Source organism: Mesorhizobium sp. WSM4884 (genome assembly GCF_029625675.1).
Lineage (GTDB): Bacteria > Pseudomonadota > Alphaproteobacteria > Rhizobiales > Rhizobiaceae > Mesorhizobium.
The window spans coordinates 56,403-101,809 of record NZ_JARTVO010000020.1 but is presented as its reverse complement, the minus strand read 5'-3'; the positions used below and the strand labels follow the sequence as shown (position 1 = coordinate 101,809).

Annotated in this window: 43 protein-coding genes; 21 read left to right on the top strand and 22 right to left on the bottom strand. The window is 64.3% G+C overall.

Annotated elements, in window-relative coordinates:
• Positions 1 to 104: 104 nt before the first annotated feature.
• Positions 105 to 764 (top strand): sulfate transporter family protein, encoded by a 660-nt coding sequence (locus P9236_RS25200; protein ID WP_278077351.1) that lies wholly within the window; start codon positions 105 to 107, stop codon positions 762 to 764.
• A gap of 1 nt (position 765) precedes the next feature.
• Here the strand turns inward: P9236_RS25200 and P9236_RS25195 are convergent, their stop codons facing one another.
• The 5 genes from P9236_RS25195 to P9236_RS25175 all read right to left on the bottom strand — a co-directional run bounded on the left by P9236_RS25195 (position 766) and on the right by P9236_RS25175 (position 4,489).
• Complete coding sequence (locus tag P9236_RS25195; RefSeq protein ID WP_278077345.1) at positions 766 to 1,572, bottom strand: oxaloacetate decarboxylase; 807 nt, start codon at positions 1,570 to 1,572, stop codon at positions 766 to 768.
• A 79-nt stretch (positions 1,573 to 1,651) separates the two neighbouring features.
• A complete protein-coding gene (locus tag P9236_RS25190; protein WP_278077344.1) occupies positions 1,652 to 2,506 on the bottom strand; it encodes a hypothetical protein in 855 nt (284 codons plus the stop codon).
• A gap of 273 nt (positions 2,507 to 2,779) precedes the next feature.
• Positions 2,780 to 3,445: an HAD family phosphatase gene (locus P9236_RS25185; protein ID WP_278077343.1), complete on the bottom strand. Its 666-nt coding sequence runs from the start codon at positions 3,443 to 3,445 to the stop codon at positions 2,780 to 2,782.
• Positions 3,445 to 3,930 carry a dUTP diphosphatase gene (dut, locus tag P9236_RS25180; protein WP_278077342.1) on the bottom strand — a complete coding sequence of 162 codons (486 nt, stop codon included), beginning with the start codon at positions 3,928 to 3,930 and terminating at the stop codon, positions 3,445 to 3,447. Before dut ends, P9236_RS25185 begins: the two co-directional genes overlap by 1 nt.
• 88 nt (positions 3,931 to 4,018) lie before the next feature.
• Positions 4,019 to 4,489 carry an Lrp/AsnC family transcriptional regulator gene (locus P9236_RS25175; RefSeq protein WP_278077341.1) on the bottom strand — a complete coding sequence of 157 codons (471 nt, stop codon included), beginning with the start codon at positions 4,487 to 4,489 and terminating at the stop codon, positions 4,019 to 4,021.
• 115 nt (positions 4,490 to 4,604) lie between these two features.
• On the opposite strand from P9236_RS25175, the gene P9236_RS25170 reads away from it, so the two are divergent.
• From P9236_RS25170 to P9236_RS25160, 3 genes are all read left to right on the top strand, one after another.
• Positions 4,605 to 4,862, top strand: coding sequence for a DUF6356 family protein (locus P9236_RS25170; protein ID WP_278077340.1), 258 nt, complete (start codon positions 4,605 to 4,607; stop codon positions 4,860 to 4,862).
• A gap of 16 nt (positions 4,863 to 4,878) precedes the next feature.
• On the top strand, positions 4,879 to 5,679 hold the full coding sequence (locus tag P9236_RS25165; RefSeq protein ID WP_278077339.1) for a class II glutamine amidotransferase: 801 nt from the start codon (positions 4,879 to 4,881) through the stop codon (positions 5,677 to 5,679).
• A gap of 158 nt (positions 5,680 to 5,837) precedes the next feature.
• Positions 5,838 to 7,211 carry an amidase gene (locus P9236_RS25160; protein ID WP_278077338.1) on the top strand — a complete coding sequence of 458 codons (1,374 nt, stop codon included), beginning with the start codon at positions 5,838 to 5,840 and terminating at the stop codon, positions 7,209 to 7,211.
• Here the strand turns inward: P9236_RS25160 and P9236_RS25155 are convergent.
• A complete protein-coding gene (locus tag P9236_RS25155) occupies positions 7,205 to 8,272 on the bottom strand; it encodes an FAD-binding oxidoreductase (RefSeq protein ID WP_278077337.1) in 1,068 nt (355 codons plus the stop codon). The genes P9236_RS25160 and P9236_RS25155 overlap by 7 nt on opposite strands.
• Before the next feature lie 119 nt (positions 8,273 to 8,391).
• On the opposite strand from P9236_RS25155, the gene P9236_RS25150 reads away from it, so the two are divergent.
• The 3 genes from P9236_RS25150 (at position 8,392) to P9236_RS25140 (ending at position 11,601) form a co-directional block, all read left to right on the top strand.
• Complete coding sequence (locus tag P9236_RS25150) at positions 8,392 to 8,985, top strand: TetR/AcrR family transcriptional regulator (protein WP_278077336.1); 594 nt, start codon at positions 8,392 to 8,394, stop codon at positions 8,983 to 8,985.
• The gene (locus P9236_RS25145; RefSeq protein WP_278077335.1) at positions 8,985 to 9,914 is read left to right on the top strand and encodes a haloalkane dehalogenase; all 930 of its coding nucleotides are present in this window, start codon (positions 8,985 to 8,987) and stop codon (positions 9,912 to 9,914) included. Before P9236_RS25150 ends, P9236_RS25145 begins: the two co-directional genes overlap by 1 nt.
• Before the next feature lie 94 nt (positions 9,915 to 10,008).
• Entirely contained in the window at positions 10,009 to 11,601 is a 1,593-nt protein-coding gene (locus tag P9236_RS25140; protein WP_278077350.1) for a peptide chain release factor 3, read from the top strand.
• 170 nt (positions 11,602 to 11,771) lie between these two features.
• On the opposite strand, the gene P9236_RS25135 is transcribed toward P9236_RS25140, so the two are convergent.
• Entirely contained in the window at positions 11,772 to 12,239 is a 468-nt protein-coding gene (locus P9236_RS25135) for a VOC family protein (RefSeq protein WP_278077334.1), read from the bottom strand.
• Between the two features lie 255 nt (positions 12,240 to 12,494).
• Between P9236_RS25135 and ilvD the strand changes: the two genes are divergently transcribed.
• Positions 12,495 to 14,339, top strand: coding sequence for a dihydroxy-acid dehydratase (gene ilvD, locus P9236_RS25130; protein WP_278077333.1), 1,845 nt, complete (start codon positions 12,495 to 12,497; stop codon positions 14,337 to 14,339).
• A 177-nt stretch (positions 14,340 to 14,516) separates the two neighbouring features.
• On the opposite strand, the gene P9236_RS25125 is transcribed toward ilvD, so the two are convergent.
• On the bottom strand, positions 14,517 to 16,271 hold the full coding sequence (locus tag P9236_RS25125; protein ID WP_278077332.1) for an ABC transporter ATP-binding protein: 1,755 nt from the start codon (positions 16,269 to 16,271) through the stop codon (positions 14,517 to 14,519).
• A gap of 163 nt (positions 16,272 to 16,434) precedes the next feature.
• Here P9236_RS25125 and P9236_RS25120 point away from each other — a divergent pair, with 163 nt between their 5' ends.
• Together P9236_RS25120 and P9236_RS25115 are read left to right on the top strand one after the other, a co-directional pair.
• A complete protein-coding gene (locus P9236_RS25120) occupies positions 16,435 to 17,715 on the top strand; it encodes an amidohydrolase family protein (RefSeq protein WP_278077331.1) in 1,281 nt (426 codons plus the stop codon).
• Positions 17,716 to 17,835: 120 nt separating this feature from the next.
• Positions 17,836 to 18,759 (top strand): DMT family transporter, encoded by a 924-nt coding sequence (locus tag P9236_RS25115; RefSeq protein ID WP_278077330.1) that lies wholly within the window; start codon positions 17,836 to 17,838, stop codon positions 18,757 to 18,759.
• 19 nt (positions 18,760 to 18,778) lie between these two features.
• Here P9236_RS25115 and P9236_RS25110 read toward each other — a convergent pair whose 3' ends face one another.
• The gene (locus tag P9236_RS25110; protein ID WP_278077329.1) at positions 18,779 to 19,681 is read right to left on the bottom strand and encodes a phosphotransferase family protein; all 903 of its coding nucleotides are present in this window, start codon (positions 19,679 to 19,681) and stop codon (positions 18,779 to 18,781) included.
• A gap of 97 nt (positions 19,682 to 19,778) precedes the next feature.
• Here P9236_RS25110 and P9236_RS25105 point away from each other — a divergent pair, with 97 nt between their 5' ends.
• On the top strand, positions 19,779 to 20,411 hold the full coding sequence (locus tag P9236_RS25105; protein WP_278077328.1) for a class I SAM-dependent methyltransferase: 633 nt from the start codon (positions 19,779 to 19,781) through the stop codon (positions 20,409 to 20,411).
• Between the two features lie 13 nt (positions 20,412 to 20,424).
• On the opposite strand, the gene P9236_RS25100 is transcribed toward P9236_RS25105, so the two are convergent.
• Positions 20,425 to 22,878 carry an FAD-dependent oxidoreductase gene (locus tag P9236_RS25100; RefSeq protein ID WP_278077327.1) on the bottom strand — a complete coding sequence of 818 codons (2,454 nt, stop codon included), beginning with the start codon at positions 22,876 to 22,878 and terminating at the stop codon, positions 20,425 to 20,427.
• Complete coding sequence (locus P9236_RS25095) at positions 22,875 to 23,774, bottom strand: phosphotransferase family protein (protein ID WP_278077326.1); 900 nt, start codon at positions 23,772 to 23,774, stop codon at positions 22,875 to 22,877. The genes P9236_RS25100 and P9236_RS25095 overlap by 4 nt, the downstream gene beginning before the upstream one ends.
• 400 nt (positions 23,775 to 24,174) lie before the next feature.
• Here P9236_RS25095 and P9236_RS25090 point away from each other — a divergent pair, with 400 nt between their 5' ends.
• The 8 genes from P9236_RS25090 to P9236_RS25055 all read left to right on the top strand — a co-directional run bounded on the left by P9236_RS25090 (position 24,175) and on the right by P9236_RS25055 (position 32,729).
• Positions 24,175 to 24,939: a DeoR/GlpR family DNA-binding transcription regulator gene (locus tag P9236_RS25090; protein ID WP_278077325.1), complete on the top strand. Its 765-nt coding sequence runs from the start codon at positions 24,175 to 24,177 to the stop codon at positions 24,937 to 24,939.
• Positions 24,940 to 25,054: 115 nt separating this feature from the next.
• A complete protein-coding gene (locus P9236_RS25085; protein WP_278077324.1) occupies positions 25,055 to 25,966 on the top strand; it encodes a LysR substrate-binding domain-containing protein in 912 nt (303 codons plus the stop codon).
• Between the two features lie 204 nt (positions 25,967 to 26,170).
• Positions 26,171 to 27,325: an ABC transporter substrate-binding protein gene (locus P9236_RS25080; protein WP_278077323.1), complete on the top strand. Its 1,155-nt coding sequence runs from the start codon at positions 26,171 to 26,173 to the stop codon at positions 27,323 to 27,325.
• A gap of 187 nt (positions 27,326 to 27,512) precedes the next feature.
• Positions 27,513 to 28,511 (top strand): ABC transporter ATP-binding protein, encoded by a 999-nt coding sequence (locus P9236_RS25075; RefSeq protein WP_278077322.1) that lies wholly within the window; start codon positions 27,513 to 27,515, stop codon positions 28,509 to 28,511.
• 223 nt (positions 28,512 to 28,734) lie between these two features.
• Positions 28,735 to 29,700, top strand: coding sequence for an ABC transporter permease (locus P9236_RS25070; RefSeq protein ID WP_278077321.1), 966 nt, complete (start codon positions 28,735 to 28,737; stop codon positions 29,698 to 29,700).
• Positions 29,690 to 30,505 (top strand): ABC transporter permease, encoded by an 816-nt coding sequence (locus P9236_RS25065; RefSeq protein ID WP_127857842.1) that lies wholly within the window; start codon positions 29,690 to 29,692, stop codon positions 30,503 to 30,505. Before P9236_RS25070 ends, P9236_RS25065 begins: the two co-directional genes overlap by 11 nt.
• Positions 30,506 to 30,630: 125 nt before the next feature.
• On the top strand, positions 30,631 to 32,058 hold the full coding sequence (locus P9236_RS25060) for a gamma-aminobutyraldehyde dehydrogenase (protein ID WP_278077320.1): 1,428 nt from the start codon (positions 30,631 to 30,633) through the stop codon (positions 32,056 to 32,058).
• Positions 32,059 to 32,243: 185 nt separating this feature from the next.
• Positions 32,244 to 32,729 (top strand): ester cyclase, encoded by a 486-nt coding sequence (locus P9236_RS25055; protein WP_278077319.1) that lies wholly within the window; start codon positions 32,244 to 32,246, stop codon positions 32,727 to 32,729.
• 183 nt (positions 32,730 to 32,912) lie between these two features.
• On the opposite strand, the gene P9236_RS25050 is transcribed toward P9236_RS25055, so the two are convergent.
• The 10 genes from P9236_RS25050 to P9236_RS25005 all read right to left on the bottom strand — a co-directional run bounded on the left by P9236_RS25050 (position 32,913) and on the right by P9236_RS25005 (position 43,152).
• Positions 32,913 to 33,227, bottom strand: coding sequence for a hypothetical protein (locus tag P9236_RS25050; protein ID WP_278077318.1), 315 nt, complete (start codon positions 33,225 to 33,227; stop codon positions 32,913 to 32,915).
• Positions 33,228 to 33,267: 40 nt separating this feature from the next.
• Entirely contained in the window at positions 33,268 to 33,630 is a 363-nt protein-coding gene (locus P9236_RS25045; protein WP_278077317.1) for a nuclear transport factor 2 family protein, read from the bottom strand.
• 73 nt (positions 33,631 to 33,703) lie between these two features.
• A complete protein-coding gene (locus P9236_RS25040; RefSeq protein WP_278077316.1) occupies positions 33,704 to 34,177 on the bottom strand; it encodes a carboxymuconolactone decarboxylase family protein in 474 nt (157 codons plus the stop codon).
• 108 nt (positions 34,178 to 34,285) lie between these two features.
• Positions 34,286 to 35,800, bottom strand: a complete 1,515-nt coding sequence (locus P9236_RS25035) for an alpha/beta fold hydrolase (RefSeq protein ID WP_278077315.1) — start codon at positions 35,798 to 35,800, stop codon at positions 34,286 to 34,288.
• A 165-nt stretch (positions 35,801 to 35,965) separates the two neighbouring features.
• Positions 35,966 to 36,280 carry a formate dehydrogenase subunit delta gene (locus P9236_RS25030; protein WP_278077314.1) on the bottom strand — a complete coding sequence of 105 codons (315 nt, stop codon included), beginning with the start codon at positions 36,278 to 36,280 and terminating at the stop codon, positions 35,966 to 35,968.
• The gene (fdhD, locus tag P9236_RS25025) at positions 36,270 to 37,100 is read right to left on the bottom strand and encodes a formate dehydrogenase accessory sulfurtransferase FdhD (RefSeq protein ID WP_278077313.1); all 831 of its coding nucleotides are present in this window, start codon (positions 37,098 to 37,100) and stop codon (positions 36,270 to 36,272) included. The genes P9236_RS25030 and fdhD overlap by 11 nt, the downstream gene beginning before the upstream one ends.
• Positions 37,101 to 37,102: 2 nt before the next feature.
• The gene (gene fdhF, locus P9236_RS25020) at positions 37,103 to 40,015 is read right to left on the bottom strand and encodes a formate dehydrogenase subunit alpha (RefSeq protein ID WP_278077311.1); all 2,913 of its coding nucleotides are present in this window, start codon (positions 40,013 to 40,015) and stop codon (positions 37,103 to 37,105) included.
• 10 nt (positions 40,016 to 40,025) lie between these two features.
• Positions 40,026 to 41,582, bottom strand: coding sequence for an NADH-quinone oxidoreductase subunit NuoF (locus P9236_RS25015; RefSeq protein ID WP_278077310.1), 1,557 nt, complete (start codon positions 41,580 to 41,582; stop codon positions 40,026 to 40,028).
• On the bottom strand, positions 41,579 to 42,058 hold the full coding sequence (locus tag P9236_RS25010) for a formate dehydrogenase subunit gamma (protein ID WP_040974766.1): 480 nt from the start codon (positions 42,056 to 42,058) through the stop codon (positions 41,579 to 41,581). The genes P9236_RS25015 and P9236_RS25010 overlap by 4 nt, the downstream gene beginning before the upstream one ends.
• A gap of 194 nt (positions 42,059 to 42,252) precedes the next feature.
• Positions 42,253 to 43,152: a LysR family transcriptional regulator gene (locus P9236_RS25005; protein ID WP_278077309.1), complete on the bottom strand. Its 900-nt coding sequence runs from the start codon at positions 43,150 to 43,152 to the stop codon at positions 42,253 to 42,255.
• A 155-nt stretch (positions 43,153 to 43,307) separates the two neighbouring features.
• Here P9236_RS25005 and P9236_RS25000 point away from each other — a divergent pair, with 155 nt between their 5' ends.
• Both P9236_RS25000 and P9236_RS24995 read left to right on the top strand, forming a co-directional pair.
• Entirely contained in the window at positions 43,308 to 43,949 is a 642-nt protein-coding gene (locus P9236_RS25000) for a DUF47 domain-containing protein (protein WP_278077307.1), read from the top strand.
• Positions 43,950 to 43,952: 3 nt separating this feature from the next.
• Positions 43,953 to 44,957, top strand: a complete 1,005-nt coding sequence (locus P9236_RS24995) for an inorganic phosphate transporter (protein WP_278077305.1) — start codon at positions 43,953 to 43,955, stop codon at positions 44,955 to 44,957.
• Between the two features lie 28 nt (positions 44,958 to 44,985).
• Here P9236_RS24995 and P9236_RS24990 read toward each other — a convergent pair whose 3' ends face one another.
• Positions 44,986 to 45,363: a VOC family protein gene (locus P9236_RS24990; protein ID WP_278077303.1), complete on the bottom strand. Its 378-nt coding sequence runs from the start codon at positions 45,361 to 45,363 to the stop codon at positions 44,986 to 44,988.
• Positions 45,364 to 45,407: the final 44 nt, after the last annotated feature.

Genomic DNA, 45,407 nt, shown 5'->3' with positions numbered 1-45,407 from the left:
TCCCAGCCAGCATCTTGAATCTGATTTGCAGACCCTTGGGAATCCCCTTCGATTCAAGCCAAAATCATCCCGCTCTAGACGCTGCCCGCGCCGCCGCCAGCCGGCTGTTCTCGCTTGAATTCCGCTCCGTCTTCCTGAAGACGCTCGGATTGACCTTGCTGGCGCTGGTGGCGCTGTGGCTCGGCATCGAGAGCCTGCTCGAGTGGCTGGCCTGGCCGTGGCTGCAGACATTTGTGCCCGGGCTGCCCGCCTGGGCCGGCTGGCTCAGCGCCATCATCGCCGGCATTGTTCTGGCGGTCGGGATGGCGCTGCTCATCGCGCCGGTGACGGCAATCATTGCCGGCCTGTTCCTCGACGATGTCGCCGAGGTGGTCGAGCGCACCGATTACCCGAACGATCCGCCCGGACGTGCCGTCCCGGCGCTGCACGCGCTTGTGCTGGCAGTCAAATTCTTCGGCGTCGTCATCATCGGCAACATCGTCGCCTTGTTGCTGCTCCTGGTGCCGGGCATCAACATCGCCGCCTTCTTCATCGTCAATGGCTATCTGCTCGGACGCGAGTTCTTCGAATTCGCCGCCATGCGCTTCCGCCCCGAGGCCGAGGCCAAGGCGCTGCGCCGCAAATATGCCGGCACGGTGTTCCTGGCTGGACTGGTTATCGCCGTCTTCCTTGCCATGCCGCTGCTCAACCTTTTGACGCCGCTCTTTGCCGCCGCCATGATGGTGCATCTGCACAAGGCTGTGTCTGCGCGCGAACTGGTCTGACCTATTCGGCACCACCCTCGCGAAACAGCGCCTGCAGCTTGCCGAACGGCATGGCCGCGCGGGTAAAACCGAAAGTGCCGTCCTGCTGGATTTCGCGCGCCGCCGTTTCCAGCATGCCATAGGCGAAGTTCGTCAGCCACGGTCCAAGCGAGATGCGTTTGACGCCGGCCATGGCAAGGTCGGCGACGGTGAAGCCGGGTCGCGCCATGATGTTGACCGGCTTGGTCACCGCCGAACACACGGTCCGCACCGTGTCGACGTCGCCCAGGCCCGGCGCATAGAGCACGTCCGCTCCCGCCTTCTCGAAGGCCTGCAGCCGCTTGATCGTGTCGTCGAGATCGGTCTTGCCCCACAGGAAGTTTTCGGCCCGCGCGGTGAAGACGAAATCGTGCTTGAGCGCCCGGGCGGCCTCGACGGCCGCGGCGACGCGTTCGACGGCATGCGAGAACTCATAGATCGGGTTGTCGGGGTCGCCGGTATGGTCCTCGATGGAGCAGCCGGCAAGGCCGGCGGCCTCGGCCGCGAAGATGGTTTCGGCCGCCTGCTCGGGGCTGTCGCCCTTGCCGCGTTCGAGATCGGCCGAAACCGGCAGCTCGGTCGCCGCCGTTACCTCGCGGCAATGGTGGATCATGGCCTCGAACGTTACGGCGCCGTCAGGCAGGCCGCGCGAGAAGGCGAAACCGGCGCTGGTCGTGGCCAGCGCCTTGAAGCCGAAAGAGGTCAGAAGCTTCGTCGTGCCGACATCCCAGGGGTTGGGCATGACGAAAGTGGAGGCATGCAGATCGCGAAAAATCTTGCCCTTGTCCATGGCGGCTCCTCAATCATGAGAGGGGTTGTAGGGGGAATTTATCGCGGCCCGCCGGCCCGGGCAAACGAATGCGGTTGGTTCAGAAGCGTTCGGCGTTCTCTGCTGCCAATTTCTCGAAGGCGTCTGAATCCTTCACATAACGCGACTTGGCCTTGTCCCAACGATAGGTGACCGAGATGTCGCGCGAGGCGGCTTCGGCCGGCGGCTCCTCGCAGTTTTCGCCGCTCGGCACGGTGGCATCGGTCACCGTTGCCTTGATCGCCGCGTAGGGCTTTTCGTCACCGGACGCCTGGAAGGACAGGTCCTGCGTGCGCTTGTAGGCACAGACATTCTCGTCGAACGTGTCGATTTGATCGATCGGCTCGAAACGGTCGTCACGGACCAGGACCAGGATCGTGCTGACATAACCCTGGTTCGAATTGAAATGCGTGCTCATGGTGATGAGCGCATCGTCGCCGGGGCCGAGCGCGAGCTTGCCGGGATCGCGAAAATAGCTGCTCTGGTCGGTTCCGACATTGACCGCGTCGAGCAGCCTCGGCTTGCCTGAAAGATCGTAGAGCGCCAGCACCGCAAATCCTTCGGCGCTGTCTTGCGCCTGCCCGAGGTCGAAAAGCATGGTCAGCCGCTCCCTGCCGCCGGCCTTGATGGAAAGAACGGCGGCGTTCGGCAGGTTGATGGTCTCGGGCGGCGAGCCGCCCTCGTCGCCGCCAAGGATATGGCGCATCTCGATCGGCGCGCTTCCCTTGTAGAAACCGTCATCGCCGGCGGCGAGATCGGGGACGATCATCCTGGCAAGGTCGAGATAGGTGACGTCCTGATGCCCAGGAATGGCGCTGTTCAGCTCCGGAAAGCTGACGGCTTGCGCGTCCGCCGCCATCCACAGGCACGGCAGCAGCATGCACGCAAGCACGAGACGGGATAATACGGAATTCATGGAAAGCGCCCCTCGAAGGCGCTCACGCTAGAGCAATTCCAGGAAAAGTGTGAAGCGGTTTTCCGTCCGGAATTGCGAAAAAAAGAAGCAATTCCAGGAAAAGTGTGAAGCGGTTTTCCGTTCGGAATTGCGTAAAAAGAAGCAATTCCAGGAAAAGTGTGAAGCGGTTTTCCGTCCGGAATTGCGTAAAAAGAAATAGCTAGAGCAGCTCGGCGTTTCCATGAACGATGAGCTCCTCTGGCACGGATATTTGCGGCGCGCAGCCGGACGCTATCAGGGTATCGGCACCAGTTCCGCCAGTTCGCGCATGTCGTCGAAGAGGATGCCGCCGGCCGCGGCCAGGCCGTCTGGGTCGGAGAATGGATCCGCATGATAGGAGAACACGCGCATGCCGGCGGCAATGCCGGCCTGCGTGCCGGCGACGCTGTCCTCGATGACGATGCAGTCGGCCGGCGCAAAGCCCATCGTCTTGGCGGCATGAAGGAACAGGTCGGGGAACGGCTTGCCGCGTCCGACCATGGTGGAGGAGAACATTGCGTGCTCGAACAGCGGCAAAAGTCCGGTCTGGCCGAGCGTGATATGCATCTTGGAGACCCGCGCCGATGAAGCCACGCAATAGGCTATGTCGGCGGCGCGCACCTTGTCGATGAAGTCGCGGACGTGAGGGACCGCCTCGACGCCATGCGCGAACAGGTCCGGCAGGCCGGCGTTCCAGCGCTCGACGAAATCGGCGCCGAGCCTGACCGCGGTCGCCGCTTCGATCTCTTTCTGCACCGAAACCATGCTGCGGCCGGAAAAGTGCTTGCGGCAATATTCGAATGTGGTTTGAAAACCGGCCTCGGAAAGCCATTCCGCGAGGCGTTTGTTGGCAAGGTTCTCGGTGTCGACCAGAACCCCGTCGCAGTCGAAGATGACCAGCTCTGGAAGGGGCCTGAACATCAGGCCGTGCCGGTCGACCCGAAACCGCCGGCGCCGCGCGCTGTCCCGCCGGCGAGCGCTCGTTCCTCGACGGTGATTTGCGTTACCGCGGCGAACACGATCTGGGCGATGCGCATGCCGCGCGTCACGGCGAAATCCTCGTCGCCGAGGTTGATCAGCAGCACCTTCACCTCGCCGCGATAGTCGCTGTCGACGGTGCCGGGCGTGTTGAGGACGGTCAGGCCATGCTTGAAGGCGAGGCCGGAACGCGGCCGCACCTGGCCTTCCATGCCCTCCGGGATTTCCAGGATCAGCCCGGTTGGCACCAGCGCGCGTTTTCCCGGCAGGATCAGCAGCGGCCGGTCTTCCGGCACCGCGGCGCGCAGGTCCATGCCGGCCGCGCCCGTGCTTTCATAGGCAGGCAACGGCAGGCCTTCGCCGTGCGGAAGCCTGACGAAACCGACGGTGGGGCCGATGACGGAGGAAGGATAGACAGCGGTGCGCATGAGCCCATTCCTATCGTCGCGAATGGCGATTCGGTCAACTCGGCGGCAAGCCTATCAACGGCTTTCTTTGCATGCGGTTCCGCCGGTTTCAGCGCAGCTCCACCGGAACCACCGTCGTCTCCTTGATCTCTTCCATGACGAAGGAAGCCGACACATCCGACAGCGGCACCTTGGCGATAAGCCGCTGGTAGAGCCGGTCATAGGCTTTGACGTCGGCGACGCGGGCGCGCAGCACATAGTCGAGATCGCCCGACATGCGATAGACGCCGGTGATCTCGGCAAAGCCCGTCACCGCCGCCCGGAACCTCTGCAGCCAGTCCGGATCGTGATTGGAGGTTCGGATTAGGATGAACACCGAAAGCCCGAGCCCAAGCTTGTCGGCATCGACCAGCGCCACGCGCCCGGTGATGACGCCGTCCTCCTCCAGCCGCTTGACGCGACGCCAGCAGGCGTTGCGCGACAGCGCCACGCGCTCCGACAGCTGGTCGACGGAAAGCGTGCCGTCGCGCTGCAGCTCCGCCAGCAATCTTCGATCAATTGCATCGGGTTCAAAGGGCATCTTGGGACAAATGTCCCAAAAATGGCTTTAACGCAAGGACAATTTGAGACCTGTGAACCTGCGACCCATGGCAGGCTGCTCGGCATCGGGGCTTATCCCGGCAGGAGGGATCACCATGATGACACGGCTCACGGCGCTCTTCACGTCACACCCGGCCAAGGTGGGCGAGACCTATTTCGGCCACATGGCCTTTGCCGCCTGGTTCTGTTCCCGCCTGTCGATGGCCGCAGGCGCCGCGTTCGTTCACGCTTTCTTGCCATTTCTGTTCGAAACTACCGCGAGCCGAATCGTTCGCGAGCTCTATGAGCGCACGCACAACAGAGGCGCGCATGCGGTGAAGGAGCCGGCGAGGACTCTCATGGACCGCGCCTGATGGATGGTGGAATGCGATGTGCCGGTGGGCGGCCTATCTCGGTGAAGCGGTCTTCCTGGAAGACATCATCACCGCGCCCTGCCACTCGCTGATAGTCCAAAGCCATTGCGCCCAAGAGGCGAAGTCGCCGACCAATGGCGACGGCTTCGGTCTTGCCTGGTATGGCGACCGGCTTGAGCCCGGCCTTTATCGCGACATCCTGCCTGCCTGGTCCGATCCCAACCTGAAGAGCCTATGCCGGCAAATCAAGTCCGGCCTCTTCCTCGCCCATGTCCGTGCATCGACCGGCGGCGCCACCAGCCGCATGAATTGCCATCCCTTCGTCTCCGGGCGCTGGTCGTTCATGCATAACGGCCAGATTGGCGGCTTCGAAAAAATCCGCCGCGCGCTGGAGAATTCGCTCTCCGACGAAGTCTTCGACCAGCGCGAAGGGACGACCGATTCCGAACTCTTTTTTCTCCTGATGATCGACGAGGGTCTGTCCACTGACCCGCATGGCGCGGTGTCGCGCGCCACCTGCCGCGTGCTGGACGCCTCGCGCCGCGCCGGCATCGAGCCGTCCCTGAAACTCACCGCCGCTTTTTCCGACGGGCAGGCGCTCCACGCCGTGCGCTACGCCACCGACGGCCACGCGCCGACGCTCTATACCGGCGCCTTCGCCAGAAGCGCCGGCCGCTGCATCGTCTCGGAACCGTTCGACCGCGAAGGCGGCGAGTGGCGGGCGATCCCGCCGTCAAGCTTCGTCACCATGACAACGGACGGCACCAGCGTTCGGCCGTTTGCGCCTGCGGTCGCCCGATTGGCAATGGCCATGTGATTCCAAAATTCGGCTGCGTTGCGGTACAGCGCCGGCCGCTTCCGGCCCAGCCGGCGCAATTTCGATCAAGCACGGCCATGCTTCCGATGTTGAACTCGGCTTGAAACCGCATCGAAACCCGCCATGTTGATGGCGGTGCCTGGCAGCCGGAGCCTGTCATGGATGTTCCCTTCACCTCCACCGTCGAGCTCGCAGCCGCGATTGCCGAGCGCAAGATCTCGGCAGTCGAGGCGCTCGACGCGCACCTCGCTCAAGTCGATCGGCACAACGAGGCAGTCAACGCCGTCGTCACCCTCGGCCGCGACGAGGCACGTGAGCGCGCCAGGCAGGCCGATGCGGCACTGGCGCACGGCGACACGCCCGGCCCGCTGCATGGTGTGCCGTTCACCTTGAAGGACGCGCACGAGACGGCGGGCATGAGGACCACCGCCGGCTTCCCGCCCTTTGCCGGTTATGTGCCGGGGAGCGACAGTCCCGTCGTCGCCCGGTTGAAAGCCGCCGGCGGCGTGCTCACGGCCAAAACCAATGTCGCCACCATGCTGGGCGACTGGCAATCGGATAATCCGCTGTTCGGCCGCACCAATAATCCATGGGCCCTCGATCGCACGGCGGGCGGCTCCAGCGGCGGTGCTGCTGCAGCCGTGGCTGCGGGCATGACGCCCTTCGAGGTCGGCACCGACATGCAGGATTCCATACGCCTGCCGGCCGCCTTTTGCGGCGTCTATGGCCTGAAGCCGACCGAGCACCGCGTTTCGCTGGAGGGTGCCTTTCCCGATCCGGGCGGCGTTCCGCGCAGCGTCCGCTTGATGTCCTGTGTTGGGCCGATTGCCCGCAATCTTGAGGACCTGGCGCTGATCTATCGGATCATTGCCGGACCCGACGGAGCCGACACCGATCTGGCGCCGGTGCCGGTCGATCCGGTGCCGAAGCTTGAGCTGAAATCGCTGCGCATAGCCTTTGCCAGCACCTTCCCCGGCTTTCCGGCGGCGGCGGAGATCGGCGCCGCAGTCGAAAGACTGGCTGCCGGGCTCGCGTCCGCCGGTGCACGCGTCGAGGAAGCAAGTCTGCCGAAGCTCGACCTGCATGACGATCTCGCCGAGAGCGGCAAGCTGATCGGCATGATGCTGGAGGCTGCGCAACCGGAACCGCCGGCAGAGCCGACCCCGGTATCACAGTGGTTCGCCGCGCTAGCCCGCCGCGACCGGTCGATCCTTGCCTGGGAACGTTTCTTCGAAAGCTGCGACGCCTTGCTTTGTCCGGCCGCAATGACCACGGCCTTTGCGCACTGCAAGCCGGGCAGCCCGCTTGAGGTCGACGGCAAGGACGAGAACTACTGGATGCTGCCGGCCTATGGTGCGATCTTCAACTATTCAGGCCACCCGGCACTCGCAGTCCCTTGCGGACAGGACGGCAATGGCTTGCCCATCGGTCTGCAGCTCGTCGGCAAGCGCTGGTCGGAAGCGCGCCTGCTCGGCATTGCCTCGGCGATCGCGCCGCTCACCGGCGGTTTTCGCAGGCCGCCGGGCTACTGAGCGAAGCGCGACAGCGCATAGGGCGCGAGCAGCGCATCGCGCTCGCCGTCGAGGATTTCGCGGGCGGCGAAGAGGCCGACCGCCGGCGCCAGCGTGATGCCGGAATGGGTGACGGCGATGTAGACGCCGCCGACGCCGTCGGCGCGGCTGACGATCGGAAAGCCGTCGGCCGGGGTGGGGCGGTAGCCGACTGTGTGGAAATCGAGCTCCAGCCCGTCAGCACCGCGCAGCATGGCTTTCGTCGCTTCGAAAAGCTCGCGCGCGGTGGCTTCCGGATTCTCACCCGGATCGCCGCCGCCGAAATCCGAGCCGGCGATGATGCGTCCCTCGGCCGTCTGGCGCATATGCAGCGTCTCGGCCAGCACCAGCCCGTTGAGCAATTTCTTGTAAGGGCGCGAATGGACGATCAGGCCCGGCGGCGTCTCGATCGGCAGCTTTATGCCGGCCGTTGCTGCAATAGCCAGCGCGCCGGCGCCCGCGGCGACCACCACTTCGTCGGCGGTGATGGTTTCGCTCGAAACGACGACGCCGGTGACTTTGCTGCCGGACAGCGCCAGCGTTTGGACGGTCCCGGTGACGATCCGGGCGCCGCGCCGCTCGGCATCCGCCAGCAGCGCCCTTGTAGTGGTCACCGGCTCGGCCACGCCTTCCTCGGCAACGTAGAGGGCGAAATCGGGAAGCTCAGCTAGATTGGGCTCGATGCGCGCCGCCTGGTCGCGGCCGACCCGCTCGATGCCGTAGCCCCAGGACGAATGCTCGGCTGCATAGGCTTCGAGCCTGTCCGCCGGCAGGTCCCAGCACAGGCCGCCGCACCAGGCGAGCGGAATAGCCGGCACATCTCCCGCCAGCCGCGTCCACTCGGCCATGGCGCGGGTGCGCAGGCGGAAATAGGTCTCGGGGTTGCCCCAGCTTGCATTGATCCAGGCGAAGGAATTCGGCGTTGCCACACCGCCCGCGCCGCTGTCCGAGATCACGGTCACCCGCACGCCGGCTTTTGCCAGATGCCAGCCGATAGAGGCGCCGACGATGCCGGCGCCGATGACGATGACTTGTTTGGCCACGATATCTTCCTCTCCTCGGCGCCACGTTCCGGACCTCTCCAACTGCCATTTGCCGCAGTCCTTGCCAATGCAAAAATTTCGTCACTTGACATCAATACGTACGTACGTATTATTTCGCCATGGCTAGACAATCGCTTCGCGAAAACCTTCTCGATGCCGGTTTCCGGACAATCTGGAACTCCGGTTACACCGCAGCCGGCGTCCGCGACATCGTTACCGCAGCCGGCGCCAGACCTGGTTCTTTCACCAACCATTTTGCCTCCAAGGAGGAGTTTGCCGGCGAGGTGCTGGAGCGCTACTTCGGCTATGTCAGCGGGCTGGTCGAAAAGGCGCTGGCACGCGACGGCACGCCGCCCGCCGGCAGGCTCCGCCGCTATCTCGATATCATCACCTCGAAGCTCGAAGCGCATGAATGGGCGCGCGGCTGCATGATCGGCAATCTCAGCCTCGAGACGGCAGTTCACAGCGAGCCGCTCAGGCTGCGGCTGGTCGACATTTTCGAGCGTTGGCGCAAGCCTTTCGCCGAATGCATCGCCGAAGGCCAGGCTGCCGGCGACATCACCGATGCCTTTGAAGCCGAGGACCTTGCCGACTTCTTCTTGAGCTCCTGGCAGGGCGCCATGCTGCGCATGAAGGTCGAGCGCAATCCGGAGCCGCTCGAGCGGTTCAAGAACATCATCTTCAGCACCGTGTTTGGGAAGGAGACAGCGTGATGAATTCGAAGATCGACGGACAGCAGAGCAGCGGCACCGCTTTACGGCGTTCACAGGTTGCCGTGCTCGATTCCACCATGTCCTGGCTGGAGGCCGGCGCGACCGGTCCGGCCGTGCTGTTCCTCCACGGCAACCCGACTTCCTCCTACATATGGCGCAACATCATTCCGCATGTCGCGCCATTCGGCCGCTGCATCGCGCCGGACCTGATCGGCTATGGTCAGTCGGGCAAGCCCGAAATCGACTATCGCTTCTTTGATCACGTTCGCTACCTCGATGCCTTCCTTGAGACGCTCGACATCAAGGATCTGGTGATCATCGCCCAGGATTGGGGCACCGCACTTGCATTCCATCTCGCGGCACGGCGCCCGCAACGCGTGTTGGGTCTGGCCTTCATGGAATTCATCCGGCCCTTCGAGCGCTGGGAGGATTTTCACCAGCGCCCGCAGGCGCGCGAGCTGTTCAAGGCGCTGCGCACGCCGGGCGTCGGCGAAAAACTGGTGCTGGAGGACAATGTGTTCGTCGAAAAGGTGCTTCCAGCTTCTGTGTTGCGGCCGATGGGCGAGGAGGAGATGGCGGCCTACCGCGCACCGTTCTTGACAGCCCAGTCGCGCAAGCCGGTGCTACGCCTGCCAAGGGAGTTGCCGATCGAGGGCGAGCCCGCCGATGTTGCCGCCATCAGCGAGCACGACCACCGGGCGCTGCGGCTTTCCTCCTATCCGAAACTGCTGTTCGCGGGCGATCCCGGCGCCCTGATCTCGCCGCAGGCGGCACAGGACTTCGCCGCGGGACTGAAGAACTGCCGGTTCATCAATTTAGGCCCAGGCGCCCACTACCTGCAGGAAGACCACCCGGATGCCATCGGTGCAGCCATCGCCGGCTGGCTGGCGGAGATCGCGGGAGCAGAAAGCATGGCCGAACTGGCCTGAACCGGGGCAAGGCCCGACGTGTTTTCCGCCGATGTCGACAGGCCGGCTTGGCGCTGGTAGAAGCGCCGCCTGTCACACGGAACGCATGGAAGAAATGCCCGAGACCATTCCCGAAGAGGTATCGCGCCGCCGCACCTTCGCGATCATCGCCCACCCCGACGCCGGCAAGACCACGCTCACCGAGAAGCTGCTTCTGTTCGGTGGCGCCATTCAGCTTGCCGGCGAGGTCAAGGCCAAGAAGGACCGCATCCAGACCCGGTCGGACTGGATGAAGATCGAGCGCGAGCGCGGCATCTCGGTCGTCACCTCGGTGATGACTTTCGAGTATGGCGACAACGTTTTCAACCTGCTCGACACACCCGGCCACGAGGATTTCGCCGACGACACCTACCGCACGCTGTCGGCGGTGGACTCGGCGGTCATGGTCATCGACGCCGCCAAGGGCATCGAGCCGCGCACGCTGAAGCTGTTCGAGGTCTGCCGGCTGCGCGATATCCCGATCATCACCTTCGTCAATAAGATGGATCGCGAGAGCCGCGATCCCTTCGAGATACTCGACGAAATCGAGCAGAAGCTGGCGCTGGACACCGCACCCATCACCTGGCCGATCGGTCGCGGCAAGACTTTTTGCGGCACCTATCATCTGGCGCAGAATGCCATACGCCGGAGCGATGACGAGAAGGAGCGCACGCCGGTCCACGGTCCGGATTCCAACCGTGTCGCCGGACTACTGCCCGAAAACGAGCGCAACGACTTCATCGAGGAGCTGGAGCTCGCGCGGGAAGCTTGCCGACCGCTCGATATCGATGCATTCCGCGAAGGCCATCTGACGCCGGTCTATTTCGGCTCGGCGCTGCGCAATTTCGGCGTGCGCGATCTCATCGAGGCGCTCGGCGCCTTCGGGCCGCCGCCGCGCGCGCAGGAAGCCGATGAACGAACGGTCGAGGCGACCGAGGAGAAGATGACCTCCTTCGTCTTCAAGATCCAGGCCAACATGGACCCCAACCACCGCGACCGCATCGCCTTCGTCCGCGTCTGCTCGGGCAAGCTCGAGCGCGGCATGAAGGCCAGGCTGGTGCGCACCGGCAAGCCGATGAGCCTGTCGGCGCCGCAGTTCTTCTTCGCCCGCACCCGCGTCACCGCCGACGAAGCCTTCGCCGGCGACGTCGTCGGCATTCCCAACCACGGCACGCTGCGCATCGGCGATACGCTGACCGAGGGCGAGGAGATCCTGTTCCGCGGCGTGCCGAACTTCGCGCCGGAAATCCTGCGCCGGGTGCGCCTCGGCGACGCCATGAAGGCCAAGAAGCTGAAGGAAGCGCTGCACCAGATGGCCGAGGAAGGCGTCGTGCAGCTTTTCTCGCCGGAGGACGGCTCGCCGGCGATCGTCGGCGTCGTCGGCGCACTGCAGCTCGACGTGTTGAAGGAGCGGCTGAACATCGAATACACGCTGCCCGTCGATTTCGAGATGTCGCGCTTTTCCGTCTGTCGCTGGATTTCGGCCGACGACAAGGCGGACGTGCAGCGCTTCATCGAAGCGCATCGCGGCGACATTGCCCGCGACCTCGACAACGATCCGGTGTTCCTCGCCCAGCACGCGTTTTCGCTGAACTACGAGGCTGAGCGCTGGAAAGCGATCCGCTTCACCGCCGTCAAGGATTACCAGGTCCGCGACAAGGCGGCGTAGCGCTGTTTTCCCTTCCCCCTTGTGGGGGAAGGTGGCCTCGCGAAGCGAGGTCGGATGAGGGGTGTTCCAGGGAAAGCAAACGTCTCACTCCGCTGGAGCACCCCTCATCCGTCTCGGCGCTGGCGCGCCGATCCACCTTCTCCCACAAGGGGAGAAGGGGAAAGTCGCTCTCACCCCTTCGCCGCTTCCTCGATCTTGGCGATGTCGATCTTGCCCATCTGCATCATCGCCGACATGACGCGACCGGCCTTGGCCCTGTCCGGGTCCTGAAGCAGGCGCGGCAACTGCTCCGGCACGACCTGCCAGGAGACACCGAACTTGTCCTTCAGCCAGCTGCACGGGCCGGCCTCGCCGCCCTCGGTGAGCCTCTCCCAGAAATAGTCGACCTCTTCCTGCGTCTTGCAGTCGATCGACTGCGACATCGCCTCGTTGAACTTGAAGTTGGGGCCGCCATTGAGCGCCTGGAACGGCACGCCGTCGAGTTCGAATGAAGTCATCAGCACTTTGCCCTCATCGGCGTGACCCTTGGGCCAACGCAAAACGCTCAGCACCTTCGAATTCTTGAAGATGGAGATGTAGTAATTCATCGCCTCCTCCGCCTGGCCGTCGAACCATAGGCAGGTGGTGATCTTTTGCATGGGTCTGCTCCTCGGACTGTTCAGGTTGGTTCCATCTTCAACGGCCCGTTGTCGATCTGGTGGTGTTTCCGCGCCGTCTGCCTCAAGGACGGACGGGGAAAGTGCGATCCGACAGCGATTTTCAAATTTTCCCGAAGAATCGTGGCGCAGCGCAAAACTGTGGCAAGGCCGGACCTTGGTCGCTATAACCGGCGCCGACTAAGATACAGTGTCGTCGCGCCATGCTCAGCGCGGCCAGCCAGCAAGGACAATCCGATGCCTGCCTATCGCTCCCGCACCACCACCCATGGCCGCAACATGGCCGGCGCCCGCGGCCTGTGGCGCGCCACAGGCATGAAGGATTCGGATTTCGGCAAGCCGATCATCGCGGTGGTCAATTCCTTCACCCAGTTCGTGCCGGGTCACGTGCATCTGAAGGATCTCGGCCAGCTTGTCGCCCGCGAGATCGAGAAGGCCAGCGGCGTCGCCAAGGAGTTCAACACCATCGCCGTCGACGACGGCATCGCCATGGGCCACGACGGCATGCTCTATTCGCTGCCGTCGCGCGAGCTGATCGCCGATTCCGTCGAATACATGGTCAACGCGCATTGCGCCGACGCCATGGTCTGCATCTCCAATTGCGACAAGATCACGCCCGGCATGCTGATGGCCTCGTTGCGCCTCAACATCCCCACCGTCTTCGTCTCAGGCGGGCCGATGGAAGCCGGCAAGGTGGTTCTGGCCGGCAAGGCTCAGGCGCTCGACCTCGTCGATGCCATGGTTGCCGCCGCCGACGACCGCATTTCGGACGAGGACGTCAAGGTCATCGAGCGCTCGGCCTGCCCGACCTGCGGCTCGTGCTCCGGCATGTTCACCGCGAACTCGATGAACTGCCTGACCGAGGCGCTCGGCCTCTCGCTGCCCGGCAACGGCTCGACCTTGGCCACCCATGCCGACCGCAAACGCCTGTTCGTCGAGGCCGGCCATCTGATCGTCGATCTCGCGCAGCGCTACTACGAGCAGGACGACGAGACGGCACTGCCGCGCAGCATTGCCTCCAAGGGTGCCTTCGAGAACGCCATGGCGCTCGACATCGCCATGGGCGGCTCGACCAACACGGTTCTGCACATCCTTGCCGCCGCGCACGAGGGCGAGGTCGACTTCACCATGGAGGACATCGACCGGCTGTCGCGCAAAGTGCCGGTGCTGTGCAAGGTCGCGCCGGCCAAGGCCGACGTGCACATGGAGGATGTCCACCGCGCGGGTGGCATCATGGCCATTCTCGGCCAGCTCGACCAGGCCGAGCTGATCAACCGCGATCTGCCGACCGTCCACTCGGCCACGCTCGGCGAGGCGCTCGATCATTGGGACATCGCCCGCACCTCCGCCGCGAATGTGCGCGAGTTCTTCCGCGCCGCGCCCGGCGGCGTGCCGACGCAGGTCGCCTTCAGCCAGGACCGCCGCTGGGATGATCTCGACATGAACCGCGAGACGGGCGTCATCCGCTCGGCCAAGACGCCTTTCTCGAAGGACGGCGGCCTCGCCGTGCTGAAAGGCAATCTGGCGCTCGACGGCTGCATCGTGAAGACCGCCGGCGTCGACGAGTCGATCCTGAAATTCACCGGCCCCGCGCGGGTGTTCGAGAGTCAGGACGCGAGCGTCAAGGCGATCCTCGGCAACGAGATCAAGGCGGGCGACATCGTCGTCATCCGCTATGAAGGGCCGCGCGGCGGCCCCGGCATGCAGGAGATGCTCTATCCGACCAGCTATCTGAAGTCGAAGGGCCTCGGCAAGGCCTGCGCGCTGATCACCGACGGCCGCTTCTCCGGCGGCACGTCGGGTCTGTCGATCGGCCATGTCTCGCCCGAAGCCGCCGAAGGCGGGCTGATCGGCCTGGTCGAGGAAGGCGACACGATCGAGATCGACATACCGAACCGCAAGATCCATCTCGCCGTCGGCGAAGCCGAGCTCGAGGCGCGCCGCGCGGCGATGGCGGCAAAGGGCGCGGATGCCTGGAAGCCGACGGAAAAGCGCAAGCGCAAGGTGACGACGGCGCTGCGCGCCTACGCCGCCTACGCCACCAGCGCCGACAAAGGCGCGGTAAGGAAAGTGCCGGAGTAAGGCAGGCTCCCCTTCCCCTTGTGGGAGAAGGTGGATCGGCGCGTAGCGCCGAGACGGATGAGGGGTGTTCCAGCTTGGCGATGCGCTTGAAATTGCCGCCGCCTCACTCCGTCCAACACCCCTCATCCGTCGCCTTCGGCGACACCTTCTCCCACAAGGGGAGAAGGAAGAGGCGCCCTAAGGCATCAACTGATATTCATAGAGCTTTTGATAGAGCCCGCCCTGCTTGAGCAGGGTCTTGTGCTCACCGCTCTCCATCACCTTGCCGTCTTCCAGCACAACGATCGTGTCGGACTGATGCACCGTCGACAGCCGGTGCGCGATGACGATCGTCGTGCGTCCGGCGGTGAGCTGCTGCAGCGCGTCGCGGAACAGCGCTTCCGACTCGGCGTCGAGCGCGCTGGTAGCCTCGTCGAGCAGCAGGATCTCGGCGTTGCGCAGCATGGCGCGCGCGATCGAGATGCGCTGGCGCTGGCCGCCCGAAAGCAGCGAGCCGTTCTCGCCGACCTCCGTCTCGTAGCCCTTGGCCATGGCGCTGATGAAATCGTGCGCGTTGGCGGCCTTGGCTGCGGCGATGACCTCTTCGTCGGTCGCATCCTGACGCCCAAGGCGGATATTGTGCATGATCGTACCGGCAAACAGGAACGTGTCCTGGCTGACATAGGCGATCTTTTCCCTGAGCGAGCCGAGTGTGGCGTAGGAGATATCCTGGCCGTCGAACGTCACCTTGCCACTCTGCGGGTCGTACATGCGCATGATAAGGTTGAGAATCGTCGACTTGCCGCTGCCCGAAGGCCCGACCAGCGCCGTCATCTTGCCGGCTGCCAGCGTCAGGTTGAAGCCTTCGAACACCGGCGGGCTTTCGGGATAGGCGAAGCTGACATTGTCGAAGCGGATTTCGCCCGGGCCTGGCTGCAGCGGCCTGGCGTCGGGCTTTTCGGTGAGCGTCAGCGGCCGGTCGGCCAGCTGGAACATCATGCGCACGCCGACGATGCCGGTCTCCAGCGAAATGCGCACGCGCGCCAGGCGTTTTGCCGGCTCATAAGCGAGCAGCAGCGCTGCGATGAAGGCCATGATGTTGCCCGGCATCTGGCCGCCCTCCAGAACCAGGAAGCCGCTGACCAGCACGGCGCCGGCGATCGCTAGCCCGGCAAGCGTTTCCATCACCGGGCTGGTGGCCGCTTCGAGCGTGGCGATGTTGTTGGCGCGGTTCTGCACGTCCGACACCGCCTTGTACATGCGCTTGCGCATCGCGCCTTCGAGATTGAAGGATTTGACGACGCGCACGCCGATCGCCGTTTCCTGCATCACATGCACGATCTGGCCGAGCGAGCGGAACTCCATCTGGGCGATCTTGCGCACGCGCTTCAGAATGCGGTTGACGCCGTAGATCGCCACCGGTCCGACGACGAAGCAGATCAGCGACAGCGCCGGCTGCTGCCAGACCATGACCAGCACCAGCACGATCAGCGTCACCAGGTCGCGCACATAGGACGTGACGACGAGGTCGAGCACGCTGCGCGCCGCCTGGGCATTGTTGGTCATGCGGGTGATCAGGTCGGACGACGAGGTCGAATGGTAGAATTCGATGCCTTGCGCCAGGATCCGGTCATAGATCTTGCGCTGCCGGTCGGCGATGATGGCGTTGCCGACCCGGCTCATGAAATAGGCCTGGACGAAATTGGCCACGCCCTTGAGCAGGAAGATGACCGCGACCCCGCCCGCAATCAGGTTGATGCGGTCGATCCGCTTGTAGATCACGAATTCGTTGGTGATCTCGCGCAAGATCCAGGCGCTGGCGCCCGTCATGGCGGCCACGACCAGCATCGACACTATGGCCGCGCCATAGCCGAATTTGTGCTCCCGGAAGGATTCCCTCACCAGCCTCGCGACGAGGCGCTGGTTCTCCGTCGAGCGGAAGAAGCGAAACAAACGGCTTATCCCATGTGAATTTCGGATTCGCCACGAAGGCGAGAGGCGGCTTATAGAGCGAGTTGTCGCCGGAGGAAACCTTTCGCCGACGGGGAAGAAAAGGCTGCGGCAGGCCGTCCTTTCGGCCACGGTAGCTACTGATTCTACAAAGGGATGACGAAAGATGGATTTCGACCTCATCGTGCGCGGCGGCGCGCTGCCGGACGGCAGGATTGCCGATATCGGCATCGCCGGCGAGACTATTCGGGCGATCGAGGCGGAACTGCCGGGCTCGGCCCGCAGCGAAGTCGACGCGCGCGGCAATCTCGTCTCGCCGTCCTTCGTCGATCCGCATTTCCACATGGACGCCACGCTGTCATACGGCATCCCGCGCATCAATGCCTCGGGCACGCTGCTCGAAGGCATCGCGCTCTGGGGCGAACTGAGGCCGCTTTTGACGCATGAGGCCGTGCGCGACCGCGCGCTCGCCTATTGCGACTGGGCCGTCTCGATGGGCCTGCTCGCCATCCGCAGCCATGTCGACGTCTGCGACGACCGGCTGCTTGCGGTCGAGGCGCTGCTCGACGTCAAGAAGACGGTCGCGCCCTATATCGACCTGCAACTGGTCGCCTTTCCGCAGGACGGTCTCTACCGCTCGCCGACGGCGCGCGAAAACACCATCCGAGCGCTGGACATGGGCGTCGACATCGTCGGCGGCATCCCGCATTTCGAGCGCACCATGGCCGACGGCACGCGCTCGGTGACGGAGCTTTGCGAGATCGCCGCCAAGCGCGGCCTGATGGTCGACATGCATTGCGATGAGACCGACGATCCGCTGTCGCGCCATATCGAGCAGCTTGCCTATGAAACGCAGCGCCTCGGCCTGCAGGGCAGGGTAGCCGGCTCGCATCTCACCTCCATGCATTCCATGGACAACTACTACGTCTCGAAGCTCCTGCCGCTGATTGCCGAAGCCGGTGTCTCGGCCATCCCCAATCCGCTGATCAACATCATGCTGCAGGGGCGCCACGACACCTTCCCGAAGCGGCGCGGTCTGACCCGGGTGAAGGAAATGCTGGCGCTCGGCATCCGCGTCGGCTGGGGCCAGGATTGCGTGCTCGATCCGTGGTACTCGCTGGGCACCGCCGACATGCTCGACGTCGCCTTCATGGGGCTCCACGTCGCCCAGATGTCGAGCCCGGCCGACATGGCGCGCTGCTTCGACATGGTCACCAACGTCAACGCCGCCATCATGGGCCTCGACCATCTCGGGCTTGCGGTCGGCAAGCGGGCCAGTCTGGTCGTGCTCGACGCCGGCAACCCGATCGAGGCCGTGCGCCTGCGTCCCGAGCGCCTCTTCGTCATCGCCAGGGGCAAGGTGGTTGCCGAGCGGACGAAGCAGGAGACCAGGCTGTCGATCGCCGGCCGGCCGGCACAGGTGAACCGGCGGCATAAAACGGCGTAGGTCCCCGGGTCTCCGTTTGACTGGTCGCGTGCGCGGACGGACGACGCTTCGGCCGGCGTCGATCCCCCTGGTCCTACGAATTTCGCTCGTCAAACCGGTCGCTTGCGGCTAGGGAGCCGCATGGCTCAGACCATCGCCCGCAATTTCACGATCCGCAACGTCCTGCTCGCCGGCATCCTTTTGATGCTGGCCGGCGACTTCATGTTCGCGTTGAACGATGCGATGGGCAAATGGCTGGTCGCCTCCTTCTCCGTTGGCCAGGTCGTGCTGATCCGCTCCATAGGCGCCTTCTTCGTGCTCGGCCCGATGATCGCCAACCAGGGCGCGGGCAAGCTGTTCCAGATGGAAAGGCCGCTGCTGCAACTGCTGCGCGTCGTGGCGACCACCCTCGACACCGGGCTCTTTTACGCCGCCGTCGTCTACCTGCCGCTCGCCGACGTGATGAGCTTCTACATGGCCGGGCCGATCTATGTCGCCGCACTCTCGCATCTCCTGCTCGGCGAGAAGGTCGGCTGGCGGCGCTGGCTGGCGATCCTGGTCGGCTTCTGCGGCGTGCTGATCATCCTGAAACCCTCATCGGCGGCGTTCTCGCTGTCGTCCACCTATGCCCTGATCGGCAGCATCGCCTTCGGTTTTGTCATCATCCTCGGCCGGCGTTTGCGCGGAACGAGTGACACCACGTTGGTCACCTGGCAGACCATCGGCACGCTGATTGTCGGCGGGGCGTTCACTATCGGCGCTTGGCGCGCGCCGGCCGCGCTCGATTTCGGCGCCATGCTTCTGCTCGGGGTCGTCTCCTGCGCCGCCCATCTGATGATCACCAGGGCGCTGAAGCTGGCGCCGGCCTCGACGCTGGCGCCGCTGCATTACAGCCTGCTTTTGTGGGCGATCGTCTTCGGCCTGGTTTTCTTCGGCGATATGCCGAGCCCGCGTATCCTGGCCGGCTCTGCGGTTGTCGTGCTCGCCGGCATCTTCATCTTCCATCGTCAGAAGGTGGTGGAAACCGTCGTTCCGCCGGAGAATGTGCCGAAGGGCGTGAACTAACCGCAGGGCTTTCCGCTGCTCAGCCGGCCCGCACAGCTGCAAGGTGCCGTGAAAACTCAGTCATCTCCATCAGCGCCTTGCAGCGGGCGAAGCGACCGTCGGCATAGGCGCGGAAATCGTCGACCGGATTGTCGTTGGCGAGCTGGATCAGCCCCCAAAGCGTCCAGAGCAGGTCGCACATCGCCTTGTGGATGACGACGCGGCCGCGCTCGGCCGGCCTCGCTTCGCCACCGAAATAGGCGCGCATCAGCTCCTCGTCCTGGGCGGCGTCGAACTTGCCTTCGACTGAAAGGTCGCCGAGGTCCCACAATGGATCGTTCATGCCGGAATATTCCCAGTCGACGATCCACATCCGCACGCCCGTATCGAGGAAGTTTTCGCAGAGCGGGTCGCAATGGCAGGCGGCGAGCTGGATCGGATGAGCGGCGAGCGCTTCGCGCACCACCTCGGCTTCGCGCACCACGTCGTGATAGCCGGGCGGCAGAGCGACGTCCTTGGTCGAGAGCACTTTCAGATAGTCGTCGATCATCGCGAACAGCTCGAAGCGAAAGGGAAAAACCGCGCCCGACGCATGCAGCTTTCGGAAGGCTTCGCCGGCCCGCGCCGGACTGCCGGGCCTTGCTTTGAACTTCTCGGGCGACATCGTCTCGGCGCCGGCGATGAAGCGCGTCGCCATTACGCCCGAAGCAGGATCGGCATAAAGCACCTCGGGGCTGACGCCGGCCTTCGCCGCCTCGCGCGCCGCCACCGCCTCGTTGGCGCGGTTGATATATTCCTGCGTGCCCTTGCCGGGAATGCGCAGGCAGACCTCGCCGGCCCTGTAGACACGGTTGGTAAGGCCGCCCAGCCGCTCCAGCGGACCGTCATAGCCGGCCAGCATCGGAATGGCGGCCAGCGCCGAGCGCGCCTCGTCCATCGTCATCCCCCTTTACCATCACGCCATGTTTTGCGGCGGAACGGTTCCACAGTTTTTGCCGCTTGGCTACCATGGGAGACGCGAATCGACGGCGGGAGCGGCAATGGCGGACGGCAAGCACAACAACGCGCTGGGCGCCGCCTACGCGGCGACGCGGCCGGAGGAAGTGGCGGCGATCTACGACAGCTGGTCCGAGACCTATGACGCGGACATGTCGGCCGCCGGCTATCGCCATCCGACGATCTGCCTGGCGCTGCTTGCCCGTCATCTGCCGCGCGGCGCCGAACCTTTGCTCGACGCCGGCGCCGGCACCGGCCTGATCGGCGAATGGCTCGCCATCACCGGCTACCCACAGGTCGAAGCGCTCGACATCTCGCAAGGCATGCTGGACAAGGCTGCGGCGAAGGGCGTCTACGCGGCCCTGCATTGTCTGGCGCTTGGCGGGCCTTTGCCATTCAGCGACGGCGTCTATGCCGGCATCGTTTCTGCCGGCGTCTTCACCTCGGGCCATGTCGGGATCGAAGGCCTGGACGAACTGATCCGCATCTGCCGTCCGGGCGGCATTATCGTGCTGACGGTCAAGAACACGCTCTGGCATGCCGGCTTTGCGGAGCGTATCGCCAAGCTGGAAGCGCAGGGTGCGATAACCCGCGTCGAGGAGACACGGCCTTACGCCTCGATGCCGGGCGAGGCCGATACGGTGCCAAGCAGGGGCCTGGTGCTGCGCGTTGGCTGACCGCGGCCCTGGCTCAGGCCTTTATCTTCTCTCCCGCCGGATCGTACATCGGCTCGACATGGATCCTTGCCGGCGTGCGCTCCATCGCCACCACCAGCTCGTAGTCTCCGGAGGCCAGGAAATCATCGCTGACGCCGTCGGCATTGCGCACATAGCCGTAGCCGATGTTCTTGGCCAGCGTGTAGCCGTAGCCGCCGCTGGTGAGATAGCCGACCGGCTTGCCATCGCGCAGGATCGTCTCGCGCCCGAGCAGCACGATTTCGGGATCGTCCACCGTGAAGCCGGCAAGGCGTTTTGTCAGCGGCTTGCCGGCCGACGTGTCCAGCGCCCGCCGCCCGACGAAGTCGGTGTTCTTCCTGAGCTTCACCGCCCAGCCGAGGCCCGCTTCCAGCGGCGTGTCGTTCGGCGTGATGTCGGAACCCCAGGCGCGATAGCCCTTTTCCAGCCTAAGCGATTCCAGCGCCCGGTAGCCGACCGGCCGGATGCTGTGCTTCTTTCCGGCCGCCATAAGCGCGTCGAAAATCTCGCCCGTGGCGGCGATCGGCACATGCAGCTCCCAGCCAAGCTCGCCGACATAGGTCACGCGCAGCGCCCGCACGTCGTGGCCGGCAATTTTGATCTCACGCGCGTGGCCGAAGGGGAAGGCGGCGTTGGCGACATCCGCATCAGTCACCGCCGACAGCACGTCGCGAGCACGCGGTCCCATCAGCGATAGCGTGCCGAAATCCTCGGTGACGTCTTTCAGCGTCGCATCGAGTCCCTGGCCGATATGGTCGCCGATCCATGAAAAATCATGCGTGCGGAAGCCGGTGCCGGTGACGATGTAGAACCTGTCTTCGCCGAGCCTCGCCACGGTGAGATCAGCCTCGATGCCGCCGCGCGTGTTGAGAAGCTGCGTGTAGGTCAGCCGTCCCACCGGCTTGTTGACGTCGTTGGCGCAGATCCAGTCGAGCGCCTTCAGCGCATCGGCGCCGGTCATCTCGTATTTTGCGAAGGAGGACTGGTCGAATATGCCGACTTTTTCGCGCACGTGGCGATGTTCCTCACCCACCGGCCCGAACCAGTTTTGCCGATCCATGGAGTAAATATCTTCGGGCTCAACGCTATCGGGCGCGAACCAGTTCGGCCGCTCCCAGCCGAGCTTGGAGCCGAACACCGCGCGATGCGTCTTCAGCCGCTCGTAGAGCGGCGAGACGATGCGTGGGCGGCCGGACAGATATTCCTCATGCGGGAAGCCGATCGTGTAGTGCTTGCCATAGGCTTCGAGCGTGCGGTCGCGCACCCAGTCGCGGTCGCGGTGCAGGCCGGAAAAACGCCTGATGTCGACCACCCAGAGGTCGAGCGGCGCCTCGCCGTCGACCACCCATTGCGCCAGCACCCAGCCGGCGCCGCCGCCCGACGCGATGCCGAAGGCATTGAAGCCGGCGCCGACGAACATGTTGGCGCATCCGGGTGCTGCGCCCAGGATGAAATTGCCGTCCGGCGTGAAGCTCTCCGGCCCGTTGATCATCTGCTTGACGCCGGCGTTGGCGAGCGCCGGAACGCGCTCGATCGCCTGAGCCATATGCTGCTCGAAGTGGTCGTAATCGTCGTCGAACAGGCGGAACTCCCAGTCGTTGGGAACATCGCCCCCCGGGAGATCAGTCGTCCATGCCTGCGGGTTCGGCTCGTAGCCGCCCATCACCAGCCCGCCGACCTCTTCCTTGAAATAGGTGCGGCGGTCGGGGTCGCGGATCGTCGGCGCGTCGTTGGCGAGCCCGTCGATCTTCTCGGTGATGATGTATTGGTGCTTGACCGGTTGCAGCGGCACGTTGATGCCGGCCATCGCGCCGACTTGGCGTGCCCATTGTCCGGCGCAGTTCACCACCTTGTCGCAGGCGATATCGCCCTTCTCGGTCTTCACGGCCGTGATGCGGCCGTCCTTCATGTCGAAGCCGGTGACGCGCACGTCCTCGAACAGTTTGGCGCCATGCATTCGCGCGCCCTTGGCAAGCGACTGCGTGACGTCGGAGGGGCTCGCCTGGCCGTCGGTCGGCAGCCAGGAGGCGCCGATGAGATCGCTGGTTTCCATCAGCGGCCACATGCGCTTCACCTCGGCCGGGGAGAGCAGCTGCATATCCATGCCGAAGCTCCTTGCCGTCGTCGCCAGCCGCTTGAACTCGGTCCAACGGTCGGCGTTGGTCGCCAGTCGCAAACAGCCGGTCATCTTCCAGCCGGTGGCAAGCCCCGTCTCGGCCTCAAGCCCCTTGTAGAGCTCGACCGAATATTTGAGCACGCGCGTGATCGAGGCCGAGGAGCGCAACTGCCCGACCAAGCCGGCCGCGTGCCAGGTCGAGCCCGAGGTCAGCTTGCCCTGTTCCAGCAGCACCACGTCGGCCTTGTGGTCGCGCGCCAGGTGATAGGCGGTCGAGCAGCCGATGATGCCGCCGCCGATGACGACGATTCCGGCGTGGCTGGGCAGGCTCATGGGTGCAGTTTTCCGTACTTCGTCTGGTAGTTTTCCAGCGCCGCGTCGAGCCGCACCAGGTTCTCCTCGGTGTAGGCGACGTAGTCGATGCCGGGCGCATCGAGATAGAGCTCGGAGACCATGCTCCACATCGCCTCGCGCAGCAGCGAGGCGCATTGCATGGCCGCGTGCGACCGGCGGATCTCGCTGTCCGGCTCCTTCATGAAGTAGGCGGTCAGGAAGGCGAAGGACTCCTCGTCGCTCATGCCGGCATTGGAGGCCGCGCCGGCGAGATCGAACATGGCCGTGTTGAAGCCGGCATATTCGAAATCGATCAGCCACAGCCGCTTGCCGTCGTCGAGGATGTTCGCCGGCAACAGATCATTGTGGCCGAAGACGATCGGCAAAAGCTTCTGCGCCCGTTCGAGCTCGTCCGCCAGCGTCAGATAACGCGGCAGCTGGTCCTTCTTGCGGCTGCCGCCTTCGTCCAGCGTGCGGGCATAGTCGCGGATCACGTGGAACACCCAGAACATGAAGCCGGCGCCGGAGACGTGGTTCGGCATCTCGCGATGGAAGCCGCGCAGCAGCGCCGCCACGCGGCCGAGATTGGCGCGCACGTCCTCGCCGAGAAAGGTCCTGGCGCCGAGAAATTCCGTCACCAGGATTCCGGGCTCGGCATAATGCACGGCCGGCGCGAACCCTGCCGCATGCGCTGCCCGCGCCGTCATCACCTCGCGCTTGCGAAAGACATGGTGGAACGGGAAGTCCTGACCGAAGCGCACGACATGCCGTCCGGCGCCGTCGGTGACGACATAGTTGGCGTTGCTCAGGCCACCTGGTAGCGGCACGATCTCGATTGAACCGCTCCAGCAGGGCAGTGCACGGATGCGATCTTCGGCAACTGCGGGCCCACTCACGGATTTGTTCCTGCTTCAGCCGGCTTTCGACAAAGCGCCGGTTTCTGAAAAAGCGATGAAAAAGAACAAAAAAGCCTCGTCGGTGCGGAACGCCGGGATTGATATCCCTCACCGCACCGACGAGCCCCTTGGCCAGGTTTAGGATCCCGGCATCCGCCCCCGCGGATTCGAAAAAAGCTCGCGCCAGGCACGTTCCAGAAGATCTGGTCGGTCAATTGCGGCTCTGCCATCATCCTCCCGTGGCAGTTCCGAGCCTGTCACAGGGTTGATCTCACGCCAGCGCGAGCCGACTGTCAATCAAAAGCTGTGACCTTTTTTGGGTGTTTTGCCCGAAAATATAAGCAATTCCTTTAAAAGCGTTAGGAATGCCTTAGAATCGGTCAAAATCCCGGACATTCACATGATCCACTCGAAACGGCATGGCGAAATCCTGCGGCTCCTCAACGAGGAGGGCACGATCACCATCGCCAGCCTGGCCGAGCGGCTGGGCGTGTCGCTGGAGACGGTGCGGCGCGACGTCAGGCCGCTCACCGACGACGGATCGATCCTGAAGATGCATGGCGCCGTCGGCTTGCCGTCGATGGCCGGCGAGGCGCCGTTCGAGCGCCGCATGCGCGAGAATGCCGAGGCAAAGCGCCTGATCGCCCGCATGGTCGCGGCCACCATCCGCGACGGTGAGTCGGTCATGCTCGACACCGGCACCACCACGTCCTTTCTGGCGCGCGAGCTGCTCGGCCATCGCCGGCTGACGGTGGTCACCAACTCGTCCGACATCGCCCGCACGCTGGCGACGGTGAACGGCAACAAGGTCTACATGGCCGGCGGCGAGTTGCGCAGCGATTCGGGCGCGGCTTTCGGCGTCACCGCGATCGATTTCGTCAGCCGCTTCTCGGTTAGCCACGCCGTGATCTCGATCGGCGCGGTCGATGCCGTCGCCGGCCTCACCGATTACGAGCTGGAGGAAGCGGAATTCGCTCGCATGGTGCTGTCGCGCGGCCAACGTTCGTTGGTCATCACCGACCATACCAAGTTCGGCCGGCAGGGACTGGTCCAGGTCTGCGGCTTCGACGGCTTTTCCGAGCTTGCCACCGACCAGCCGCCGCCGCAGGACATCGCCGCCGCGCTGAGCCATGCCGGGGCGCGGCTCAGCATTGCGGTGGCTTAAGGCAATTCCAGGTGATTTGATCCAGCCGGAGATGAGCGGTTGGTGAGCTCCGATGGGCCGTCACAGCTCAATTGTCCCACTTCCCACAGCCGCATTGGCCGTGTTTAGTCCGGCCATGGCCTTCACCATCCGTCAGCTCCAGTTCTTCGTTGCCGTGGCCGAGCAGGGTACGGTGTCGGGCGCCGCGCAGAACCTCTCCATTTCGCAATCCTCGGTCACCGAGGCGATCAAGGAACTGGAGAGCGACCTCGGCGTCGAATTGTTCGAGCGTCATCCGCGCGGCTTGAATATCACGCACAAGGGTCACCAGTTCCTGCGCCACGCGACCAAGATCCTGGCCGATGTCTCCGATGCGCGCCGCGCTTTTCTCGGCGATCAGATGACGGCCGGCGGGCGGCTGCAGCTCGGCGTCACCTCGCTAGTTGCCGGCTACGTGCTTTCCGATTTGCTGGCGCGCTACCGCCGTGCCTACCCGAGCGTCGAAGTCTCGGCCATCGAGGACAACGGCGACTATCTCGAGCACCTGCTGGTCGGCGGCAAGCTCGACATCGCCGTCATGGTCACCTCGAATCTGCGCGACCGCACCGCGCTGCAATCCGAAATCCTCGAAGTTTCCGCCTATCGGCTCTGGCTGCCGCTCAGTCACAAGCTCGCCAGCGCCGATATCATCTCGATCGGCGACATCGCCTCCGAACCGCTGATCATGCTCACCGTCGACGAGATCGAGGAGAACACCGGTAAGCTCCTGGCAGCGATCGGCGCGAGACCCCACGTCGCCTTCCGCACCCGCTCGGTCGAAGCCGTGCGCAGTCTCGTCGCCACCGGCGCCGGCGTCGCGCTGCTGCCCGATCTCGTCTACCGCCCCTGGTCGCTCGAGGGCGACCGCATTGAATCCCGCGATATCTCCGGCTCGCTTCCGGTCGTCCAGGTCGGCATGGTCTGGCGCCGTGGTTCCAGCCTGCCGCAGGCCGCCCGCGACTTCATCGGCCTCGCCCAGTCGCAGCGTATGGTCCGTCAGCGGCTTTGAAAGCTATCGGAAAATCCGATATCGCCTTTCTGATAAATGAATTTGCGAAACCGGATTTTTCACAGCAATTTTCCTGCCAGGGAACAAAGCCGCCCGGGAGCGCGGCGGTCGGGGTGCTGAGAGCTCCGGCGTTCAGGTTTGCGCATGATCCTTTCCGAAAACCGGACCGGTTTCGGGGTCATGCGCCAAAATGGGAGATCGATGATGAATGCATTCCTGAAGTCATGCACGGCGTTGACGGTTGCCCTGACCTTCTCGGGTCAGGCGATCGCCCAGGTCAAGGAGATCGGCAAGGGCGAGGGCGAGGTGAATATCGTCGCCTGGCCCGGCTATATCGAGCGCGGCGAGACCGACAAGAACTACGACTGGGTGACTGCCTTCGAGAAGGAGAGCGGCTGCAAGGTCAACGTCAAGACTGCCAACACCTCGGACGAAATGGTCTCGCTGATGAACGAGGGCGGCTTCGATCTCGTGACGGCTTCGGGTGACGCTTCGCTGCGCCTGGTCGCCGGCAAGCGCGTGCAGCCCATCAACACCGATCTCATCAAGAGCTGGAAGACGGTCGACGATCGCCTGAAGGACGCGCCCTGGTTCACGGTCGACAAGGTGCACTATGGTGTTCCCTATCAGTGGGGCCCGAACGTCCTGATGTACAACACCGACGTGTTCAAGGAAGCGCCCAAGAGCTGGAACGTCGTCTTCGAGGAAATGAAGCTACCCGACGGTAAGTCGAACAAGGGCCGCGTCCAGGCCTATGACGGCCCGATCCACATCGCCGATGCCGCCAACTACCTGATGTTCCACAAGCCGGAACTCGGCATCAAGGACCCCTATGAGCTCAACGAGGACCAGTACAAGGCGGCTCTCGACCTGCTGCGCACGCAGCGCACGCTGGTCGGCCGCTACTGGCATGACGCCGCCATCCAGGTCGACGACTTCCAGAACGAAGGCGTGGTCGCTTCCGGCTCGTGGCCCTATCAGGTGAACACGCTGGTCGCCGCCAAGAAGCCGATCGCCTCGACCGTTCCCGAAGAAGGCGTCACCGGCTGGGCCGACACCACCATGATGGAGGCGGACGCCGCCCATCCGAACTGCGCCTATATGTGGCTCGAGCACTCGCTGTCGCCCAAGGTCCAGGGCGACGTTTCGGCTTGGTTCGGCTCGCTGCCGGTCGTGCCGGCCGCCTGCAAGGGTAACGAGCTGCTCGGCGAGGAAGGCTGCAAGACCAACGGCTACGACAATTTCGAGAAGATCAAGTTCTGGAAAACGCCGGTGTCGAAATGCGCCAGCCAGAACGACCAGTGCGTGCCCTATTACCGCTGGGTGTCGGACTATATCGGCGTCATCGGCGGGCGGTAGGCTCGCCTAGCCTTTGGAAATTGGCGCTGCCCCTCACCCTTACCCTCTCCCCGTGAAGAACGGGGAGAGGGGTCGCCAGCGCTGGAGGTTGTCCCTTCTCCCCGTCCTTCACGGGGAGAAGGTGCCGGCAGGCGGATGAGGGGCAGCGCAGACGCCCGAATTTGAGGCCTGATCTTCAAGGCAGCCCATGACCTCCGCCGTTTCCTTCAAACAAGTCTCGCGCCATTTCGGCAGCGTGCGCGCCGTCGATGCGGTCGATCTCGAGATCGCGCCGGGCGAGTTTTTCGCCATGCTCGGGCCGTCCGGTTCCGGCAAGACGACCTGCCTCAGGCTGATCGCCGGCTTCGAACAGCCGACGGCGGGCTCCATTTCCATCTTCGGTGAGCGCGCCGAGGGCGTTCCGCCCTATCGCCGCAACGTCAACACCGTCTTCCAGGACTACGCGCTCTTCCCGCACTTGAACGTGCTCGACAATGTCGCCTATGGGTTGATGGTCAAGGGCGTCGGCAAGGCCGAACGGTTGAAGGCGGCGGAAGAGGCGCTGTCGCTGGTCCGGCTGCCGGGCTACGGCGCCCGCCGTCCCGGCCAGCTCTCCGGCGGCCAGCGCCAGCGCGTCGCGCTTGCCCGCGCGCTGGTCAACCAGCCCAAGGTTCTGCTGCTCGACGAGCCTCTCGGCGCGCTCGACCTCAAGCTGCGCGAGAACATGCAGGAGGAATTGAAGTCGCTGCAGAAGGTGCTCGGCATCACCTTCGTCTTCGTTACCCACGACCAAGGTGAAGCGCTCTCGATGGCCGACCGCGTCGCCGTCTTCAACGACGGCAGGATCATGCAGGTCGGCACGCCGGAGGATATCTACCAGCGGCCGAAGACGCGCTTCGTCGCCGATTTCGTCGGCTCCTCCAACGTGCTGCCGCCGGATTTCGTCCAGCGCTATTCCGGCCAGCATCGCTGGGGGAGTCTCAGGCCTGAATCCATCCGCGTCTCCCCCGCGACGAGCGGCGACGGCGTGGCGGCGCGCCTGGTCGGCACCAACTATCTCGGCGCCACCACCAGGTTGGCGCTCGATGCCGACGGGCTCAGGCTCCATGCCATGGTGCCGGCGGGTACGGCGCTCCCCGCCGAGGGTGAGGCCGTGATGCTCACCTTCAACCGCGAGCACCTGCATCTGATGGACGAGACGGCATGAGAACGGTTTGCGCGAGGCACCCCCCTCTGTCCTGCCGGACATCTCCCCCGCAAGGGGGGAGATCAGCAGCTCGTCTGTCTCGCCCGTTCTGCAGCGTCGGAAATTGGCGAAACCGGCGGCGACAGCCAATCCCCCTCGCGGGGGAGATGTCCGGCAGGACAGAGGGGGGTGTGAAGAAACGAAGCCTCTCCGCCATTGATCCAATCAAGACGGCAGGCGCCTCATGACCATCGCCGCTGTTCAATCCAATCCCGCCCCCGCCATCCTGCCGGGCAGCGGCGGCATGCGCGGCGCTCTCTCCGACCTCTTCTGGCGCCGGCCGACACTCCTGCTTCTTCTGATGCTGCTGCCGCCGCTTCTGTGGTTGGGCATCGTCTATATCGGCTCGCTTTTCGCTCTGCTTTTGCAGAGCTTCTTCTCGATCGACGAATTCTCCGGCCTCATCAACCGCGAGTTCACGCTGAAGACCTATGGCGACCTGTTCCAGGCCGCCAATCTCGACATCATCCTGCGCACGGTGACGATGGCGGCGCTTGTCACGCTCGCCTCCGCGGTCGTGGCTTTCCCCATCGCATACTACGCGGCACGCTATGCGCGCGGCCGCTGGAAGGCGCTGTTCTATCTCGGCGTCATGCTGCCACTGTGGTCGAGCTACCTGGTCAAGATCTATGCCTGGAAGCTGATCCTCGCCAAGGAAGGCATCCTCACCTGGCTGTTCGCCAAGCTGAACCTGCTTTGGCTGCTCGACGGCTGGCTGTCGCTGCCGATCGTCGGCGGCAACTCGCTGTCGGTGTCCTTCACCGGCACCTTCATCGCCTTCGTCTATGTCTGGCTGCCTTTCATGATCCTCCCCGTTCAGGCGGCGCTCGAGCGCGTGCCAGGCAACCTGGTCGAAGCCTCGTCCGATCTCGGCGCCTCACCCGGCCAGACCTTCCGCAATGTGCTGTTTCCGCTGGCGTTGCCCGGCATCGTCGCCGGCTCGATCTTCACCTTCTCGCTGACATTGGGCGACTACATCATCCCGCAGATCATCGGCACCTCGCGGCTCTTCATCGGCCAGGCCGTCTACTCGCAGCAGGGAACCGCCGGCAACATCCCTTTAGCCGCCGCCTTCACCGTGGTGCCCATCGTCATCATGGGCTTCTACCTCTGGGGCGCCAAGCGCATGGGGGCTTTCGATGCGCTCTGATCGCGGCCAGTCCGCTCCGCTCGGCCTGAAGATCGCCGCCGCCTGCGGCCTGCTGTTCCTGCACCTGCCGATCCTTCTGATCTTCGTCTACGCCTTCACGACGGAAGAAAAGAGCTTCGTCTGGCCGCCGCCGGGGCTGACCACGCAATGGTTCGCCGTCACCTGGAATCGGCCGGACGTATGGGAGGCGCTGTCGCTGTCGATCCGCGTCGCCGCCATCTCGACAGCGATCGCGCTGGTGCTGGGCACGCTCTGCGCCGCTGCCGTCTCGCAGACGCGCTTCTTCGGCCGCGAGACCATTTCGCTGCTGGTCATATTGCCGATCGCGCTGCCCGGCATCATCACCGGCATCGCGCTGCGCTCGGCCTTCGCGCTGGCCGACATCCCGTTCTCGTTCTGGACGATCGTGCTCGGCCACGCCACCTTCTGCGTTGTCGTCGTCTACAACAACGCCGTCGCCCGCTTCCGCCGCACCTCCGGCTCGATGATCGAAGCCTCGATGGACCTCGGCGCCGACGGCTTCCAGACGTTCAGGCATGTCGTGCTGCCCAATATTGCCACCGCGCTCCTTGCCGGCGGCATGCTCGCCTTCGCGCTGTCCTTCGACGAGGTCATCGTCACCACCTTCACTGCCGGCCAGCAGCAGACCGTGCCGATCTGGATGCTGGAGGAGCTGATCCGCCCGCGCCAGCGCCCGGTCACCAACGTCGTGGCCATGGTGGTCGTGCTGGTGACGCTGCTGCCGATCTTGCTTGCCTATTACCTGACCCGCGACGGCGACCAGATCGCCGGTTCGGGAAAATGAACAGTGAATAGTGAATGGTGAATGGCGAGTAGTGAATAGAAAGATACGCAGTGAAAATCGCCACTACTCACTAATGCCTACTCACCATTCACTATTCACCATTCACTTCTCTTAAGGAGAATCCTATGGATACCCAGATGCTGATTGGTTCGACCTTCCAGAAGGGCACCGAAACCGAGGAGCCGATCCTCAATCCGAAAACCGGGGCGACCATCCTCAACTTGGCCGAGGCGAGCCCGGCGCAGGTCGAGGCCGCCGTCAGTGCCGCCGAACAAGCGTTCGTCAATTGGTCGCGCACGACGCCCGCGCAGCGTTCGGGCTATCTCCTGAAGATCGCGGACCGTATCGAGGCGGAGGCGAAGGAGTTCGCGGCGCTCGAGGCGTTGAATTGTGGCAAGCCGATCAACGCGGTGCTCAATGACGAGATCCCGGCGATCGTCGACTGCTACCGCTTCTTCGCCGGCGCGGTGCGCTCGATGCCCGGCCAGGTCGCCGGCGAATATCTGCCCGGCCACACTTCCATGGTGCGGCGCGACCCCATCGGTATCGTCGCCTCCATCGCGCCCTGGAACTATCCACTGATGATGATGGCCTGGAAGCTGGCGCCAGCGATCGGCGGCGGCAACACGGCCGTCTTCAAGCCGTCGGAGCAGACGCCGCTGACGGCGTTGAAGCTGGCGAAGATACTCTCGGAGATTCTGCCGGAAGGCGTCGTCAATGTCGTGCTCGGCCGCGGCGACAGCATCGGCAATACGCTGATCAACCATGCCAAGGTCAACATGATCTCGATCACCGGCGATGTCGCCACCGGCAAGAAAGTGCTGCAGGCCGCCGCCAAATCGGTCAAGCGCACGCATCTCGAGCTCGGCGGCAAGGCGCCGGTGATCGTGTTCGACGATGCCGACCTCGGCGCCGTGGTCAACGGGCTTCGCGCCTTCGGCTACTACAATGCCGGCCAGGACTGCACTGCCGCCTGCCGCATCTATGCCGGCAAGAAGATCTACGACAGGCTCGTTGCCGACCTCTCCTCGGCGGTTTCGACCATCAGGTACAACCTTCCCGAAGATACCGAGAACGAGATCGGGCCGCTGATCTCGCGTCGCCAGCGCGACCGCGTCTCGAGTTTCGTCGAGCGCGCCTCGGAGCTGAAGCACATTGAGATCACCACCGGCGGCAAGCCGGGCGAGGGCTCGGGCTTCTACTATCAGCCGACGGTTGTCGCCGGCGCGCTGCAGGAGGACGAGATCGTGCGCCGCGAGGTATTCGGTCCGGTCGTCTCGGTCACCCGCTTCTCGGAGGTCGACGAAGCGGTGAACTGGGCCAACGACAGCGACTACGGCCTCGCCTCGTCAGTGTGGACCAAGGACATCTCGCGCGCCATGGCGACGGCCGCCCGCCTGCAATATGGCTGCACCTGGATCAACACCCACTTCATGCTGACCAACGAGATGCCGCATGGCGGGCTCAAGCAGTCCGGCTACGGCAAGGACATGTCGCTTTACGCGCTGGAAGACTACACTGCCGTTCGCCACGTCATGGTGGCGCACGGCTAGCGCTTTACCTCTCCCCTTGTGGGAGAGTTCGGATTGCCCCGAATTGCTCTTCGCAAATCGCTTGGCAATCCGGGTGAGGGGTAAGCTTGGCGCCAGGCTGGCCCCTCATCCGACCGAGCTTCGCCACCTCTCCCGTGGGGGAGAAGGAAACGGAGGCAAGCATTTCAACCAGGGAGGAAACAACAATGCAGCGCCGCCAATTTCTGACATCAGCAGCCGTCGCCGCCACGCTTTTCGCCGTGACGCCGTCCTTTGCCGGAGACACCGCGCAGTCGGTGGTCGAGGCCTACGTCGCGGCCTGGAATGCACATGACTCGGCCAAGGCCGCCGGCTACTTTGCCGATGACGTGACCTATTACGATGCCTCCGTCGGCAAGCCGGTGGCCGGCAAGGACGCCGCCAAGACCGGCGTCATCGACAACTTCCTGAAGGCCGTTCCCGATGCCGTTTGGACAATGAAGGGCAAGCCGGTTGTCGATGGCGACCGCGTCTCCTTCGAATGGGAGTTCTCCGGCACCAACACCGGCGCCTGGGGCGACGGCACGGCCGCCACTGGCAAGAAGTTCTCCTTCACCGGTGCCTCGATGTTTTCCATCAAGGACGGCAAGATCGCGACCCAGAGCGACTATTACGATGCGCTCGGCTTCTACAAGCAGCTCGGCCTGATGTAGGAAGCGGCGGCCCCCATTCTCCCTTGTGGGAGAAGGCGGCTTGTCGCAAAGCGACAAGGCGGACGAGGGGTGTTCCAGCTTGGCGCCAACTCACCCCTCACCTGGATTGCCAGCCGATTTGTGAAGGACAAATCGGAACAATCGTACCTCCCCCACAGGGGAGAGGTACGGCCGCTCAGGCCACTACTCCACGATCCGGAAGATCTGCCAGACGCTGGTGCCCGACACCACATAGGGCTCCAGCTCCTTGCCCCATTTGGCGTGCGCTTCGATCTTGGCGATCTTGGCGAAGAATTCCTCCAGCTGGGCCAGGCTCTCGACCTCGTGGTGGGCCTCGATCGTCGCTTCTCGCGCGCCGACTGAACCGGTCATGAGTCGGAATTTCAGGTCGGCGAGGCCGACCTGCGAGCCGATCTCGCGCTCCCATTTCCGCATCAGTTCCAGTGCGGTTTGCTTGTGTCCGAACTTGGCATCGATCTGCCATCTGGCGCTGAACATTTGCTTCTCCTCCCTGATTTGCGGTTGAGCCGCGGTTGGTCTACTCGTCCCAGGCCTGCACGACCGTCTGCCGTGCAATGCGGCCGTTCTTCAGTTCCAGCATCGCCGCGCAGAACACTTTCGTGCCGTCCGGATAGGCGCAGGCTTGCGTGAAGGCGAGGCTGTCGCCTTCGGCGATGGTGGTGTCGACCTTGTGGGTCATCGCCCGGCTGCAGATGTCGTCCCAGAAGGTGCTGATCGCCGCGCGGCCACGGATTTCGCGCGGCTTGCTCGGCGGATTGTTGCGGTCGATAACGCGCACCAGCGCATCGTCATTGTAGAAGCTCGACAGCAGCTTGCCGTCGCGGCCCTCGATCGCCTTCTTGATCGCCGCGCCGTCCACAATTTGTGTCTTGGTCAGCATTTTGATCTCCATGGCCCGTCCGACCGGGCGTTCGATTGGGGCGCTGCCCGGTAAAGCACCGGGCAGCGGGTTCTCACTGCGACTTCGCCTTGACGGCGGCGAACAGGTCGTCGGTCTGCTTCTTGAAGCTGGCGAGGTCTACCTGGCTGCCGTTGAGCATCGTCGACCAGTGGCGCACGATCGCCGCCATCGCCACGGCCTCCTTGATCTCCTCGTCGCTCGCGCCGTTGGCCTTGGCCGCCAGCGTGTGGAAGTAGATGCAGTATTGGCAGGGGATCTGCGAGGCGACCGCGAGGCCCATCAACTCCTTGGTCTTGCCGTCGAGGGCGGTCTTGGGATTGAGCTGCACGCCCTTGATCTCGGCCCAGGCGCCGGCAACGGCGACGTCCGGCAGCGTCTTGAACATGTCGGGCACCGTGCCGAATGTGGCCTGGATGTCCTTGTAGGCGGCCGTGGCCGAAGCGTCTTCGGCCCGCGCCGAGGTGATGGCCAGCACTGCGCCTGCGGCAAATGCCAGCAATCCGATCTTGCGATTGAGTTTCAGCATTTAATCCTCCATTCGCTAGGCCGTCTCGGCGACATCGCCTGGCCCGCATGGGAAGAATTCGTAACCCTCAAGCGGCCCTCGCCGCTTCGCTCGAAAGCGCCATGGCTCTCATGGCCCGTCCGGGCCAGCGTGCCTGGCCGAAAAGGCCGCGGCGGCCGCCCGCGACGGCAGGTCGAGCTTGAGCAGTATGTTGGCGACGTGCCGCTTGACCGTATGCTCGCTGAGTTTCAGCTCGGCGGCGATCGCCGCATTGCTCATGCCGTCCGCAATCAGGCTCACCACCTCGCTTTCCCGCGCAGTCAGCGCCGCCGGCTCCGCGGCTTTAGGTTTGGGGCGGCAGGCCGGCTCCAGATGCTGTTCCGATGTTGCCTGAACCACCGGCAGCGGCTCGCCCAGTTCGTCGAGGCTGATGCGGCCGGCATCGACGAAATGCAGGCCGGAGCCTATTGCAAGTTCGGCAACCAACCGCGAAGCAAGGATGTCGCCACGCCCGGCATGGGTGGCGAGCTGCATTGTCACCCGCGCAGTCAGGCCGACCGGCTGGCCGCGCATCTCGATCTCGCCCACATGCACACCTTGAGCGCTCGCCACGCCGATCTGCTGCGCCGCGTCGCGCAGCGCCGCCGCGCAGCGTATGGCGCGCGCCGGCCCGTCGAAACGCGAGATCATCAACTCGCCATGTGTGCCGGCGACACGCCCGCCATGGCGCCCGACCAGCAGCCGCCATGTTTCCTGGAAGCGCTGGCTGCGCTCGCCCCACATGCGGTCGCCGAGCTTGGCCGTGTCGTAGATCCGCGTCGCCAGCAGCGCGGCAAGCACCCGCTCGGTGTCTGCCACCGCTGGCTGGCCGGTCAGGCACTCCTCGATCAGGTCGGCCACCCGGTCCACGTCCCCGGTCCAGATCGGATGGTCGCGTCCGGGTATCTCGACCAGCCGGGCGCCATGGATCTTCCTGGCGAGGAAGCGGCTGGCCTCCGGATCGACGCGCGCGTCGTTGCGGCGATGGATGAGCAGCGTCGGCGCGCTGATCGCGGACAGGAGGCCGCGCACGTCGATCCCGGCATTCATTCGGGCAAGCGCTGCCGCCGCGGTCGGGCTGGCCGACAGCCGCTCGAACCGTGCCCACCACCGGGAAAAATGCGTGTCATCCACCCGGCCCGGCGCGAAATTGGGCAGGGTCGCGCCGGTGCCCCATGAGGTCTCCGCCGTTTCGATGAAGGCCTCGAGGCGTTCGGGCGACATCACCCATTTGTGAAAATGCGCATAGCCGCCATAGAGCACAAGCGACCGAGTCCGCTCCGGGTAGGTGGCGGCGAACAGCATCGCCATTGGCGCGCCTTCCGAAGCGCCGAGGATCGCCGCGCGGCCGCTGCCGGCGGCGTCCATCACCGCGCGCACGTCGTCCATGCGGGTCTCGAGGCTCGGCAGGTGACGGGTGTCGACGCGGTCGGAAAGCCCGGTGCCGCGTTTGTCGAACAGGATCAGCCGTGAGAAAACCGACAGCCGCTTCAGCAGCCTGCTATAGCCTTCATCTTCCCACTGCAGGTCCAGATTGGAGATGAAGCCTGGAACGAAAACGAGATCGAACGAGCCTTGGCCGACCACTTGGTAGGCGATCCGCACATCCCCGCTACGGGCGTACCTGGTTTCGATAGGCCTCAACGCAAACTGCCCCGTCCGGCCAGACGATTTCCTGTCCGCGACCATAGCAGAGGCGCGCCGCTTACGGCAGCCAAACTTTAGAGGGCGGAAATATAAGACCTGTGGCGCCGAGGGGCGCGGCGGCCCCTATTTGTGCGGAACTGCGCCCTCGGCATCGGCGGGCCTGGCATAGCCGAGGCTCTTGTCGGCCTGTTCAGGTGTCAACGGGCGCTTGATCTTGGCCGAGGCGGCGATCACCAAGTCATCGAAATCCTCCGGATCGCCGTCCAGCAGCTCGAAGAACTGCCGCCGCATCCTGGGCTCCCAGAACTTGTTGATGTGCTCGGCAACGCCGGTAATGCCTTCCTCGCGCGGCTTCGAATGGAAGAAGGTGGCAATCTGATTGGCCATGCGCACCAGCTTTTCCTTGGTGCTGGCGATGTGGTCTTCGTCATGCGACATGCTTGGCAACTCCGGAAGCCACCCGGTCGGGGTGGGTGAAAATATCGAAATCGTCGCCGCGCACCAGCGCCACCAGCGTCATGCCGGCAGCCTCGGCTGTGCGGATGGCAAGTGCGGTCGGCGCCGAAACCGCCATGATGATCGGCGCGCCGATGGCAGCGGTCTTTTGCACCATCTCCACCGACACGCGCGAGGTGACGACGACGGCGCCGCTTGCGCCGTCGATGCCGGCTTTCGCCAACGCGCCCGCGAGCTTGTCCAGCGCGTTGTGCCGGCCGACATCCTCGCGTGCCATCACGATGCCCTTGCCGGGAACGTAGAAGCCCGCGGCGTGCACCGCGCCGGTTTCCGTATGCAGCGGCTGCAGCTTCGACAGAAGCTTGACCGAACGGATGACGTCCTCGGCCTCAAGCGTAAGCTTCGACGCACCCACAGCGTCGACCGAACGCATCGCTTCCTCGATGGATTCGATGCCACACAGGCCGCAGCCGACCGGTCCGGCGAGCCGGCGCCGCCGCGCCTGGAAGCGCGTATTGGCCTGGTCCTTCAGCTTGATCTGGATGTCGATGCCGGCGCCGAGATCCTCCACCTCGATCACCTCGATCTCTTCCGGGTCGGCAATGATGCCCTCGGTCAGCGAGAAGCCGAGCGCGAAGTCCTCGAAATCGGCCGGGCTTGCCATCATCACCGCATGGGTGGTGCCGGCATAGGAGAACGCCACCGGCGTCTCCTCCGGCACCATGCGGTTCGCGGCCGCGGTGCCGCTGGCGCGACGCGCCAGCCGCGAGATCTGGGCCGTTGCTTTGCGGCGCGCAGCCAAGGCTACTCCGCCGCTTCCAGCGGGGCGATGCGGCGGCTCTGGCGAGCCTGCTCGTTATACTCCCTCTGCCACTCGGTCGGGCCGTTGGACGGCGCCACCTGCACGGCGGTGACCTTGTATTCCGGACAGTTGGTCGCCCAGTCCGAGAAGTCGGTGGTGATCACGTTGGCCTGCGTGTCCGGATGGTGGAAGGTCGTGTAGACGACGCCGGGCGAGACGCGGTCGGTGATCAGCGCGCGCAGCGTGGTTTCGCCGGAACGGCTCGCCAGCCGCACCCAGTCGCCGTCGCGGATGCCGCGGTTTTCGGCATCGTGCGGATGGATCTCCAGCCGGTCCTCGGCATGCCACGTGACGTTTTCGGTGCGCCGGGTCTGCGCACCGACATTGTACTGCGACAGGATCCGCCCGGTGGTGAGCAGCAGCGGGTAGCGCGGTCCGGTCCGTTCGTCCGTCGCCACATATTCGGTGCGGATGAACTTGCCCTTGCCGCGCACAAAGCCGTCGACATGCATGATCGGGGTGCCGAGCGGCGCCTTCTCGTTGCAGGGCCACTGCACCGAGCCGACGCGGTCGAGCAGCTCGAAGGAGACGCCTGCGAAGCTCGGCGTCGTCTTGGCGATCTCGTCCATGATCTCAGACGGATGCGTGTAGTTCCAGTCGAGGCCGATAGCGCGGGCGAGCACCTGCGTCGCCTCCCAGTCGGCGTAGCGCGCCTTCGGCTCCAGCACCTTGCGCACCATGTTGATGCGGCGCTCGGCATTGGTGAAAGTGCCGTCCTTTTCGAGGAAGGTCGAGCCCGGCAGGAAGACGTGCGCGTAATTCGCCGTCTCGTTGAGGAAGAGGTCGTGCACGACGACGCATTCCATCGCGGCGAGACCGGCGGCGACATGCTTGGTGTCGGGATCGGACTGCAGGATGTCCTCACCCTGGATGTAGATGCCCCTGAACGAGCCGTCGACAGCGGCATCCAGCATGTTGGGGATGCGCAGGCCGGGCTCTTCGTCCAGCTTCACGCCCCACAGGCTCTCATAGATGTCGCGCACGGCTTCGCCGGAGATGTGGCGATAGCCCGGCAGCTCGTGCGGGAAGGAGCCCATGTCGCAGGAGCCCTGCACGTTGTTCTGGCCGCGCAGCGGGTTCACGCCGACGCCAGGACGGCCGATATTGCCGGTGGCCATGGCGAGGTTGGCGATCGCCATCACCGTCGTCGAGCCCTGGCTGTGCTCGGTGACGCCGAGGCCGTAATAGATCGCTCCGTTGCCTCCCTTGGCGTAGAGGCGCGCGGCACCCCGAATTGCCTCCGGATCGACGCCGGCCAGCTTGCCGACAGTCTCCGGACTGTTTTCCGGCAGAGCGACGAAGGAGGCCCAGTCCTGGAACTCGGCCCAGTCGCAGCGCTCGCGGATGAAGGCTTCGTCGAAGAGGCCCTCGGTGACGATGACATGCGCCAGCGCTGTCAGCACCGCCACATTGGTGCCGGGCTTCAGCGGCAGGTGGTAGTCCGCCTCGACATGCGCCGACTTCACCATCTCGGTGCGGCGCGGATCGAGCACGATCAGCTTGGCGCCCTGGCGCAGCCGCTTCTTCAGCCGCGAGGCGAATACGGGATGGGCGGAAGCCGGGTTGGCGCCGATGATGACGGCGACGTCGGTGAATTCGACCGAGTCGAAATCCTGCGTGCCGGCCGACGTGCCGTACGTCTGGCCGAGGCCGTAGCCGGTCGGCGAGTGGCATACGCGCGCGCAGGTGTCGACATTGTTGTTGCGGAAGCCTTGCCGCACCAGCTTCTGGACGAGATAGGTCTCCTCGTTCGTGCAGCGCGAGGAGGTGATGCCGCCGATGGCGCCGCGTCCATACTGATACTGGATGCGGCGGAATTCCTTCGCGGTGTGGGCGATCGCCTCTTCCCAGGTCACTTCGCGCCACGGATCGGTGATCTTCTCGCGCAGCATCGGCTTGAGGATGCGATCCTTGTGGGTGGCGTAGCCATAGGCGAAGCGGCCTTTCACGCAGGAATGGCCGTGGTTTGCCTTGCCGTCCTTGTAGGGCATCATGCGGATGACCTCGTCACCCTTCACTTCTGCCTTGAACGAGCAGCCGACGCCGCAATAGGCGCAGGTGGTGACGGCCGAGCGCTCCGGCATGCCCTTTTCCAGCACCGTCTTCTCGCGCAGCGCGTCGGTCGGGCAGGCCTGCACGCAGGCGCCGCAGGACACGCATTCGGAAGCGATGAAATCCTCATGCATGCCTGCGACCATGCGCGATTCGAAGCCGCGGCCCTCGATGGTCAGCGCGAAGGTGCCCTGCACCTCTTCACAGGCGCGTACGCAGCGCGAGCAGACGATGCACTGTGCCGGATCATAGGTGAAATAGGGGTTGGATTCGTCGCGGGCGATGTAGTCGACGGCTAAAGAGCCATGGCCGGGCGCCACGCCGCCTTCTTCCTTGACGTGGTTGCGGCCCTCGACGCCGTAGCGGTTCTCGGTCAGGCCGACCGACTTCGCCACCGCGTCGAACTCGCTGGCGCCGGTTCCGGCCTTCTCGTTCCAGCCGGTCGGGTGGTCGGAGACATAGAGCTCCATGACGCCGCGGCGGATGGCATCGAGCCGCTCCGACTGCGTGCGCACCACCATGCCTTCGCCGACCGGCGTGGTGCAGGAAGCCGGCGTGCCGCCGCGGCCTTCGATCTCGACAAGGCAGACGCGGCAGGAGCCGAAGGAATCCAGCATGTCGGTGGCGCAAAGCTTCGGGATCTCGACCCCGCCTTCCATCGCCGCGCGCATGATCGAGGTGCCTTCCGGCACGGTGATGCTTTGCCCGTCGACCGTCAGCGTGACCTGCTTCGTCGCTTTCGACTCCGGCGTTCCGTAGTCGATCTCTTCGATGAGTGTCGGGAAGTCGGCTTTGATGTTCATCTGCCAGCTCCTATTCAGCAGCCACGCGCGCCGGCGCCGGCTTGAAATCCTCGGGGAAATGCGTGATCGAGCTCATCACCGGGTAGGGCGTGAAGCCGCCCAGCGCACAGAGCGATCCGAACTTCATCGTGTTGCAGAGGTCGCTGACCAGAGCGAGGTTTTTCTCCGCCTCGATGCCGGCGGCGATCTTGTCGAGAACCTCCATGCCACGCGTCGAGCCGATGCGGCAGGGCGTGCACTTGCCGCAGCTCTCGATGGCGCAGAATTCCATGGCGAAGCGCGCCTGCTTCATCATGTCGGCGCTGTCGTCGAACACGGTGATGCCGGCATGGCCGATCAGTCCATCGCGCTTGGCGAATTCTTCGTAGTCGAACGGCGTGTCGAAAAGCGCGCGTGGGAAATAGGCGCCGAGCGGGCCGCCGACCTGCACGGCCTTCACCGGACGGCCCGAAGCCGTGCCGCCGCCGATCTCGTCGACGATCTCGCCGAGCGTCAGGCCGAAGGCCGTCTCGAACAGCCCGCCATGCTTGACGTTGCCGGCGATCTGGATCGGGATCGTGCCGCGCGAGCGGCCCATGCCGAAATCCTTGTAATAGGCGGCGCCCTTGTCCATGATGATCGGCACCGAGGCTAGGCTGATCACGTTGTTGATCACCGTCGGCTTGCCGAACAAGCCCTGGATTGCCGGCAGCGGCGGCTTGGCACGCACCACGCCGCGCTTGCCCTCGAGGCTGTTGAGCAACGAGGTTTCCTCGCCGCAGACATAGGCGCCTGCGCCAACGCGGATCTCCATGTCGAAGGCATGAGGCGAGCCCAGCACGTTGGCGCCGAGCACGCCGGCCTTGCGGGCGATCGCGACGGCCTTGTTCATCGTTGCCACCGCATGCGGATATTCCGAGCGGATATAGACGAAGCCCTTGGTCGCGCCGGTGGCGATGCCGGCGATCGCCATGCCTTCGATCAGCACGAAGGGATCGCCCTCCATGATCATGCGGTCGGCGAAGGTGGCGCTGTCGCCCTCGTCGGCGTTGCAGACGATGTATTTGCGGTCGCCCGCCGTATCGAGGACCGTCTTCCACTTGATGCCGGTCGGGAAGCCGGCGCCGCCGCGGCCGCGCAGGCCGGATTCCGTGACTTGGCTGACGATTTCGGCCGGCGCCATGGCGACGGCTTTCTGCAGGCCGTTCAGGCCGCCATGCGACTTGTAGCTGTCGAGCGACAACGGATCGATGACGCCGCAGCGGGCGAAGGTCAGTCGCGTCTGCTTGGCGAGGAAGGGAATCTTGTCCGGCGCGCCGAGCCAGCGCTTATGATAGCCGCCGTTGAGGAAGCCGCAGTCGAACAAGCTCTTGACGTCCGAGGGCTTCACCGGTCCGTAGGCGATGCGGCCTTCGGCGGTGGCCACTTCCACCATCGGCTCCAGGAAATAGGCGCCGCGCGAGCCGTTGCGCACGATCTTGGCCTCGACGCCGCGCTCCTTGAGCTCCTTCTCGATCGCCTTGGCGACCTTTTCGGCGCCGAGCGCCAGGGCACCGGAATCGGCGGGGATGTAGATGCGCGGGATCATGAACGCACCTCCGCGACGATCTCTTCGATCTTTTCGTCGTCGAGCCGGCCGATCACTTCGCCGTCCAGCATCGCCGACGGCGAGCAGGCGCAGAGCCCGAGGCAGTAGACCGGTTCCAGTGTAACCGATCCGTCACGCGCGGTCTCGTGGAAATCGATGCCGAGCAGTTGCTTGACCTTGGCCGCGACCGCCTCCGAACCCATCGATTGGCAGGCTTCCGCCTGGCAGAGCTTCAGCACATGGCGGCCGGCGGGCTGGGCGCGGAAATCGTGATAAAACGTGACGACGCCGTGCACTTCAGCCCTGGAAAGGTTCAGCCCGTCGGCAATGACCGGCAAAGCGGCCTGCGGCACGTGGCCGAATTCTTCCTGGAGCTCATGGAGGATCGGCAGCAAGGGACCTTCGAGGCCCTTCAACTCGTTGACGATCGCCGCCGTGCGCGACGCGATCTCGGTACTTGCAGGCTGCATCGGCATGCAGCGCCCTCCCTGGTCGTTGGCGACCCAATGTATGTCACCCCAAAATATAGAGCGGTTTTGGGGCAACGACATGCATAGGGCGCAAATTCGCTAAGTCCTTACGAAATCAGAGGAAACCCCCGAGATCAATAAAGCTCTCCCGTTGCTTGATAGAAATTTTCTATCAAGTCCACCGGTTCGCCTTGTCTAACCTAGCGATGGGCGCGGAAATCGTCTGCCAGCGCCATCGCCTCGTCCAGCAGCGCCTGCACCAGCGGCGTATGCGGCTCGCGCGGCGCCGCCACCAGCCCGACCGTGTGGCTGGCATCCGGATCGACGATCGGAATGGCCCGGATCGGTTCGGAAAAACCGAATGTTTCCGCCAGGTTGAGCGGCATGATCGACGACCATTTGCCGGTCCGGATATGCGAGAACAGCACGATCATCGAGTTGGATTCCAGCGTCGGCCGCACTTGCACGCCGGCTTCCGCCAGATGCTGGTCGATGATGCGGCGGTTCTGCATGTCCGGCGTCAGCAGGCAGAGCGGCAGCTGGCTGATCTCGGCCCACGTCACTTTGTCGCGGTCGGAATAGGGGTTCCCGACCGCCGTGATCAGCTGGTAGCGCTCGTCATAGAGCGGCACGCTGGTCACCCGCCCCAGCGGCTCGTTGTCGAGATAGGTGATGCCGGCATCGATATCGAGATTGCCGAGCAGCGTCAGCACCTCGATCGAGGTGCGCGACAGCACCGAGAAGGTGACGCCGGGATGCTTTTCGCGGAACGGCGTCGTCAGTCGTGCCACCATGGCGAGCGCGGTCGGCACGGCGGCGATGCGGATGCGGCCGGACAGGCCGTGGCGCGCCGCCCGCATCTCCTCGCGCATGGTCCTTGAATCGCCGACGATGCGTCGGGCCCACACCAGTACCTGCTTGCCTTCCGGCGTCAGGCCCTGGAAGCGCGAGCCGCGCAGCACCAGCATGACGCCGAGCTGTTCTTCGAGTTGCTTGATGCCGGCCGACAGCGTCGGCTGGGTGACGCCGCACACCTCGGCCGCGCGGCCGAAATGCTCTTCCCTGGCGAGCGCGATGAAGAATTCCAGCTTGTCGATCATGTCATCCGATCCGCGGTTTGCCCAAGGTCGAGGAAATCGCCCTGCTGCGCAAGACGCATGGCCAATCGGATCTCATCCACATTTTTGAGCCGGCTATCTGTTTTCCCGTGTCGCGCATGGCGTTATTTGGGACGGACGGAAGCAGGGAGGACGAGATGCTGAATTGGTTTCGCAAGCTGTTGCCCCGCGAGGATCGCTTCTTCGACCTGTTCGAACGGCATTCGCGCACGGTGGTCGGCGGCGCCGAGGCGCTCGAGCAGCTTCTCCAGGGCAAGGACATCGACCGCTGGTGTCAGAAGATCATCGATCTCGAGGACGAGGCGGACGGCATCACCGCGGAGGTCCTGCTTGCCGTCAGGCGCTCCTTCATCACGCCCTTCGATCGCGGCGACATCAAGGATCTGATCCAGTCGATGGATGACGCCATCGACATGATGCACAAGACCGTCAAGACGGTGAAATTGTTCGAGATGAGGGAGTTCGATCCCCTGATGCGGGAAATGGGCGGCGTCATCGTCCAGGCTGCCCGATTGGTCGCGGAGGCCATCCCGCTGCTCGGCAAGGTGGGCGCGAACGCCGCGCGCCTGAATGCCATAGCCGAAGAGGTCATGCGCGTCGAAGGCCGCGCCGACGACCTGCACGAGCAGGGCCTGAAGGACCTGTTCAAGCGACACGGCCGCAGCGACCCGATGGCCTATCTGATCGGTTCGGAGATCTACGGTCAGCTGGAAAAGGTGGTCGACCGTTTCGAGGATGTCGCCAACGAGATCAGCGGCATCGTCATCGAGAACGTTTAGGCTATGGACGTCACTATCGCCCTTCCCCTGCTGGTCGGCCTCGTCGCCGTGGCGCTTTTCTTCGATTTCCTCAACGGCCTGCACGATGCCGCCAATTCGATCGCGACCATCGTTTCCACCCGCGTGCTCAGGCCGCACTATGCGGTGTTCTGGGCGGCTTTCTTCAATTTCATCGCCTTCCTGTTCTTTGGCCTGCATGTCGCCGAGACGGTTGGAAAAGGCATCGTCGACGCCAGCATCGTGACTCCGGCGGTGATCTTCGCCGCGCTCGTAGGCGCCATCGTGTGGAACATCGTCACCTGGATCGTGGGCATTCCGTCGAGCAGCTCGCATGCGCTGATCGGCGGGCTGGTCGGCGCCGGTGTCGCCAAGGCCGGAACCGGCGCCATCGTCTGGTCCGGGCTCGGCAAGACGGTTGCGGCGATCGTGCTTTCGCCGGCTACCGGATTCGTCCTGGCGCTCGTTCTCGTCCTCATCGTCTCCTGGCTGTTCGTGCGCCAGACGCCGTTCGCCGTCGACAATACGTTCCGTGTCCTGCAGTTCTTTTCCGCCTCGCTCTATTCGCTGGGACATGGCGGCAATGACGCACAGAAGACCATGGGCATCATCGCCGTGCTGCTCTATTCGCAAGGCATGCTCGGCCAGAGCTTTTATGTGCCGCTCTGGGTCGTCATCACCTGCCAGTCGGCGCTGGCGCTGGGCACGCTGCTCGGCGGCTGGCGCATCGTTCACACCATGGGCTCGAAAATCACCCGGCTGAACCCGATGCAGGGTTTTTGCGCCGAGACGGGCGGTGCCATAACGCTTTTTGCCGCGACATGGCTCGGTGTCCCCGTCTCCACCACGCACACCATTACCGGGGCGATCATCGGCGTCGGCGCCGCCCGCCGCGTCTCGGCGGTGCGCTGGGGCATAGCCGGCAACATCGTCGTGGCATGGGTCATCACCCTGCCGGCGACAGCGGCGATTTCAGCGCTCACCTATCTCGCCACGAGACTGGCCGGATGAAGCGGCCAGCTTGCGCCTGCGGGCGAAGCTACTTTCCCACGAGATTCAAGATGTTTCCGTCGGGATCCTTGAACCAGGCGACTTTCATGCCATGGCCGATGTGGATGTCGCCCTCGAGCGACAGACCGGGCATTTCGTAGTGCTCGAAGCTGACGCCCTTCGAGCGCAGCGACTTGACGATCGGTTCGATCTGGTCGTCGACCGCCCAGGTTACCGCCGTCGCCTTGTTGGTGCCGGCGAATTGCGAATGATAGACATTGATGACCGTGTCGCCGCTTTTGTAGACGATCAACTCGCCGTCCATGTCGTCGACCTGCTTCAGGCCGAGAGTTCCCGCATAGAAGGCCTTTGCCTTCTCCAGGTCCTTCACCGCGAGATTGGCTGTGGCATTGCTGTGCTCGAGCATGACGGTCTCCTTTCTCCGTTGGCCGCTCCCAGTTGGCTGCCGCG

Bases quoted from the DNA above. Each gene is read 5' to 3' on its own strand.
- P9236_RS25195 (WP_278077345.1), bottom strand. From the start codon at position 1,572: ATGGACAAGGGCAAGATTTTTCGCGATCTGCATGCCTCCACTTTCGTC.
- P9236_RS25190 (WP_278077344.1), bottom strand. From the start codon at position 2,506: ATGAATTCCGTATTATCCCGTCTCGTGCTTGCGTGCATGCTGCTGCCG.
- P9236_RS25185 (WP_278077343.1), bottom strand. From the start codon at position 3,445: ATGTTCAGGCCCCTTCCAGAGCTGGTCATCTTCGACTGCGACGGGGTT.
- dut (WP_278077342.1), bottom strand. From the start codon at position 3,930: ATGCGCACCGCTGTCTATCCTTCCTCCGTCATCGGCCCCACCGTCGGT.
- P9236_RS25175 (WP_278077341.1), bottom strand. From the start codon at position 4,489: ATGCCCTTTGAACCCGATGCAATTGATCGAAGATTGCTGGCGGAGCTG.
- P9236_RS25170 (WP_278077340.1), top strand. From the start codon at position 4,605: ATGATGACACGGCTCACGGCGCTCTTCACGTCACACCCGGCCAAGGTG.
- P9236_RS25165 (WP_278077339.1), top strand. From the start codon at position 4,879: ATGTGCCGGTGGGCGGCCTATCTCGGTGAAGCGGTCTTCCTGGAAGAC.
- P9236_RS25160 (WP_278077338.1), top strand. From the start codon at position 5,838: ATGGATGTTCCCTTCACCTCCACCGTCGAGCTCGCAGCCGCGATTGCC.
- P9236_RS25150 (WP_278077336.1), top strand. From the start codon at position 8,392: ATGGCTAGACAATCGCTTCGCGAAAACCTTCTCGATGCCGGTTTCCGG.
- P9236_RS25145 (WP_278077335.1), top strand. From the start codon at position 8,985: ATGAATTCGAAGATCGACGGACAGCAGAGCAGCGGCACCGCTTTACGG.
- P9236_RS25140 (WP_278077350.1), top strand. From the start codon at position 10,009: ATGCCCGAGACCATTCCCGAAGAGGTATCGCGCCGCCGCACCTTCGCG.
- P9236_RS25135 (WP_278077334.1), bottom strand. From the start codon at position 12,239: ATGCAAAAGATCACCACCTGCCTATGGTTCGACGGCCAGGCGGAGGAG.
- ilvD (WP_278077333.1), top strand. From the start codon at position 12,495: ATGCCTGCCTATCGCTCCCGCACCACCACCCATGGCCGCAACATGGCC.
- P9236_RS25120 (WP_278077331.1), top strand. From the start codon at position 16,435: ATGGATTTCGACCTCATCGTGCGCGGCGGCGCGCTGCCGGACGGCAGG.
- P9236_RS25115 (WP_278077330.1), top strand. From the start codon at position 17,836: ATGGCTCAGACCATCGCCCGCAATTTCACGATCCGCAACGTCCTGCTC.
- P9236_RS25110 (WP_278077329.1), bottom strand. From the start codon at position 19,681: ATGACGATGGACGAGGCGCGCTCGGCGCTGGCCGCCATTCCGATGCTG.
- P9236_RS25105 (WP_278077328.1), top strand. From the start codon at position 19,779: ATGGCGGACGGCAAGCACAACAACGCGCTGGGCGCCGCCTACGCGGCG.
- P9236_RS25100 (WP_278077327.1), bottom strand. From the start codon at position 22,878: ATGAGCCTGCCCAGCCACGCCGGAATCGTCGTCATCGGCGGCGGCATC.
- P9236_RS25090 (WP_278077325.1), top strand. From the start codon at position 24,175: ATGATCCACTCGAAACGGCATGGCGAAATCCTGCGGCTCCTCAACGAG.
- P9236_RS25085 (WP_278077324.1), top strand. From the start codon at position 25,055: ATGGCCTTCACCATCCGTCAGCTCCAGTTCTTCGTTGCCGTGGCCGAG.
- P9236_RS25080 (WP_278077323.1), top strand. From the start codon at position 26,171: ATGAATGCATTCCTGAAGTCATGCACGGCGTTGACGGTTGCCCTGACC.
- P9236_RS25075 (WP_278077322.1), top strand. From the start codon at position 27,513: ATGACCTCCGCCGTTTCCTTCAAACAAGTCTCGCGCCATTTCGGCAGC.
- P9236_RS25070 (WP_278077321.1), top strand. From the start codon at position 28,735: ATGACCATCGCCGCTGTTCAATCCAATCCCGCCCCCGCCATCCTGCCG.
- P9236_RS25065 (WP_127857842.1), top strand. From the start codon at position 29,690: ATGCGCTCTGATCGCGGCCAGTCCGCTCCGCTCGGCCTGAAGATCGCC.
- P9236_RS25060 (WP_278077320.1), top strand. From the start codon at position 30,631: ATGGATACCCAGATGCTGATTGGTTCGACCTTCCAGAAGGGCACCGAA.
- P9236_RS25055 (WP_278077319.1), top strand. From the start codon at position 32,244: ATGCAGCGCCGCCAATTTCTGACATCAGCAGCCGTCGCCGCCACGCTT.
- P9236_RS25050 (WP_278077318.1), bottom strand. From the start codon at position 33,227: ATGTTCAGCGCCAGATGGCAGATCGATGCCAAGTTCGGACACAAGCAA.
- P9236_RS25045 (WP_278077317.1), bottom strand. From the start codon at position 33,630: ATGCTGACCAAGACACAAATTGTGGACGGCGCGGCGATCAAGAAGGCG.
- P9236_RS25040 (WP_278077316.1), bottom strand. From the start codon at position 34,177: ATGCTGAAACTCAATCGCAAGATCGGATTGCTGGCATTTGCCGCAGGC.
- P9236_RS25030 (WP_278077314.1), bottom strand. From the start codon at position 36,280: ATGTCGCATGACGAAGACCACATCGCCAGCACCAAGGAAAAGCTGGTG.
- fdhF (WP_278077311.1), bottom strand. From the start codon at position 40,015: ATGAACATCAAAGCCGACTTCCCGACACTCATCGAAGAGATCGACTAC.
- P9236_RS25015 (WP_278077310.1), bottom strand. From the start codon at position 41,582: ATGATCCCGCGCATCTACATCCCCGCCGATTCCGGTGCCCTGGCGCTC.
- P9236_RS25010 (WP_040974766.1), bottom strand. From the start codon at position 42,058: ATGCCGATGCAGCCTGCAAGTACCGAGATCGCGTCGCGCACGGCGGCG.
- P9236_RS25005 (WP_278077309.1), bottom strand. From the start codon at position 43,152: ATGATCGACAAGCTGGAATTCTTCATCGCGCTCGCCAGGGAAGAGCAT.
- P9236_RS25000 (WP_278077307.1), top strand. From the start codon at position 43,308: ATGCTGAATTGGTTTCGCAAGCTGTTGCCCCGCGAGGATCGCTTCTTC.
- P9236_RS24995 (WP_278077305.1), top strand. From the start codon at position 43,953: ATGGACGTCACTATCGCCCTTCCCCTGCTGGTCGGCCTCGTCGCCGTG.
- P9236_RS24990 (WP_278077303.1), bottom strand. From the start codon at position 45,363: ATGCTCGAGCACAGCAATGCCACAGCCAATCTCGCGGTGAAGGACCTG.